Source organism: Leptospira sp. WS58.C1, from assembly GCF_040833995.1.
Taxonomy (GTDB): Bacteria; Spirochaetota; Leptospiria; order Leptospirales; family Leptospiraceae; genus Leptospira_B; species Leptospira_B cinconiae.
In genome coordinates this window covers 1,954,418-2,010,883 of the sequence record NZ_CP162137.1, presented here as the reverse complement: position 1 = coordinate 2,010,883, position 56,466 = coordinate 1,954,418, and the positions used below count along the sequence as shown (strand labels likewise).

Here is a 56,466-nt window from a genome sequence, read left to right as displayed (position 1 = left end):
CACCGAGTTTCTACCAAATCCATTCTTGGATCTCATTGGTGATCTTTTTGGGCATTTTAGCGGAGACAGGTCCAAAACTTGTTTCTCTGTTTTATAGGCTTTAAAAATGAGTCAGGAAAAATCATTAAGACTGGTACTCGCAATGGCTGGAGCAAGCGGCTCCATCTATGCGGCCAGATTCATAAATGCTCTCATGGAAATTCCAGGAGAAACCTGGTTTGTTCCAAGTCCGGCTGCTATCCGGGTTTTTAAGGAAGAATATCAGGCGAATGTTCATACCGGAGAGGATGTCTTAGAATTCGTACGTAAAAAATGGAATCCTAAACAAATACATACATTTCATCTGCGTAAATTCGAAGATATAGGAGCAGATATTGCTTCCGGTTCTAATATTTGGGACGGAATGGTGGTGGTTCCCTGCTCTATGAAAACTGTCGCAGCGATCCGGACAGGGATCACAGAAAATTTGATAGAAAGAGCGGCTGACGTTACTTTGAAGGAAAGAAGGAAACTCATTTTAGTCCCCAGAGAAACTCCTTATAATCGTATTCATTTGGAAAATATGTTAGCTCTTCATGATGCGGGCGCTATTATCGCTCCTGCTTCTCCCGGTTTTTATCAAATGCCCCAAAGTTTAGAGGATCTGGGAGATTTTATGGCTACTCGAATTTTCAGATTACTAGGTAGAGAAATAGATTTGTATCCTCGTTGGAATCCATAATATTTATCGAATCAATTATTTCTTTTTTAGACCGGATAAACTTTTGGAGGTTTGGTCGGCTTCAGAAAGTAAATCCAATAAATCCTCCGGAATAGGCATTGGTTGAAAAATCGGAACATTTGCACCTCCGGTATTTCCCACAGGAATTTTATTCAACCAAGAACCGAGCCAGCCGAACAAAACCCTAATTAACTGGCCTGCAATCTCTTTTATATCTTTTTGATCGATCGCAAATAATAACATTCTAAAATGGATGCCTGTGTGAGGGATTGGATAATATTGTCCGATCAAGTGAGCTCTTTCTAAATATCTCCAGGTTTCTTTTAAGTTTCCCTCTTCTTCGTACTTTTTAGAAAGGTCCAATTCCTTTTTGTATCTGATCTTCCAATCTTTAGGCATGATCCAATTCATCCGATTCTCCTATAGTTAAAAAGAAGGATAGAATCTCTTTTTCCATTCGTCTTGAATTTTGGGGCTAGTCCGGAAAAAACTTAGGAGCAAAATTTTCTTCTCTCCGAAAGAATTCGGAAGGTCTAAGTCCGAATGAGTTTTTAAAGATACGAGTGAAATGTGACTGGTCCGAAAATCCGCCTTCGAGCGCGGCTTGGACTAGTTGAGGATTAGTGGATAAATGCAGGACCGCCTTTCTGATCTTTGTCCAGATTTTATATTCTGAAAAAGTAATCCCTGTTTCTTCCCTAAATAAATGTCTAAACCTGCTTTGGGATAAATCGAAACTTTTTGCAATTTCAGTGAGCGAATTTTTTTCTTCGCCTACTTTCGACAAAGAGTATTGGATTCTTGGATCCATTTCCTTTTTGCTTTTGTCCGATTTCACCGAATCTAAAAGTTCCAAAATACGTTTTCGGATCCGGATTGGATCTTTTTCATTAAATGACTTTCTGATCTCCTGGACGGAAATTTTATCCCCTATTTCGAGACCCGGTTCTCCCTTTTGTATTTTCGAATTTTGGAATATACCTTGTCCGGTCCCTAATGGATCAACTAAGATAATAATAAATTTTTCGGAAGAACGTTCCGTCCCATGAGAGACCCTGGAAGGAACAAATACTACATCGTAATTTCTCCACTCTTCATCGCTTCCTTGGAGACGAACAGGTCCTTCATTTAAAGAACAGCAAATCTGGGAGAAAAAATGGCTATGCCTTGCCGTGGAAAAAGATTCTCCACAATACAAACCTAAATCAGGCCAAATATAAAATTCTTTTCCCATCGGGAATTATAAGAGGGAGAAGGACAAGGAATGGCAAGAAACAAATACTAGGAATTTCGGGACCGGCGGTCCCGAAATTATTATGGGCTAACTGATTCTATTGCTTGGATCTTTTTATTCAGATCGGAAGCGTCTTCGTATCTTTCGTAAGAGATAGCGTTGAATTTTTGTAAATATAGCCCTACTAATTCTTCTCCCGTTTGGCCAGGAACTTCCAAGGCTTTGCGGAAATTATGAAGATCGAACTCGGGGTGTTTTCCGGAAAAAGTCTCCACTAATCTTTCCATATGAAGAAGAGAAGCTTCTCTTGCAATACCGCTAGAGCGTCTTACCTTTAGAGAAAGATTTGCCAACGCATCTAGATAGTCTCTAACACCTTCCGGTTCTTTTTCCTGAGCAGAAAAAGTTCCGCCTTCTCTGTTCTTGCATAATTCGACATAGCGGATCACTACATTCTCGAAATGATCCATTCTTTCTTTGATATAAGAATTAGAATCTTCTTGGCCTGCCGGCATTTCGAAGTCTTTAATCTTTACCACATCATACTTATCGTAATGATCCGTGATAATCCTTTTTAAGTCATCGTAACTGTCCAAGGAGACGGGAGGGAATGTTACAACAGGAAAGTTTTCCCCGATTCTAAGGAAACTAACCACTACGTTGGATGCTATAATTTTTCCGCCCGGAAATAGCGGGTTTTCTCCAACAACGTTGCAATATACTATGAGGTTTCCGGATGGATTCTTCTCTGTGCCTTTTTCGAACTTCACGGTTTGCCTCCCTCTGTACTAACTGACTGGCCCCAGAGTATTATTCCCACTTTTTTATCTCTTCAGCCAGGTTTTGGAGTATGTTTTTGTAGGATTTTGCGATAATTCCGTCAGGTTCTTGAAAAACCAGGGGTTTTCCGGCTTCTCCTGCGCTCATTACATCCATAGTAAGTGGGACCCCTCCCAAGAATTTTGTATCGGCAGAATCCGCTAATTTTTGACCTCCGCCCTTAGAAAAAATCGCGGAACTGTGTCCACAATTTGGACATACAAATTCACTCATATTCTCCACAACACCTAAGATCGGTACTTTGACTTGTTGGAACATGGACGCAGCTCTATTTGCATCTAAAAGGGCTACGGTTTGCGGTGTGGTCACTAAAATTGCACCGTCTAAATCTATTAGCTGAGCGAGAGATAATTGTACGTCTCCCGTTCCGGGTGGCAGATCTATAAATAAGAAGTCCAGTTCTCCCCAGACGATATCGTATAAAAATTGTTCTACCGCCTTTCCTAACATTGGACCCCGCCATACTACCGGTTGTTTCTCTTCTATTAAAAAAGAGAAAGAGATGATCTTCAGTCCGTCTTTTTCTAACGGATAAATTTTATCTTCTTCGGCTTTAAGGGCTACTTTTCCGTTCACTCCGAACATTTTTCCGATAGAAGGTCCGTAGATATCCGCATCCATCACTCCCACTTTATATCCCATAGCGGCTGCTGTAGATGCAAGGTTTACTGTGACTGTGGATTTTCCTACTCCACCTTTTCCGGAGCCGATCGCGATTACCTTTTTAACTCCAAGGATTTTATTGGAATCATCCAAGGTCATTTTAGGATCTACTTCGAACTTGATCTTTACTTTCCCTACACCTTCCTTTTTGGAAAGTGTCTGACGGATCTGTGCCTCTAATCCGATCTGGACTCTTCTGTCTTGGCTAGGAGTTTTAACGAGGATACTTGTTTCATCTTCTCCGATTTCAAGAGAACCGATCATTCCGAGAGACACGATGTCTTTTTTTAACTCCGGATGTTTGATTTTAGTGAGTTCTCTTTGGATATCGATTGGTTGGAGTTTACCGGCCATTTGTTTCCTTTTCTTGGTATGAGATCGTTTTTGTTTCTATAAATTCCCCTTCTTCATTAGAGAATGAGAATCTTTTGACATTAAGTGCTTTTCCGTTCCATTCCATCAGATGGAATCCGCTTTGGTGTCGTTGGTCCGAGATCCTTGTACTGGATGCGGAATTGATCACGTAATACGGTTTTTGGGGATCGGGATACTTAACCCAATTCGTATGTACATGACCGTGCAAATAGGCTAATGGAGGCCTTTTTTTTAGAAGTTCAGCGATTTCTTCCCTGTTTTTCATTTTATGACCGGAACTTTCCTGACGTTCCGGAGGATTCCAGATGGGATGATGACAGATCAAGATATAATGATCTAGTTTTTCTTTTTCCAGATATTCCAAGGTAGAATGTACAATCTCTTCCCCCACGTATCCATACGCATTCAATACGGAGAGAGGCATATTAGAGTCCCAGCCAACCAGAGTTAGTTTTCCTATTTTTTTGATCCTAAGATACCCGTTTTGAATCGGGATACTATCTCCCATCCAAGAGGAGAAAAATTTCTCATAGTATGGTAGATCTGTTCCTTTTTTTCCTGCGGCGACTCGTGTGTAACGATCATGATTTCCTGGGACCATGAATGTTTTGTCCCCAAGTACCGGCTTCAAGATTCTTAATGCCTCATCGTATTCTCTATGATGAGAAACATTTGTGATATCTCCAGAGATAATGATCGCTTCCGGATCTAATGATTGAACTTTTCGAACGATTGCGTCCCAAAGAGAAATCGGATATTTTCTCATACGCCGAAAGGTATAGTTCATATATCCCGGTATCATCTTACCTTTCAAAGTCATGAAAGGAAGTGCTACGGGAAAATGTAGGTCCGATAAATGGACCAATTTCACTCGGAAACTTTCCTCCGGATCATTCCCAAAATTTCTCCTTTTTTAATGATGGAACCTTTTTCTCTGTCGATTCTCGCAAGTATTCCGTTAATCGGAGATTCCATCGGAAAAGAAGCCTTGTCTGTGACTAGTTCGCAGACCTCCGCTCCCTCATTGATTTGATCGCCCAACCGAAAATTCCATCGAACTAGTTCGATTTTATCTGTGTCGCCCAAGTCGGGTGTAATTAGTTCGAAATCTTCGGTTTTTGATGCCATCTCTCTAAAACCAGCTTGCCGTATAGAGTCCACAAGCCAACGTGTACTAAATTTTCTAAGTTCCCTCCTATGGCAAACCAGAAATCTGTCCTCAAAGGGGCTCAAATCCTCCAAAATATCGAAGAACTCAAGCAGAGAAGATTCTTCCATTTAGAACTGAAAGGTCTGACAAAACCTACCAGAGATATACTTTCCGAACTCGTAAACGGTCTCTTAGAAGAGATCGGTGCCAATCCGCTTGCTGCATTTCATCTCTTCAGCGGACTTATGGAGGCATTATTAAACGCGATCAAAGGAAATATCCGCCATATTATTTTCAGAGACGAGCTCTTGAAAAAAATAGAAAAGCTCGGCGAAACCCAAGAAGAAGCGGAAGAACTGCTCGAGATTATCATGGATACTTCCCCTCTTCGCGACGCGATGCAGAGATATGTGGTTCCGGATAAGATCAAAAAACAGGTCCAGAACATTCTTCAATTGGAAGATAGGATCCGGGCTAAAAAGCAGATCTTAAAAGACGAAGAGAAAGAATTTCTCACCGATATCCGTTATAAACTTAAAAAAAACAGAATGAGAATTTCTGTTAAAATCAAGATCACCAAAGATGAGCTAAATTTCAGGATCCGTAACGATTCCCCGATCCATAATATGGACTTTGGAAGGATCGAAGAATCCCGCGTTCGCCATAAGGAACTCTTCGACCAAGGGAATTCTGCCGATTTTTTCCGTCCTGAGTTTTTGGACGAAAAGGAAAGTGCGGGTTTCGGGATCGCGATGATTGACGAAGGTTATTATACGATGGGTCTGAATCCGTTAGATCTTTTGACAATCACTTCCGGTTCTAGAACGACCACCGTGTATATGAGATATCCTTTAGCTGCGCTTCGTGAAATGGCGTTTTAAGGCACAGCGTTAGAAAAGACGCAAAGTTTTTTCACACAGAGACCACGGAGAACACAGAGGAGTTTTTCTCGCAGAGCCGCAAAGAGTTTACTCGGTGTTCTCTGTGAGCTCCGTGCGAAACTGAAAACTTACAAAATATAACGACTTAAGTCCTTATCTTCTATAATTCCTTTCAGTTTGGACTCGACTGCCGCTTTGTTGATGGTTAGTTTTCTTTTCTCTTCCGGTAGATCCGGGCCTTCGAAACTTAGGTCTTCTAAAAGTCTTTCCATGATCGTATTCAGTCTTCGTGCACCTATGTTTTCATGTTTTTCGTTCATATCATAGGCGATCTTTGCGATCTCTTGGATCCCGTCCGGGGCAAATTCTATTTTGATCCCATCGGTTTCGAGTAAGGCTTGGTATTGTTTTACTAGAGAGGATCTAGGCGCCGTTAAGATCTTTTCGAAATCTTCCATGGATAATTTTTCCAGCTCTACTCGGATCGGAAAACGTCCCTGCAATTCAGGAATAAGATCGGAAGGTTTGGACATATGGAATGCACCGGCTGCGATAAAGAGTATATGATCCGTTACGATCGGACCAATCTTCGTGTTTACTGTGGCACCTTCTACGATCGGAAGTAAATCTCTTTGTACTCCTTCTCTAGAAACATCCGCACCCGCTCTTCCTTCTCTGCTTGCGATCTTGTCGATCTCGTCTAAGAAGACGATGCCCATTTCTTCCACTCGTTTTTGGGCTTCTCTTTGCACTTTGTCGGGATCTAAAAGTTTTTCCGCTTCCGCTTCCTCTAAAACTTTAAGTGCTTCGGGAATCGGTAACTTTCTTTTCTTTTGCTTTTTAGGCATTAGATCGCCCAAAACATTTTGGATATGATTGTCCAAGTCTTCCATATTCCCGGCGCCGAATACTTGAAGCATAGGAAGTCCTTGTGGTCCGGCCTGAGGAATATCCAGCTCAATAATTTGTTCGTTTAGTTTCCCAGATTTGAGCTTCTTTCTCATTGTCTCTCTGGTCTCTAAAAATCTTTTCTCTCTTTCTTCGTCCGCTTCGTTAGTGGAAAATCCTATGGAAGGAGGATGAGGATCTGCAATGGAAGTTTTGGCAGGGAATGGAAGTAGGATATCCAACAGCGCTTCTTCGGCTCTTTCCTTAGCTTTTGCTTCGACTTCTTTTCTGAATTCTTGTTTGACTAGGTTTAGGGAAACCATTGCCAGATCTCGGATAATACTTTCCACGTCTCGGCCAACGTAACCTACTTCCGTAAATTTAGTACTTTCTACCTTTAAAAAAGGTGCACCGCAGAGTTTGGAAAGTCTTCTTGCGATTTCCGTTTTTCCGACTCCTGTCGGACCGATCATGATGATGTTTTTAGGATAAATTTCTTCTCTTAGTTCAGGATCTAATTTTCTGCGTCTCGTACGATTGCGAAGAGCGATTGCCACCGCTTTTTTGGCGTTTTTTTGGCCGATGATGTGTTCGTCTAGTTTGGAAACGATCTGCCTGGGAGTGAGTTCGTCATCCCCTAATTTGGATTCATTGCTTTGGGGAAGAAATTCGCTCATTGTCAGATTTCCTCTACTACTATATTATGATTTGTATATATACAAATATCTGCGGCTATATTCATGGCTTCTTTTACTATTTGAGAAGGTTCCAAATTTGTATGATTGTACAATGCTCTGGCTGCGGAGAGTGCAAAATTCCCTCCGGAACCGATTGCCAAAATTCCGTCGTCCGGGGAAATTACATCTCCCGTTCCGGAAACTAAAAAGGATTCGTCCTTATCCGCTACGATAAGCATCGCCTCTAATCTTCGTAACGCTCTGTCGGATCTCCATTCTCTGGCTAGTTCGACCGCGGATCTGGAAAGACTTCCTCCGAACTCGTGTATTTTTTTTTCGAAAAGTTCGAATAAGGTGAATGCATCCGCAGCCGAACCGGCGAACCCCGATACAATTTTGTCCGAGTAAAGTTTACGGACTTTTCTGGCCGTATTTTTCATGACAGTGTTCCCGAATGAAACCTGTCCGTCGCCTGCGATCGCTACCTTTTCTCCTCTGCGAACGCAGAGTATCGTAGTTGCATGTATTTTATTTGGATTTATCGAGTCTTGCATGTGGGTGAGCCTTTCGGTAGACCTCTTTGATCTTTTCCTTACTCACGCTCAGGTAAACCTGGGTGGTGGATAGAGAGGAATGCCCCAAAAGCTCTTGGACTGCGCGGATATCTGCGCCGGCATCGAGTAAGTCCGTTGCGAACGTATGACGGAATTTATGGGGGGTAATGGGTTTGTCCCATCCCATTCGTTTCCTTCTCTCGTTCAAAATATAACGAACCCCTCTGGTCGTCAGTTTATTTCCCTTTTGGTTCAGAAAAATTTCATCGGATCTGGGTCGGAATCTAGGACGTACATCCAAGTATTCATTTAAACTTTGGATGGCTTCTTTTCCTAAATATACGTATCTTTCTTTTCTTCTTTTACCCAGAACTTTTAAGATCGAATGATCCGCAGATAATTGAACCAAAGTCGCGTCGACTAACTCGAAAACCCTGAGTCCGGAAGAATATAATACTTCTAAGATCGCTTTGTCTCTGATATTTAATATTTCGGATGCATTCTCATTTTCGTATTCGTAATCTAAAATACTCTCCGTTTCTTCTATTCTGAAATTTTTCGGGACCTGCTTTCTGGTTTTCGGGAAGTTAACGGAAAGGATCGGGTTTCCGGGAACCAAATTATCTTTTAATAATACTTTGTAGAATGTCCTAAGACTGGAGAGTTTCCGGCTCTGGGTCCGTCTATCCAATCCTTGATTTTTGGAAAGGAATGCAAAATAAGAACGAACATCCACCGATTCCAATTGGTAAATCTCTATCTGCTCCTGTAGGCAGAATTCGAAGAATGATTTCAGATCCAGTAGATAAGCGTTGAGAGTGTTTTGGGAATAATTTTTTTCCACTCTCAAATATTCATAAAAACGGGAAGCGGCAGAATTCAGGATTTCGGAAGGAAATTGGGGAAGTTTGACCGCGTATTCGCTCACAGGTTTCTCCGGATAAAAATCCCCGGAGCGTATATCCGTCCGGGATAGTTTATTTATCGGTGGCTTTTGAAAAAATGATCTGTCTTTCCCGGACCCAATCTTTGATTTTTTGTTTAGCCTGGTCGAATAATTCGGGTAATTTACTCATTTCTTCCTGGTTGAAATTGGATAGAACATGTCCAGGTGTAAGAGCGCTGTCTCCGGGTTTTCCCACTCCGAATCTGAGTCGAAAAAAATCGGGCGAGCCTAGTTTTTCGGAGATATCCTTGATCCCGTTATGACCACCATTTCCACCGCTCTGTTTAAATTTGAGTTTGGAGAACGGAAAATCTACTTCGTCATGAATCACTAAAATATTTTCGGGGGGGATCCCGTTTTTGCGGGAAAGTTCCGAGACTGCTCTTCCGGAAAGATTCATATATTCAAGCGGTTTTAGGAAATAGAAAGAGACTCCGTCCCTGTCCAATTTCCCTTTTGCTTCTTTGGAAGAATGGTTCAACTCCACTCCCCAATCTTTGACAAGATCGTCCAAGACCAGAAAGCCGATATTATGACGGTTTTTTTCGTATTTTGGACCGGGGTTGCCCAGGCCGACGATCATCAGTTTTAAGTTTGCCATGCAGGAAGAATTAAGTTCAGCATTTTTTCTGTAGCTAAAACTGCAGCTACTGTTTGGTCGCAATGGATCCCCATAGTCTTGAAATTTTCTTCTTCATGATTTTCTTGGGTTTTGTTCCAGGTAATCATTGTTTCCACGAGCGCATCCGTTTTTCCTCCGGGAGGAATACGGACCTCATAGTCGACAAGTCTAGGAATAGAAAGTCCTGCTTTGGAAGCGATGCTTGTCAGCGCGGACATGAAAGCGTCGTAACCTCCGTCGCCTTCTCCTTCTTCCGAATATCTGTTACCATGAAGTTCTAATTCTACGATCGCCTTCGGCCGGATCCCGATACCGGAATTGATCTTACATCCCGTAATCTTGATCGCTTGCACGCTGGAATTTCCGGAGACGTCCGCGATAATAAACGGAAGATCTTCCGGCGTGATGTTCTTGTTTTGGTCTCCGAGCTCTATTACTTTTTCTAGGACCTTCTTTTCGATCTCGGGAGAAAGTACAAGTCCAAGTTGTTTTAGGTTTTCCGAGATGCTTGCTTTTCCTGCGAGTTTGCCTAGGGCGTAACTTCTTTTTCTGCCGAAACGTTCCGGCAAAATCGGATTTGCGTATAAATTCCCTTTTTTGTCACCGTCAGCGTGAACTCCTGCCGTTTGGGTGAATACATCTTCTCCCACTACCGGGCGATTGGCAGAGATCCTTTTGCCGCTGAATACTTCCACAAGGCGGCTTGCTTCGGAGATCGCTTTTTCATCCACATCTGTGAGAACGCCAGCCTTGTCATGGAGTGCGGTGATTACCGCCTCGAGTGGGGAATTTCCGGCTCTTTCTCCCAAGCCGTTTACGCTAACGTGTACACCTTTTGCTCCCGCTTTGACTGCAAACAAACAGTTTGCTACGGAAAGATCGTAATCGTTATGTCCGTGGAATTCGAAATGTAATTCGGGGTGTTTTTGGGTAAGAAGAGAAATACCGGAGAATGTTTCGTCCGGCGAAAGAACTCCCAATGTATCCGGCAGGAAAATTTTGCCTAAAGGTTCTTTGGAAAGATGAGAAACAAAATCCAAAACATATTCTTTACTATTTAAATATCCGTTGGACCAATCTTCCAAATAAACATTCACTTCCAGTCCGTTCTTCTTGGCGTACTGGATGGTTTCGGATACTTCTTCAAAATGTTCTTTGGGAGTTTTTTTGAGCTGCCCTTGGAGATGTTTTAGAGAACCTTTTGTGAGCAGATTTAAGGTTTTGGCCCCGGAAGCCAGGATCCAATCCACACTTTTGTGGGAATCCACAAATCCTAGAATTTCGATCCGTTTTTCCAAACCTTCGGAAGCTGCCCAGGACATGATCCCGCGGACACTTTCCAATTCTCCTTGAGAGACCCGAGCGGATGCGATCTCGACTCTATCTACTTTCAGATTTTGTAATAGAAATTTTGCGATATTGAGTTTTTCGGAAGCTGAGAAACTTACACCTCTGGTCTGCTCTCCGTCTCTGAGAGTCACATCCAGGATTTGGACTTTAGGTCTTGTAGTTCCCATTATTTTAAGTATTTTTTTAGATCTTCCGAAGATGGACCCATAATCTCCACAAGTGTGGAACCCGGATTATTTGCCAGGTGAAGGCCGCCATCCTCTAAAATTTTTAGAAAAGAATGTTCTCGGATATAATCTTCGGTCATTTTTTTCAAAACTCCCTCGCCTATCCCATGTACAACTTCTACCAGGGTTTCTCCCTTCATGAATGCGGCTTGGATTTCCCGGTCCAAGAGCCGATATGCCTCTTCATATCTCATTTTCCGGATATAAATCGACTTGGGACCTTTCCGGCTCTGATCCGAATGTTTCCCCCTCGACATCTTGAGGACCATCCTAGGCGGACCTTTTCTCTCGAAAACAAAGAAATTGGATTTTTGCTTTCCCTTTAGAACCCCCATGGTAGAGTTTTCCTTTCCCGAAATGTAAAAAAGGAATCCTGCAAAGCTTGTGACGGAAGAAACAGAACGCAAAATTTCCAAGAATACGGAAAAACGTAGGGCAGCAATCTGCGGAGGAACTCTCGGAAGAGAGAACCGTTATTATATCCGAGGCCAAGTGGTAGATATCGCTATCAGCGAGGAAATGACGGATCCTAAAAAATGGGACCTTCTTACCGGCTTATTCCAAGGACAAGAAAAAGAGATCACCCCGTTTTTAGACTACGGACTCGAATCAGTGCGTAAACCTATCCTTGTAGCGGAAATTGTGGATGGGTCCGGTAAAGTTTTACATCGTTCTCCTGAGATCAGAGGGGATGAAAGTGGATTTTTTTTCCATGAATTTACGTTTCCATTAGCTCCAGGAAACTATATCTTTCATATTCATTTCTTAAAACCGGACTCTTATAGACAATTCGGAAAAGATCTGGCTTATTTAAACACTCCCGGCAAACACGAATTAGTCTCTCAAAGCCTGATAGGAATGGGAGCATTGCGTATTTTAGCGGAAGAATACACGGGGATCGTAACGACTTCCGATATCGACCAGACCTATCTGGCTACGGATATTCATTCCAATAAGGGAAAAATTTCCACATTATTCGAAACACCGGAGCAGAAGTTACCTTTACCGGGGATGCCTACCTTATTCAAAGAATTGAGAGAGGCCACATCGGATTCTCCTCTTTGTTTTATTTCTGCGAGTCCCCATTTTTTTAGAAGGACCCTACTTTCCACATTCAGGACACAAGGTGTTAAAACGGAATCGCTTCACTTAAAGTATCTAGAAGGTACTTTGAAAGGAATGGTGGATAAATTTTGGGATACTCTTTCCCATCCTACTAGATTTTTAACGGAAGGCCTTTGGGGTGCTTTGGAGAGGGTCCGTAAATTTGCAGGCTCTTCTTTCCAAAGTTTATTCGATCAATTGGCGTATAAGCTTACGATCCTTCTTCGAGACAGGATCTATCTTCCGACAAACTCCAAGGAGATCTTACTTGGGGACAATACGGAAAGCGACTATTTGATCTTTATTTTATATCAGTTCATTTTGACGGGAGCCCTACAAGGGAAAGAGCTGGAAGATTATCTCTATAAATTGAATTTTTTAGGAAGAGATGCTATTACAAGAGATAACGCTAAACTCATCAGAGAACTCGCAGAAGAAAATCATAGAATACATGGATTTATTAATCCTGTACAATTAGTACTGATCAATAAAACGGAACTTGGACCTCCTTCCGAAGAAATGAAATGGAATGTGAGAAGCGCTCTTCCAACAGGACTAGATCCTTGGAAAATGGAAGGGATTGCACCTTATATCCCTACGGACGGGGCCTTAGGTTTTGCACTTGTGATGGTGGAAAGGGAAATTTTAGATCTATCTTCCGTTCTAAAAATTTCGGGAGATATGGCCGGGCAATGGTTCGAAGGAAAAGTGATAGAACCGAATGTTCTATTGGAACTCGCTAAAAAATTGGAACTTCCTAAGGAAACGGGTCCAATTCATAAAAAGTTCGTCAAAACTTTAAAAGAAGTTTTGGAAGCCTAGGCTTGTTTTCGTTTTTCAAAAACCTTTTTGTAGATGATAAAGCCAAGAACCGCGGTTACGAAGAATGTGGTAAAAATTTTATTATAGAGAGCTAAAAATTCCAGCACCTTCTCCCAATGAGAACCTAAATAAAATCCGCCATAGATCAGTATCCCGCACCATATCGTAACTGCTAAGGTAAATGCGGAAAAAAACCAAATCGGTTTCATATCCACCATCCCTGCTACGATAGAAACAAAAAATCGAATTCCTGCGGAGAATCTGGAAAAGAGAACTACGACTACCCCATTCCTGGAAAACCAATCCAAGGTCTTTTGAATAGATTCTTCGTTGTAGAGTTCCGATTTGAACGGGAAATTTTTATTCTTCAGCCATTCCAATAGTTTGTGGCCGAATGCATACATGACCCAGGCGCCTGCAAGGTTTCCAACCAAAGTGCTTGAAACCAACTCCCAAAAACTTAAGGCACCTCTCGCGAGTAAAAATCCTCCGAATGCAGTGACAGTATCTCCCGGCCAAGGAGGGAAAACGTTTTCGGTAAAATTGGAAAATGCGAAAAAAAACCAGACCAAGGCACTTGGCAGACCGGATACCCAATCCAATAGTGTTTGGATATAAAAATCGAATCCGGCGAATTGCATCTAGAAAAGGATTGTCAAGGGGGAAGCGTTAGATTCAACTAAATTTCGTGGAAGGCCGTAGTTTCTTGCAAGTCCTCGGTTCGGTTCTGATCTTTTTACTGATCGGGAATGTTTCTCTTTTTTCTCAGGAACCAAAATTACCCGATTTGATGAGTCCTGACCCGGTAAAGGTCAAAAAGGTCAGGGACAGACCTAAAATTTTTAGGCATAATCAACTCACTATCGTAGAAAAACCTTACAAGGCCCCTTCTTCCATTCCGAGCAATTTTGTTCCGGACGATTCGGAAGTATTGTTTTTTACCGAATTGAAAGCGGATCGTCTCCTGGAAAATAAGGAAGCAGTTGTAGTTTTTAAAACTACTCTTCCAAAAACTACGATGGAGAGATATTACGAATATTTGATCTCCAGTTTCGGTCATAAAATTTTACAGAGTCAAAAATCGGAGGAGAAAAGTTTATATTTGGTGGATGTTCTTCGGCATAAAATTTTAGCGATCACCATCCATTCGGACGAAAAAGGAAGTATCGTAAAATTATTCCAGAAAACCACGAACGGAGGATTTTGATGTCCCCGAAAGAAGGACAGGAAACCAACCGAAAACTTTTTAATCTGGTCCTCGGAATATTCTGCATAGGGACTGGAATGTTACTTTTCGTCGTTTTAAGGCCCTATTTTTATTCCGCTCTTGTCGCTTTGATCTTATACTTAGCCACACGAAAACAATACAAACAATTAAGAAGATTAGTAGGTCCCAGGTTCGAACCATTGGCTCCTTGGATCATGATCGGCTCGGTTTGTATGATCGTAATTTTACCTTCTTATTTTATGATCCGTACTCTGATCGAAGAATCTCTCTCCATTCTATTTAAGATCCGTATCTCTCTTTCGGAAGATAAGATCATAGATACGATCATGAGCTTGAATATTCTCACCGATCTTTTTACGGATAATCCTTTTTTTTGGGTAAAACTTCCTGAAATTTACGGAGAGTTTGCTAAGAATTATATCGATATCCTAAACTTGGATAGTTTATATGCAGTTTTAAGTAACGCTTCTTCTTTTATTCTAGGTTCCATCGATCTTCCCGCCGGGATCATCATGAATCTATTCTTCTCACTTTTACTTTTGTTCTTTTTTTACCAAGACGGAAGAAAGATCGAAAGATTCATTTTGGACAATCTGCCTTTCTCCACCGAGGTGGAAGAACAAGTGGGAAGGAAGGTCGCTTCGGCTGTACAGACCGTATTTAAAGGAAATCTAATTGTCTCCATTATGCAAGGTGCAGGCGTTTATATTCTTCTTTTATTCGCAAAAATTTCCAACCCATTCTTATATGCGAGTCTTGCGGCATTTTTCTCTTTGATCCCTGTGATCGGAACTTCGGTGGTTTGGTTGCCGATCGGACTTTATTTAATGTTCATAGAGAATAATATCATAGGTGCTAGCTTATTTATGGTAATGGGTCTAACCTTGTATATCGTTCTGGAAAATGTTGTAAAACCTAAGATGCTAGACAAAAAACTTAGGATACATCCTTTGTTGATATTTTTGTCCTTGATTGGAGGGATCCAAGAGTTTGGGATCATGGGATTGGTTCTTGGACCGGTTGCGGTTACTATGGTTGTGATCCTTTGGGATTTCTGGAAATTATATAGAAAAGACTTTTTCGCCAGTTAATTTCTGATGGAAGAAACAAAAACATACTCAGTTTCAGAGATTAATTCTATCGTTAAACAACTTCTGACGGGGCCGGATATTCTCCGAAATATCTGGATCCAAGGAGAGATCTCAAATTATTCTAAGTCCCACCAAGGTCATATTTATTTTAACTTAAAAGACGCTAAGTCCCTGATCGCTTGCACGTTTTTTTCTTATAGTAACGGAAGATATAAAGGGAAACCTCTAGAGAACGGAATGGAGATAAAAGCGTTCGGAGGGATTTCCGTTTACGAACCTAGGGGTCAGTATAATTTAAATATTTCTAAAGTAGAAGAATTGGGTCAAGGCGATCTTCTCCTCCAGATAGAAGAATTAAAAAGAAAACTCGCCGCCCAGGGTGTATTCGATCCGGAAAGAAAACGAAAACTTCCCGCATTTCCTTGGAGGATCGGAGTGGCTACCTCCCCGACTGGGGCGGCAATCGAAGATATTATCCGTATATCTAAACAAAGATTTCCTAATATAGATATTCTAATCTCTCCTTGTCTTGTGCAAGGAGACGGAGCACCTGAGTCCATAATTTCCGCGATCAATCTTTTAAACGATCCTAAGTGGGATGTGGATTTGATCATTGCAGGTCGGGGCGGCGGAAGTACGGAAGACTTAATGGCGTTTAACGACGAAAAAGTGGTACTTACATTTGCCGGGAGTAGAGTTCCTATTATTTCCGCAGTGGGTCACCAGATAGATTCCGTTCTTTCCGATCTGGCAGCGGACCATTTTGCACCTACCCCTACAGCGGCTGCAGAAATGGCTGTGCCCGAAATGGAACTAGTGGAGTCGGGACTTGCAGAATTCGAAGTTCGACTCAAAACCGCTTTAAAAAATCAGGCGGGCAATTTGAAAGAAAAGCTTCGAATACTTACGAATAAAAAGGCATTTTTAGATCCTAGATCCATGCTGAACGATCGAATCCTTCAATTGGATGAGATCAATTCCAGGATCCATCTATTGGGAAAAAACTATTTGATGGGCGCCCAGAATAAATTTAGTCCGGTATCGAATGGACTTCTTACTTCCTTTAAATCCCAGTTGGAAAGAAAGAAGAAGGAGTTCCAACTATTATCCGGAAAGCTGGATGGATTTTCTCCTTTGGGAACCTTAAAAAGAGGATATTCCGTGGTTCGTAAGAAAGGAAAAAAAGTCGTTACATCTCCGGTTCAATTGGAGAAAGAGGAAGAACTAGAGGTCATATTGGCGGAAGGTAGGATTCGGGTTTCTTACCAAGGTGAAATACAATGAGCAAAAAAACGGAAATCAGTTTTGAACAGGCCCTAACCGAATTAGAGCAGATTGCGGAGAATTTGGAAAGAGGACAATTGACCCTGGAAGAATCCATCAAATCTTATGAAAGAGGAATGGAACTTAAGATCCTTTGCCAGGCCATTCTCGCGGAAGCGGAAGGAAAAATAGAATATCTTTCCAAATCGGGAAGCGGAGAAACCCAAAAAAAGACCGCAAGTCCTAAATCGGAATCTTCTTCCAGAGCGGCGTCTCCTCCGTCGGACGATGATGAATTGTTTTAAGATCTTGGAATTTTTTATAAGAAAAAAAGGCGCCTAAGTTCGGCGCCTTTTTTGTATGAATTATAATCCTGCTTCTTTGATAAGAGTATTATAAATGTATCCGTGAGACGCAATAACGATCGGAAAGAAGGTTACATAGATCACGAAAAGTATTAAATACGTTAAGTATTGGCTTATAAGTCCAGAGATAAAACCAAGAATGAAAGCCGCTATAATTAAGCAGATCACCAATGCTAATGAACCTAAGAAGATAATCCATTTTTTACCGTAAGTGATCTCATTGCTCTTTTTGATCGCTTGGATCGGATCGAGACCCTTATCGAAAAGTAGAAAAGTAGCTTGTCCCCATGCCACACCGATTACAAATGCAGGAATAATAAAGAAAAGTATTCCGGCATAAAAACCAAGCATCACAAAACCCACGGTTAGAAAAAATTCACCTATATACTTTCTATTTTCTTTATTAAATATATCCATAGGTGAAAAGGACTCTCCTTTTCCTATTTTGATCGGGATTAGGACAAATAATCCGATCGATGTTCCAACGTTCAAATACGGTATCCAAACCGTTAATACCCAAAGAATAAACGCAATAAATAGGGGTATGAAGTTTTTTAAGCCCAATTCAATGCTGTTTTTAATGATACCTACTATACTTAGTGGTTCGCCTGTCGACATCCGTTTTGCTCCTTAATGGATCTGGGAACGGAAAGATAAGGCTGCAAAAGCGATTGTCAATTATTTATTAAACTGTGATCCCAAATTCATTGAACGGACAAAGTAATTGTCCCAGCATCCGTGACTGGAATGACCAAACAACGGGTAGAACCGTTTGTGGTACTTAATGCGGAATACGATTCGGTTCCGATATTTTCACTTCTAACTTCTACCTGACTAAAATCCGTTGGGATTAGTACAGCATTCTCCGCACCGATCCATAGATCGGCTTCCCCACTTGTAAAACTAACGTTGAAGGTATTTGTTGCGCCGTTTCCGGTAAAAGAATAGAAATAATAGTAATAACTGGCCCCGGAGAAAGTATTCGACCCTCCCGTAACGATAGAAGGGACCGCGGAATCCGCACAACCGCCGATAGGTACAGGAGTAAAACTGGCTCCATAAGCGGAATACAAAAGGCTTGCAGCAGTATCATCTGTGGAATCCGTGTCTCCATTGGAACAAGCTACAATAAAGACGAGGAAGAAGGAAAAAAATAGAGTTTTTGGACCCAATAATAACCGCATGAAAAATAAACTCTTCGTATCTTAGAACCTATTCTTCTTTATTCGTTCCAAAGACCCAACTTTTTATTTTGGACCTAGAGATACAAAAAGGCCCGCTTTGGTGGCGGGCCTTTCTTTAATTACTGGATACTTCCGCTCCTATTGACCGCATTCTGCCACATAGTAGTGAAGAAGTCGGCGGATCTATAGACAGGTTCCAGATCGGAACGTTTTAAGCCCTGTTGTCTCAAGTCTTCAAAGAAGTCAGGCATAAGCCCTATATGGGAAGCACCTTCTGTATTGAAGTCGAATGTACGATTCCCGAAGGAGTATTTTCCCATAGAAGGATTCGCAGCAAGAGTTGCCGCTAATCTAAGGGAAGAATCCGGAGAGAATGGATATCCTACTTTGGAAGCCTCCGGTTGTGCAATGACGGAGGTTCCGCCAGGGCAAGCACGGGTCCCATAACGAGGGCCAGGCATATGAGCAAATCCGTTAAAATCTGTTCCGATAGCGATCCGACCGTCATAAGAAGGATCACCTATTAGATTTTTGAGATATTGGTAGGACTGAGCGAATGTCTGGCTAGTTCCCCCGCAAGCGTGTGCGATATAAGAACCGTCGCTATTCTGTCTCCACTCACTGACCTCTTCCAGGTTTCCTTGTCCTACAATTAGCCCGATCATACCACCCAAGGTACTGATACGTTTGAGTGCTGCTCCTGTCGGGTTGGCCTCATGTCGATTTCCCTTATTTGCCATATCGTATACACCGGTGTGACCCGTTACGATACCGGGATAAGACTGTTGCTCGGCAAAGGTAAGAGCTCCATCCAAGGATTTTGCGGACATATGACCCACGTCGATGATCATTCCTTTTTTCATCAACTCTCTGAGTATCCTTTGTCCGTAAGTGGTTAGACCAGCAGTATTACAATCTTGACCGTAATGTTTACAGTCATACTTTGTCCCGCTTCCCAAGATATTATATAGTCCCGCCCCGCCAAATCCGTTTGTTTTCAAGTGGATCGGGAACACATAACGTAGTCCGAGATCGTAAAGTTCCTGAACACCTTGTGTGATCATGGAATCGTTACAGTTGCTTCCGGTACAATCTACCAGATAATCTACTTCTGCACCTAAGACCACGGCGAGTTTACCGCCGGAGATCACAGTTTGCGCTTCCGCTGGGGTTTTTACGATACGGAACCAACCTTGTCCTGGACCACCACTTTGTTCATCGATCCAAGCTTGCATATCGTACACAGCTTGGGTCTGGCGGCGCAAGGTGTTCATATCGTTCAAGTCATAGACCGGATCGGTAGCGATCGCTATCCCTTTGATGATGTCCGGGAGTCCGTTATCCGTTGCTCCGAACATATAGTCGCCGTTTACTGCGAGTACTACCATGGCTCTCATCCCGCCTTCATAAGCGCGTTTGATCCATTCATAATACATGGTTTGGTGAGTGTAACTATTATTAGCCGGCCAATATGGGAAACTGCTATAACCTCGGTTATCGTGACGAACCGTTCCTAGTAAAGCTCCGATAATATCGTCTTTTACGATAGCCTCTACCCTAGAGTGTCCGGCCGAATGTCCTTCGTCGGAAACGCTTGGGCAATCCGCTAGTGCGGTTGCAGGTGCTCCGAATGGAGAGCCGTGGAAGATCACTCCTCCAAAACCTAAATGTGCCATTGGGTGAGTATGAAGATCTACGTAGCCCGACAGAGTTCCGGTTCTCTTGAGAGAATCGTTCGCTCCTCTGGAATAAGCTTGTGGAGCAGTTTCACAACTAGAATCCGCAACATACCATTCACCCCACATTCCTGTGGCACCCCCGGTGTTTACACAACGATGAGGAGTTGTATAAGTTTTCCCTGCGATGGTAATCGGCATTTTAGAGCAGGCTTCTTCCCAACTCACACCGACTATATTCCATAAACGTGATGAATACTTTCTTTTGCCTGCGTAAGTACCGGAAGATTGACAACCGTCATTCTTGTGAGTATAGTTATAGATTCCGCCTTCGTCCGGTGCAGCCCAGTTCGCTTCGCAAGAATCGTCGATCAGATCGAATTCTCCCCACATATTGAATCCCGTATTTACGCAACGAGAAGGTTTGGTAAATGTTTGGCCAAGAATGGTCGCCCCCATATTCGCACAGGTTGTTTCCCAACTCTGTCCTGATGGGATCCCGTAAAGGATCGCGGAATACTGGCGTTTGCCCGGAAAAATGGATTTGCATCCATCCTTTTTAAATGTTCCCCAATATGGATCGCCGAAAACGGACGTACTCGTAGCAAAAACAGCCAGGAATACGACGCCTAACGCAGGCCCTCGTAAAAAAGACCGACTTTTCATACGTATCTCTCCCTACTTACTTGTTTATTTGTCTTTTGTATTCTTCGGTTACGTTTTTCAGCTTTGTGCCGTATAGTTCTTTACCGGCAAGGATCATTCTGCGTTTTTCATCATCAAGGCGCTCCGGATATCTTTCTTCCATTAAGCGCAATAGTTCCAGTTGGTCCTCCTGGAGTTTTATCTGGGAGGTATAATATTCATCGATTTCTTTACGGGTCGCTTTTCCGGAGTATATTTTTCCGTACAATGTGGCCCAATGTTCTAAAAGTTCTTCCTGTGCTTTTTTTTCTCCAGCGTCTTGGGGAGTAGCAACGGCCACCCAATATAGATTATCGGGAGTTTCACTCTTTAATAGAGAAGCAGATACGACCGCGTTATCTTCGTTATAAGGAGAAGAAGAAGTTCCCAAACCGATAAATCCGGAGAACATAGAGAACCCTTCCGAGAAAACATTTTTGGAAGAGGATTGGGTCGCTCCGGTCTGGCTTTTAGTAAAAATAAATATAAGAACGACTATAATAAAAGCGGAAGAGATCAGTAATGCGTTTTTCTTAGATGGCATCGGCCGAACAGTATATTACATTTCGCTCCGTTATGCAAATTCTTTGTAATGATTTATTAGAAAAATATTATAAATAATTGGAAACATGCTCTAGGATTTTTTGCAAAGCAAAAGTAGAATAGAAATCGGTACTTAAGTCATAAAATTATAAACTAGAACACGCAGTACTATGATAATTGCTTGTATTCTTGGAGAAGAGTTCATTCTTTTTTCTGGAATTTATGGCTTTTCTTGTTCATCTTTTTGACAAAGTTTTTTCACTTGTTTTCTTAAATCGAATGACCAAGCAAAAAAGGGAGTTTTTTAAAAAGGAAAAAGATCCAATCTGGGATTATGCAGGCGCTATTTCGGTTTTTTTTCGGGCTCAATTATCGTTTTGCACTCAGACAGTATAGAAAGGCAAAGATACTTTCTTCCGTAAATTTTGCTCCGATCTTTACCCGAAACGCATACCTGGAAATTTTAATCGTACTCAGATACGTTTATCTCATTCTGCCTATCATCATTCTTCCCTTTGCGTTGTATGATCTGGTAGATGCGTTTTCGGATGCAAAGGACAATTCTTTCGTTCTATTCGATCTGGTATTTTATTTCGTGTTTCTGACAATGAACGTCCTTTTAAATTCGGGTCGTCTGCATAGGGCAGATTTGGATCGGATCAAACTACTTTGTAGGATTGGAGTATTTCTTCTTTCCCTAACCGGGACCTGTATCACAGTCGTGGTTTTTCCTAGGCTTCCTGAGATCTCACTTTTCTCCGCTGCCATGTTCAGCGTGGCAATCATGTTTAGATTCCCGGACCAAACAAAGTATTTCGTGTATGCCGTCAATTTTGCGATCTTATATATTTTTATCTATTACAGCGGGAATAGGGAGCCTGTACTTCTGCAAAACCCTTTGGTAACGCTATTTTTGATCCTTATTTTCGATCGTGTGTCTTTCTTAACTTTGGCGAATACCTATTTGAAAACCCAGAGAATCATTCGTTTGAATGAAAGATTACGGGAAGAAGATACGAATAAAAGTGATATGATCAGTATCGCAGTCCATGATCTGAAAAGTCCACTTTCCGGTATCATGAGCATCAGTACGATCCTGCGCAAAAATCTAAAATCGTTTTCGGAGAAGGAAAAAAAAGAGATCCTTACGGATATAGAAAGTTCTTCTCGGAAAATATTAGGTCATATCGATGATCTTGTCGGGATTGCAGCTTCCGGTTTCGAAAATATAAAAATAGATGATAATATTTTGAATATTAATTCTTATATAAGATCTACGATCCAGAACTTCGATTACCAGGCTTCCTTAAAACGGATCCGGTTCCACACGCAGTTCGAGAAAGAAGACCTAAAAATCCGTTCCGATAGAAAAGCGGTCGCGAGTATCTTGGATAATTTGGTCTCGAATGCTGTGAAATATTCTCCCATTGGCGGTTCCATATTCATTCATTCTAAACTGTTAAAAGATAATGGTGACTTTGTTCAGATCCAAATCAGAGATGAAGGAAAGGGATTCACGGACGAGGATAAAAAACTTTTGTTCTCCAGGTTCACTCGTCTTTCCGCCAAACCTACCGGGAACGAACCTTCTACAGGTGTAGGTCTCTATGCAGTTCATAGACTAGTGGAACTACTCGGAGCCAAGATCAGTTTGGAAAGTAAACCGGGACAAGGTGCGACCTTTACACTTCTATTTGCCAAAACCAAAATTTCAGATTGACCTTTTGACAATTTTTTATAGAAATCGCTAAGCATGGTGAGAGCTGTTCTAGTCGAAGACGACAAACTGATGGCAAGGACCATCCAGCACTATTGCAGAGAGGCATTCGGAAAAAATCTAGTCTCTCTCAAGACCTTCGATGAATTAACTCCTGCTCTTTATAGTATTCGTGAAAACCCGATCGACCTTCTACTTTTGGATATCAATCTAAAAGGGCAATCCGGCTACGAGATTCTAAAACTTCCTGAAAAAGATTCCTTTTATACGATCGTGATCTCATCGGATAAACAAAATGCGGTGACCGCGTTTGATTTTGGCGTTTTGGATTTTGTAGCAAAACCGTTCACAAGAGAAAGATTTATAGCGGCGATTGATCGTATGAAATCGGCCTCCGCTTCTAAAGCGGATTCTACGCGAAAAAATAGTATTTCCTTGAAGAAAGACGGAATGATAGAAGTAATCCGTTTCCAGGACATTCTATATTTGGAAGCTTCCGGCAATTTTACCGAGATCCATCTCAAGTCGGGACGTAAAGAACTTATACGCAGAACCATGGAGTCCGTTCTTTCGGAACTGAATTCCGATTTTTTCCGTTCCCATCGATCCTTTATAATCAATCTTTCGGAAGTGAAGAAGATATTACACGGAAAAGGAAACCATTTCAAAGTCCTTCTAGGCGAATCTGCAGAAGTTGCCCTATCCAGATCGAATTATAATACCTTGAAAGAAATGTTGGGTTGAAAGACTTAAAAATTATTTCAAATCAGCGAATTTTTTATCTGCTTAAGAGAAAAAAAAAAGCCCGCAGGGTTGTTGGCGGGCCGGTAAAATCTATTACGTTTTAGATATCTTTATTGGATGCTCGCACCTCTTGTGACGGCGTTCTGCCACATAGTAGTGAAGTAGTCAGCCGAACGATACACAGGTTCCAAATCGGAACGTTTTAAACCTTGTTGTCGTAAATCTTCAAAGAAGTCCGGCATAAGCCCGATATGGGATGCACCTTCCGTATTGAAGTCGAAAGTCCGATTCCCAAAGGAGTATTTTCCAAGAGAAGGAAGAGCCGAAAGAGTTGCAGCTTTTCTAATGGAAGCATCCGGTGAGAAAGGATATCCTACTTTTGCCGAATCCGGTTGAACGATTGTAGAAACTCCTCCTGGACATGCGCGGGTTCCGTAACGAGGTCCAGGCATATGCGCAAATCCGTTAAAGTCGGTTCCGACAGTGATCCTCCCATCATACGCTTGGTCACCGATCAAATTTCGGAGATACTGATAGGATTGAGCGAATGTCTGTGTGGTTCCTCCGCAGGCATGTGGAATATAGGATCCATCGGAGTTTTGTCTCCATTCCCCTACTTCCTCTAGATTTCCTTGTCCTGCGATCAGTCCGATCATTCCACCTAACGCGACAATACGTTTGATAGCTGTTCCAGTTGGATTTGCCTCATGGCGATTTCCCTTATTCGCCATATCGTATAAGCCTGTGTGACCGGTAACGATACCCGGATAAGCCTGTTGTTCCGCGTAAGTCAAGGCTCCGTCCAAGGATCTTGCGGACATGTGACCCACGTCTATGATCATTCCTTTTTTCATCAGGGCTTTCATGATCTTAGGTCCGTAAGAGGTTAAACCTGCGACGTTACAATCCTGTCCGTAATGTTTACAGTCATACTTTGTCCCGCTTCCCAGGATATTGTAAAGACCTGCTCCGCCGAATCCGTTCGTTTTCAAGTGGATCGGGAAGATATAACGTAAACCTGCGTCATACATTTCTTGAACGCCTTGAGTGATCATTGCGTCAGTACAGGTCGTACTAGTACAATCTACTAGATAATCTATCTCTGCACCTAATACGACCGCAAGCTTGCCTGCTGCGATCACAGTTTGAGCTTCTGCAGGAGTTTTAACGATCCGGAACCATCCAAGACCCGCTCCTCCGCTCTTCTGGTCGATCCAAGTCTGCATATCGTATACCGCTTGGGTTTGACGGCGCAAAGTGTTCATGTCGTTTAGGTCGTAGATAGGATCCGTTGCGATTGCGATACCTTTGATAATATCCGGAAGGCCGTTATCCGTCGCCCCGAACATATAATCACCGTTTACCGCAAGGACCACCATAGTTCGGAGTCCCCCTTCATAGGCACGTTTTACCCACTCATAATACATGGTTTGGTGAGTATAACTATTGTTTGCCGGCCAATATGGGAAACTTGCATATCCTCGATTATCATGTTTTGCCGTAGAAAGTAGAGCTCCGATAATATCGTCTTTTACGATTGCTTCTACTCTAGAGTGTCCTGCAGAATGACCTTCATTAGACATACTTGGACAATCCGCTAGTGCGGTTGCCGGTTCTCCATATGGAGATCCATGGAAGATCACACCTCCAAAACCTAGATGTGCCATAGGGTGAGTATGAAGATCCACATAACCTGAAAGAGTTCCTGTTCTTTTGAGAGAATCCTGAGCACCTCTTGTATATGCTCGGGGAGATGACTCACAACTGGAATCTGCAACATACCATTCACCCCACATTCCTGTAGTTCCGGTATTTACACAACGAGTAGGAGTGGTATACGTTTTACCTGCGATGGTAAGAGGTAATTTAGCGCATGCTTCTTCCCAGGAGACACCTACCACGTTCCAGATACGGGAAGAATATTTTCTTTTGCCCGCGTACGTTCCGGAAGTCTGGCAGCCGTCGTTCTTATGAGTCCAGTTATACCCTCCACCGTCGTCAGTTGCAGACCAGTTTGCCTCGCAAGAATCGTCGATCAGATCGAATTCTCCCCACATATTAAAACCCGTATTTTTACAACGACTAGGTTTCGTAAATACTTGGCCGTTAATGGTTGCTCCCATATTCGCGCATGTAGTTTCCCAGCTTTGGCCCGAGGGAATCCCGTATAAGATTGCCGAATATTGACGTTTCCCTGGGAAAATCGATGTGCAGCTGTCCTTCTTGAATGATCCCCAATAAGGATCCGCGAACACGGATACACTTCCTGCGAAAAACATCGTACATACTACGAAGCCGAATGCGGACCTTCGTATTGACCGATAATTCATAATTCTCTCCGAATCTATTTTTGGTTTATGTGTTTTTCATATTCATCTTTTACGTTTTTTAGCTTTTTAGCATATAGGTCCTTTCCTGCCAGGATCATTCTTCTCGAATCGTCGTTCAAACGTTCCGGATACCGATCCTCCATGATCTTCAATAGTTCCAATTGATCTTCATGTAGTTTGATTTGTGTCGTAAAATATTCGACTATCTCTTCGCGAGTGGCTTTTCCCGAGTAGATCTTTCCATAAAGAGCCGCCCAGTCCTCTCTGAGTTCATTTTGGGCCTTCGTTTCCGCGGCATCTCTTGGAGTTGCCACCGCTATCCAATATAAATTGTCAGGAGTTTCGTTTCTTAAGAGAGAAGCAGGTATAAGTCCTTCTTCTTCCTGAGCGGAGGAGAAGGAACCCAGGTTTAAAATATTCGAAAATGCGGAGAAACCTTCGGAAAAAACGTTTTTTCCGGAATTAGGAACGGCAGCATTCTTGGAAGAAGAAGGTACAAGCAATAAGAGCAAAACACCTCCTACAAAAAGTGATGAAACAAGGATGGTTATTTTCCTAAAAGACATATATAGGAAATTACTAGGTTTAAAGCTACTCTGCAATGAGTTTGGGGTGAAAGTGGATCAAAGTATGATGAATGGAAAAATTCTTATTAATCCCTTATATAAGGGAACGAAATAAGTCGGCTTTATTTTCAATCGATCGTTATATAAAGAGATTTCGGCTAAATGTCCCGATTTCGCATAACAGTATTATTGTTATGCGAAATAAATCGGAGATCTGATTTTTCGGAAAAAATAGCGGATTCTCGGCTATAAACACCGGCAAAGAGGACCAATTAACTGCCTTGAGAGGGAGAGGATTGGAAAATCGTTCGTCGCATACAACCCTGCATCCTGCCGGTTGAACTTTGTTCTTGGAAGTTTCCATGAACCAAAAACGTGATCCCATAGTGTAATCGCACCGGAGCTGTAATTTCGATCGCCAAAGTCTTTCTTGGTTGAGTGATGCCAGCGGTGTAATTCCGCAGTATTCAAAAAGATTGATAGCTGAACGTTTTTAAAATCGATGTTCATATGATTGAAAATGGAAAAAAAATTGTTTAGGCCACCGGCAATGAGAATTGTTTCCGAATCCGCGCCGAGCAGCAGTAATGGACCAAGCCCCGTGACTACGTTCCAGGCTGCATTCAGGGGATGAGCACGCATTGCATTCAGCGAATACACCCTATTTGGCGCATGATGTACCGCGTGAATCTGCCACATAAAATCGTTCCATTCATGTGCAGCGCGATGAAGTATATACGGTCCAAATCCTGAAATCAGGAGCGCAAGAAGAATCGAAAGCGGTAACGGGATCGTCGGCCAGAGATGGGAACCAAAACTCAATTGCGAGAACAATACCGTTAGCCCACCCTTCACAATCACAGAAACGATCATCGTAAGAATGCTGAAGACTCCGTCTAATTTTGAATCATTCTTAATTCCTCTCCAATCCTTGTGGTAAGGCATCCAATTTTCCATTAGTATGCCGATGATCGCAAATCCAAGAAGGATGAGTGTTCCTTCCGACGGATAAAGCGATAAGCCGATCGAGTAAGCGAGCAGAAGAAACGGGAAGCCAAATTTCCTCATTATCCGCCGGAATTCGTTGTGATATTTTTTCTTTGATTTCATACTTTATTTCCTAGATAATTTTATATATTTAAATATATCAATATATTGGGCCAACGTTAACGCTCCATTCTTTGTCAGCAACATCCTTTCAAGAACGAACTGAGCTTGTCGATCATGGCAATGATGCGAACCTTATCGGGACGATAATACACTTCCTTCCCTTGTTTTCGACGTAATAGCAGGCCTGCCCGGCAAAGAGTGGTTAATTGAATGGAAATGGTCGATTGTCCAAGATCTGAATCCTTGATTAAATCACTCATTGCGCGTTCTTTCCCATTGTGGAAGGACATCAAAATTTTTTGTCTACTCTCACCGGAAACGGCATCTAAAAAAATTTGCAGTTCCCGATCCATCTGTGTATATTTTGACATATCTAAATGTATCAATATGTATTTTTTTTGAGTTCCCCGTCTACAAAAAATTTACCTTCGTTTGTCACATTGATTTTTTCTATAAGAATACGTTACAATACGAGCGTTGCCCTAATCGATCGTATGTTACTTAACGGGAGTGTGTGATTGCAGCCACTCTATGTTTTTCGTATCAATTTTTTTAAAATATAACGTAAATTATACCAAAAAGACTAAACAAATGTGGATCTAAAGGGTCTATAAAGAAGATCGTAAATAAACCGAAATTTGCTAAGATTGGAAGGAAAGGAAAGATTGGCTCCCCCTGCAGGGCTCGAACCTGCGACCCAGTGATTAACAGTCACTTGCTCTACCGACTGAGCTAAAGGGGAGTGTCTGGTAGCAGAATCCAGTTTTTAGAAATGAGGCAGGCTGGCAATGAAAAATCTTCGAGACATAGGTATTTTCTGATCAGATCTACGGACAATTTTCCGGCAAAAACCGAACAGCTTTTGGAAAAAGTACTACCAGGAAATTTGAAAGCTATAGTAGCGTGACATAATCCAAAAACGCACTATTTTTTGCTGGAGTTTCATAAGGAGCATGCTATGAAGCTAAATAAACATTTCACTTCACCTGAGAAGGGATTTTCTAAGGACCTAAATTGGGTTAAGAGGAATTCTAAGATCTCTAACCCTGACGGATCCGTTGTTTTCGAAGCTAAGGACATACTTGTTCCGGACCAATGGTCTCAAGTTGCCGTCGATATTCTTGCCCAGAAATATTTCAGACGTAAAGGAGTGCCGAAATACTTAAAAAAAGTAGATGAAAAAGGCATTCCGGAATGGTTACAGCGCTCTGAACCGGACACTGAAAAACTTTCTTCCTTAAAAGCAGAAGATCGTTTCGGCGGTGAGAGTTCAGCGCAGGAAGTTTTTCACCGTTTAGCGGGTTGTTGGACCTATTGGGGATACAAATACGGTTATTTTTCCGACGAAGAAAGTGCTAGAACTTTCTATGAAGAAGTCTCTTTCATGCTGGCTTCTCAAATGGCTGCTCCCAACTCCCCTCAATGGTTTAACACCGGATTACATTGGGCTTACGGGATCGACGGCAAATCCCAAGGACATTTCTATGTGGATCCTACCAGTGGAAAATTGGTAAAATCCTCTTCTGCCTACGAACATCCGCAACCTCATGCATGTTTTATCCAAAGTGTAGACGACGATCTAGTCAATGAAGGCGGGATCATGGATCTTTGGGTCCGTGAGGCTCGCTTATTCAAATATGGTTCCGGAACAGGAACCAACTTCTCCAACTTGAGAGCGGAAAATGAATCCCTTTCCGGCGGGGGAAAAAGTTCCGGTTTGATGAGTTTCTTAAAAATCGGAGACCGTGCTGCCGGTGCGATCAAGTCCGGAGGAACCACTCGTCGTGCTGCTAAGATGGTATGTTTGGATGTAGATCATCCGGATATCGATCGTTTCGTAGACTGGAAAGTGGAAGAAGAGAAGAAAGTAGCTTCTCTTGTAACCGGATCCATTCTGAACAACAGACATCTAAATGCGATCATGAAAGCTTGTTACGAGATGGAGGGAGAGGATCGTTTCGAACCTAAAAAGAACTCCGCTCTTAAGAAAGCTATTGTAGAAGCTAAGAGAGTTTTAATTCCGGATAATTATATCAAAAGAGTGATCGATCTTGCAAGACAAGGATACAAAGAGATCCTTTTCGAAGAGTTGACCACCGACTGGCAATCCGAAGCGTACAATACCGTTTCCGGACAGAACAGCAATAACTCTGTTCGTCTTCCGAACGAATTCATGAATGCCGTAGAGCAAGACCTTCCTTGGCATTTATATAATAGAACGGAAAAAGAAAAAGCACTCAAAGAAAAAAGAGCCGCTAAACCTGCAAAAACGATCCGAGCAAGAGACCTTTGGGATAGAATTTCTTTTGCAGCTTGGTCTTCTGCCGACCCAGGAACTCAATACCATACTACCATTAACGAATGGCATACTTGTCCGGAAGACGGGAATATCAACGCTTCCAACCCATGTTCAGAATACATGTTCTTGGATAATACTGCATGTAACCTGGCTTCTGCGAACTTACAGAAATTTATCGATCCGGAAACTCTTGTTTTCGACGTAGAAAGTTTCCGTTATCTTTGCCGTCTTTGGACAATCATCCTCGAGATTTCCGTGACCATGGCTCAGTTCCCTTCCAGAGAGATCGCAGAACTTTCCTATAAGTTCAGAACTCTCGGACTTGGTTACGCAAATCTTGGTTCCGCATTGATGATCATGGGAATTCCTTATGATTCCAAGGAGGCTATGGCAATTACCGGCGCCATTACTTCTATCATGCATATGACCGCTTATGCTACTTCTGCGGAAATGGCAAAGGAACTAGGACCATTCCCTGGTTATGAGAAGAACAAAAAGCACATGCTTAGAGTTCTGAGAAACCATAAAAGAGCGGCTTATAATGTTCCTTCCGAAGACTACGAAGGACTGACAATCACTCCTGTGGGAATTGATCCTGCCTACTGCCCTTCTTACCTTTTGAAAGCGGCTCAAGAAGATTCCGATAATGCGGTTTCTTTGGGAGAAGCTCATGGATACAGAAATGCACAGGTAACCGTGATCGCTCCAACCGGAACGATCGGTCTTGTAATGGACTGCGATACTACAGGGATCGAGCCTGATTTTGCTCTGGTAAAATTCAAAAAATTAGCGGGTGGCGGTTATTTCAAAATTATCAACCAATCCGTTCCTCTGGCTCTTCGTAAATTGGGATACTCCCCTTCCGAAATCGAGTCCATCGTGAACTATTGCAAAGGGCATGCTACCTTAAACGGAGCTCCTGTGATCAATACCCAAAGCCTAAAAGAGAAAGGTTTCACGAACGAGATCTTGGAAAAAGTAGAATCTTCTCTTCCTTATGCTTTCGATATCAATTTTGCATTCAACAAGTTCAACTTGGGCGAGAATTTTTTACAAAAGAATCTTGGTATCGCAAAAGAAACATACGATTCTTTCACATTCAATCTGCTCGAGTATTTAGGTTTCTCTAAGGACGATATCAATAAAGCGAACGATTATGTTTGCGGGACAATGACTATTGAGAACGCTCCTTATTTAAAAGAGAAAGATTATCCGGTATTCGATTGCGCGAACAAATGTGGAAAATACGGGAAACGTTATCTTTCTTACGAGTCTCATATCCGCACAATGGCTGCCGCTCAGCCGTTTATCAGCGGTGCGATCTCGAAAACCATCAACCTTCCGGAAGATGCAACGATCGAAGATATCAAAAACGCATACTATATCTCTTGGAAGATGATGGTAAAAGCGAATGCTCTTTATCGTGACGGATCTAAACTTTCTCAGCCTTTGAACTCTGTATTGGAACTTCTAAACGGGATCGAGTTAGAAGAACAAGAAGAGATCGCAGAGGCTGCGGTTGCTAAAGATCCTTCTCAATTTGCGGAAAAGATCGTTTATAAGTATATCTCTCATAGACGTAAACTTCCGAATAGACGTGCGGGTTATACACAAAAAGCGGTTGTGGGCGGTCACAAAGTTTATTTGAGAACCGGCGAATACGAAGACGGACAGATCGGAGAGATCTTCGTGGATATGCACAAAGAAGGTGCTGCATTCAGAAGTTTGATGAATGCATTCGCTATTTCCGTATCTTTAGGTCTGCAACACGGGGTCCCTTTAGAAGAGTTTGTGGATGCATTCACATTCTTCAAATTCGAGCCGAACGGTATCGTGACCGGAAACAAACATATCAAAATGAGTACTTCCGTGATCGATTTTATCTTCAGAGAACTTGCGATCACTTATTTGGGAAGATACGACCTGGGCCAAGTTGCTCCGGAAGACCTAAGAGGAGACGAGATAGGTTCCAGGAAATCTTCCGAGTCCATTCAGACTAAGCAGACGGAGCAGCCGCCAACTTCCACAGTAGTGGAAACTGTTCCTTCTTCCGAGCCGGAAACGATTTCCTATTCACAGATGATGAGGACGGAAAAACCAAGTTCAGGGATTGCTTTGATGGAAGAGATCAAAATGGCAAGGATCAAAGGTTATACCGGAGATTCTTGCACAGAATGCGGATCTTTCGAAATGGTAAGAAACGGTTCCTGTTTGAAATGTATGTCCTGCGGGGCAACTACAGGATGTTCTTGATCTAAGAGCCGATCTGGAAGGCCTTTGCTTAAGGTCTAAAATTAAAAAACCTCGAGTGAATAATTTCACCCGAGGTTTTTTAATATCTTTAAAAAAACTGAATATTCTCTTCTATCTCTTCTAAACTGTTCAGGAGAAGTTCAAAAAACTAGCATTATTACGGAATAGGACCAGCCCCTGGCAAACCAGCCGGAGCATTCAGGCCTGGGATCTTAAATTCAGGTCTTTGGAAAGATCCGGTAACAGGGATACATTTTCCATTACCGCTTTTTTCCAGAAGATCCAATGCACCCACTATAATCTGGTTTTCTGCCGCTGAGGCAAAATTTCTTTCTAACTCGAAACAGGCTCTTAGGTTCAATTGGGAATTGGAGAAAGAATCGGAAAGCCGAATATTTCCGTGTAAATCCAATCTTGCGACCGAAGTATCTATAATAAATTCTTCGAATTCCACCATTCCTTGGTCGATTTTGGAAGTGATGAGTATCTTATTTACGAAAAAGTTCTCAATTTTTCCGATAAAAGGAATTTCCGGAAGATTGGGAAAGGATCCGAATTTTCCTTCCGGCATTTTGAGCGAGAATGCTCCGGCAAATCTGCTTGCAGGCACACTCAGTGAATCCAACCGCAAATGGCCTTCCAACTCTCCTATGTTGCCGAGAGTTTGACCGTCGTAGTCTAGTTCCAATTCCTCAATTTCGAAATCACCGTTAACCCTTTTTCTCAGTAGGGAAAAAAGTCCCGCCTTGATCTGAGCGTCTTTTGATCTGATCTTGAATGATTGGCCCATGATCTCCATGGATTTTACGGAAACCTTTCCGAGTAGAACGGAGACGGATAATTCGTTAAAAAATACGCTGCTCGGTTGTCCGGAAGAGGAGTTCATGAACTGACGGACTATATTTTCGTAAGGGAATAATAGGATCAGAAAAAGAAGAAAGGAAACTGTGCCGCTTCCGATCAAGATGAGTTTTTGTTTGAGGGAAAATCTAGGAGTTTCTTCCTCCTCTAATCCTTCAGGAGGTAATTCCTCCAATTCCATTGTGAGAAATTCTTCTTCCTCGTTGGAAATAAGTTCTTCCTCTTCTTCTAATTCAATTTTTTTTGGGCGGGCCATCTTATTTTCCGGGAGCGACACTATAGGCCGCAATTTTCAGATTCACGTCGTAGGTATTTTTATCTTGGTAGGGTTTATTGGTCTGGAAATATTCCACCCTTGCGTTCACCTTATTGCCCTTATCAATATCATACAATACGGACATAACGTCTTCCAGAGGGACACCTCTTAAATTCACTTCGAAAACGATTACCTGATATTTTCCTTTATCGATCGCTTTTGCAGGGATAGGCCTCATCGTGGAAATTCTGTCCTTTACCCCATTATCGGAAAAGATCCTTTCTAATTTTGCCGCGAAAGCGCTTTGGTCGTTCTCCCCAGTGTTCACATTCTCCAATGATCGGAAGAATAAATAATCGGAGATATATGTATCCAATTGTACGGCCAGACCTGGTGTATTATTTACTGTCTCAGAAAGATCTTTCCTTAGTCTGTAGACTTTACGTACAACTAGAAAGACCAGTAAGAAAAGGATCAAACTGGCGGCTATAAGTAATAAAAGTTTTTCCCTAGGTTGTAATTTTTGCCACATAGACGATCCCTCTTAATCGCTCTCTTCGATTTTAGAGGTCACCTCCATTTTGATCACAAAGGAGACTTTAAATGTTTTAAGTCCGAAATTCGGACGGTTACTGTCTAATTTTACGTTTTTAAACATGGGAGAACGAGCCAAGGAATCCTGCACTTTTCCTATTTCCGAGATTTCGTTTACCGCACCTTGGATGGATACGGAACCGTTGTCATAAGTGATACTTTGAAATAGGAAGGGCTGCATTCCAGGGTCCGGAAATTTTAAGGAAATCTCATGTAGTACGTCTAATACACTCGGTTTAGAAAGATACTTTCGATAAAGTTCGGTTTTTCTTTCCGCCCCGTCCCTTAAACTTTTTGCGAACTCTAAAGGGTCCCTGTTGGAAGGAACGCTAGAACCTGTGCTGGATTTTACTTTTTCCGCCAAAACTTTGTTTGCGGCTGCGAGAGTTCTCTTATCGGATATGATCCCTAAAAAAAATACTCCGATCAATAATACTAAAGAAACCGAACTGAGGATGATATGAGGTTTGAATATGCTGATATCGAATAAGTTCTTGTTTAACCTTTTTACATAAGGGGTTTCCAAAAAATCTATTTTAGATTTTTTGGATTGGATCAGATGGTAGGCCATTCCGTAACAAGTGGCAAATCTGTCCGGATCAGTACCTAAAAAATCGTACCTTCTAGCTTGGATCCCTAAATTCTCTCCTAGGAAGGATTCCAGGTCTCGGACCTTACTTCCCTCTCCGGAAAGATAAATAGCTTCCGGTCTTTCGGTTTCTTCTAATGAGAGAAAACTTCTGCGAACTTCTTCGCTTAAAGAAGTGAAAAATTCCTGACAGATAGAGAATGCTTTTTTAATATCCGCAACTTTGAGTTTGTATTCTTTTGCGAATAAGTTCAAACCGTCCTCCGGAGAATGGAACGGCTCGAATTGGATACTAGTCTTTAATGCTTCCGCCTTATCTTTAGGGATCTTTAATGCCTTGGAAATTTCTTCCGTAAGAGTGTCTCCGCCCACGGAAAGAAAACGGGTATGTGCGATCTTTCCATCCTTGGTCACATTCAAGATGGACTTTTTACCGCCGATATCCAACTGAGCGACATTTGTAAATTGGATCTCTTTGTGTAAATGTTTTGAGATGATCGAGCCCAAACAGACCGAATCCACAAAGATCCCGCGAAATACAAGACTGGAATCTAGAAATGGAGAAGCTAATGTGTCGAATTCTGAATGATGGGAAGTATAAGTGATTACATCCGACTTTTCCTGGTCGATTCTCCATACGGAACCTAATACTTCTACGGTTTCCATTGGAAAAGGGACCCTACTTTCTATCTCGAAAGGGATCACTTCTCGGACCGCTTTTTCGGTGGTCAACGGAATGGAGATCTCTCTCACAAAAAGTCTGTCTAAAGAAAGAGAAAGTACGATCGCATGTTCTTCCGCAAAATAGGTGTTTATAAATCGAAGTACATTGGTTTCGTATTCCTTTTCTTCCATTTTGGAAATAGGCATAGACTCGGCTCTCAGCATCGTCAAGTTCCCTGCCACTCTCTGGAATAGTACACCTTTAACGGAATTCGTACCGTAATCTACGGTTAAAAACTTTTCGTATAAGAACATTAATCTTCTCTATAATATAACATCAGGTTATTGGTCAGGTCGAAAATTCCCGTGATCCTACGAACGATCTTAGGCCCTTTCATAACATCGGAACTTTTTTTACTATTGTAGTTTCTTTCTACTTCCCCGACGGCGCTGATCCGGAATATTTCACCCTTTGTTTTGATCCTACCACCGGAAACATCGGTTCCTTCTCCAGCTAATTCTTTGTAAAGGGAAAGTCCGCCTACGGAAGGTATCTGGAATTCCGGAATAGTCTCCAGGTCCTTAATTTCCTTTAAGTAACCGCCCTTTTTGATTTTCATTTTCATGATCTGAAGAACGGATTGGCGGTTCATAAAATCGGATAGAGACATTAAAACGAAGTACGGTGCGGCGTTCAAGTTGATTCTATCATCATAGTTCCTCTGGAATGGGACAAATGCGGTTAAATTATTTGCCAAAACGAAATCGGACTCACCGATCAGGCTTTTTTCCTCGTCGGACATAAAGTCCTTTGAATATTTTTGTTCATAGTCAGGCGGTTTTTGGGATCCATATACAATTTTAGGATTGAATCCTTTTACTGAAGTAAGCTCGGAAAGAGAGTACATGTACCCATTTTTGATTTTTCTCGGCGGGTTCAGTTTTTCATAATAGGAAATTTCAAAATTTCCCTGGCTGTCGTCGTCCAGCCAATCTACGACTGGATTGAAAAGATCCCTTTTCATTCCTAAACGTTCCAGAAGTCTCTGAGCCATTTCTTGGTTTCTTAAATTCAATTCTTTTGTGTCCGCATTGAAGATTGAATTCAGGTTAATTTTTCCATCTTCTCCTTGGATCTTATAATAGATCCATCCACCTCCCATGGGAACCGGAGGTGGATTTAGGCCGATCCCGGATTGGTATAATTGTTCTTCCGGGATTTTTCTAAGTGCTGCCAAAGCTCCTTGGAACCCGGCTTTAGCTAAAAGAGAAGCCTTGAAACCCGACATTTCTCCTTGGGAAATTTTATATTCTGCCATGGATCTTTCCGCAAAGTCCAAGGTGGTAGTTAAGGCGGCTACACCTATACCTCCGACTAGGAGCATGACTATTGCTCCCCTTCTTCTGGAGAATCTTCTGCCCTTTAACCCAAGTCCTGAGTTCATTTCAGAAGCATTCCCGGAAAGGCAAGAGTTTCAAAACGTCTTTCCTTATTTCCCATATTCGCGATGATCTCAATTCGTATAAGGCGAGGGATACTTTTTCTTTGGAAAGAATCCCACTCTTCTTCCCATTCTTTTCCCGTTTTGGAAAATTTAAAAGAGAGAGATTTTACGTTATCCAATAATTCGTATTCTTGTCCGCCTACGAAAGGATAACGATCCACGATCTCATCTTCTCTTCTCATTAATTTATAATAATCTGTGCCGTCCTTTTGTTTTAGATAATATTCCACTTCTCTTACTTCCGGAAGAGCGACTTCTTCCGAGTTTGGATGGACCGCAGCGAATACGATAAAATGATCTTTAGTACTTTCTCCGGGATGTCTTGGTCCATCTTCCGATTTGCGTCCTCTTCTACTTACAAATACCAGATTTTTTTCCGTTTGGAAATAGAATGCCATAGTCAAAGTGCTTCTAATATTCTCTATGACCGAGATCGCTTTTTCTCGATCCACACCTTCCGAGCCTGACGAAGGACGAGTGACTTTTAAAATGGTTGCGTAAGTCCCGAATACCATTCCGAGTAAAACACCCAATAAGGCGGCTACGATGGTTAGTTCGATTAATGTAAATCCGGACCTTTTTCCTTTTCGAAAAAACTTAAGAAAAGTAGAATGGTAAGAAGAATGTTCCAAATCAGTTCATCCTCGCCTTATAGGTCTCGATGGTGTACTGTTCCTTAACCGGTATTCCCTGGTTGTCTCTTCCGCCTGTGGGGTATTCTATCGTTACATATATATGGAAGACAGCGATGAGTCCACCCGTTGCGGATCCCTGGTTATTACCCGTACGTTTCGCGATGAGCTGATTCATACTGGAGTTTGCACCACCTAATAGATCCTCCGGTTTTTTCCCGCTTTCCTTTCCTGCCATTTTTAGAAGATCTAGATTCTCTTCTTTAATGATCGTAGTAAATTTCCAGTCTTGGTATCCGGGAATTTCTCCTGAACTAGTGTCGGCTTGCAAAATGGTGGCAGAATCAATCTGAGCCATTTTAATTTTCGCTAAATGAGTGGCTTCCATTTGGAGCGCCGCTACTTTTTTAAGACGTATACCTTCCGAAACCACCATCAGCACATAGAGAAGCCAACCTGCGGCGAGTGCAAACGCCAAGGTCATTTCTAAAATAGTAAACCCCTGTCTCTTTTTAAGAGGATTCCTTTTTTTAAAACTTACTCGTGCCATATTGTTCACTACGTTTGTATTCTTCCAATTGTTCCTTGGAGATTACGACTTCCCCGTCCTCTATTTCCGATTTCCCGCCGTAACGTTTGACGATCAGTGTCCTTGTGATCTCCGGATCGGGACCTAAATGGATATAAAAATCTTCCGCCACCGCCATAGGAGAGAACGGAATGCGGATCTTTCCGGTATTGTATCTGTAACCTCGTCCATCCATTACGTCCACGATCGCGGAAGAACTTGGAAGTTCCCTGTCCTGGAATACCGGGACTTCTTTCAAGCCGGTCTCGTCCCTTTCTATATCGATGATGGTATACGTTTCCGTATCCACGTTTAGCTCTAGGTAGACTGTCCGTTGGTTGATTTTTGCCCTACGAAAGCAGAAGTTCACAACGTCATGTAGTAACATCGCTTCTTCTTGGGCACCTGGCGTGAGTAAATTGACTAAGGAAGGAAGCACAAGAGCGAACATTACACCGATCAGGAATACTGCGACTCCCAATTCGATCAATGTGAAGCCGGAACGAATCCGGCCTTTCGCTCTTGGGCCCATCTTAGTTTATTTTTTAGAACCGGATGAGGAAGTGAACTGAGGAGGATATTGCTCTTCTTTAGTGATATCGAAGTCTGAATTTAAACCTTCTCCACCTTCTACTTTATCCTGACCAAACGTAATGATCTGGATTTCGCCCGCTCCATCGTATCGGAGTTTGTATGGGTTTTTCCATGGATCGTTGATGGAATCCTTGCTGCTTACCATCGGGATCCAGGTCTCAGGAATTTCTCCGGTAGTCGGTCTTTCCACTAACGCGTCTAGTCCTTGCTCTTCGGTTGGATAACTTCCGAATTTGGAAGCGTATCTTTCTAGATGTAGTCTAAGTTCCTGTTTGTCTTTTTTGATCTTCATCTTTGCGGTTTCGATACTCACTCCACCGAAATCCACACTGACAAGAATGATAGTCATCAAAGCACCTAAGATGGCGACTACGATCGCCAATTCGATAAGAGTGAATCCTTTTCTCCGTTTGTTTCCCGTTTTCAAAGTCGGTTCTCCTATTTCTATTGTTATATACCTTGTAAGTTCTGGGTCAAGCTGAACATCGGAACGATGATCGCCGCCATAATGATACCGATCGCAAATCCCATAAAAACAAGCATCAAAGGTTCGATTGCCTGGGTTGCATTTTTTAAAGCGGAATCCACTTCCTGGTCATAAATTTCCGCGAGCTTATTCAACATCTCGGGGACTCTATCCGAAACTTCTCCGGCGGACATCATACCTAAGACTAGTTGTGGTAATATCTCTGACCCTGTGAATGCTGCGGAAAGTTTCTCTCCTTCTCGGATTCTTTCGCATGCATTCCGTATTTCTTGTCCGAAAACGGAATGATTTACGATTTGTTCCACAATTTGGAGAGAAATGATCAAGGGAACCCTGTTTGTGAGAAGGATCCCAAGATTCCTGGCGAAATTGGATATAAGGACTTTTTTATTCAGGGTTCGGATAATGGGTATTCTAAGAACGAATTTCTCCCATTTTTCCTTACCTTCCGGAGTGGATTTATAAAAGAAAAATCCGATTACTGCAGCACCGATTGCAGGAAAGATAAGAAACCAATATCCGGTTAGGATCTTGGAACTTCCGATCACGATCTGAGTGATCATAGGAAGAGTTGCGTTAAACTCCACGAATAGATGTTCGATTTGAGGGACAACTGTGGTGAGTAGGAAGATGATCACGATCTGTAAAAGGCAGAAAATAATTCCGGGATAAACGAGCGCAGTGGTGACCTTGGCTTTTAACTGAAGATTTTTGTCTTCCATCTCTGCGAGACGAATGAGTGCAGTTTCGTAATCACCTGTTCTTTCTCCCACGGAAACAAGAGAAGGATACTGATTTGGGAATACGTCCGGATGTTTTCTCATCGAATCAGATAAGGAACTTCCTTCTGTGATATCCGCCTGCATTGCGATCACTACTTTTCTAAAAACTTCGTGATCAGTTTGTTCAATGATACTAGAGAGAGATTTATCTAGAGGAATCCCCGCACCCAATAGAGTTCCGAGCTGTCTCGAAAAAAGACCTATGATCTTTTTCGGGACTCTATAAAGAAGTCTAGCTAAGAATGGAAAAAGTTCTCTATCCTTTCTTTCCGCGTCCTCGGAAATTTGACGAACATAGAAACCTTTACTTTTGAGTTTAGCTCTCGCCGAAAGGATACTTGGGGCGTCGATAATCCCCTTCTCTTCCTTTCCCTTTTTGTTAAATGCGGTATAAGTATAAAGAGCCATCGAAGGAAAACTTAAGTAACCCTTAGAACTTCATCCGGGGTGGTGATCCCATCCAATACTTTTCGGATGCCGTAATCTCTCATTGTAGCGAATCCGCTCTCTAAGGCAACATCGTTGATCCTATTCGTATCAGATCCGGCCAAGATAGCATTTTTGATCTTACTATCTATGATCAGAAGTTCGTAAACTCCTGTTCTTCCTTTAAATCCGGTGTTCATACAATGAGAACAACCTTTCCCTTTATACAAAACTCCACCCTTTAGATCCTTTTTGGAAATACCGATAGACTCCAATTCTTGAGGAGTAGGTTTATAGGAAGTTTTACATTCTTTGCATATAGTTCTTACAAGCCTTTGGGCCATAAATCCTAAAACAGTGGATGTGATTAGATAAGGCTCGATGCCCATATCCACTAGTCTAGTCGCCGCAGATGCCGCATCATTGGTGTGTAAAGTAGAGAATACCAAGTGACCTGTTAAGGAGGCTTGGATGGCAATCCTTGCAGTTTCTTCGTCCCGGATCTCCCCCACCATAATTACGTCCGGGTCCTGACGTAGTATTGCTCTAAGTCCCGTTGCAAATGTAAGCCCGATTTTTTCCTGCATTTGCATTTGGGAAACGCCGTCTATCTGGTATTCCACCGGGTCTTCACAAGTAATGATGTTTCTTTCTTCCGTATTCAGCTCGGTCAAAGCGGAATATAATGTGGTGGATTTTCCCGATCCCGTAGGACCCGTTACTAAGATAATACCGTGGGGTTCATAAATCAGAGTTCGCAGAGTTTTGATCAGTTCCGGATAAAAACCCATGGATTCCAAAGAATATTTCTGATCCGTTTTATTTAAGAGACGCATAACGATACGTTCTCCGAACTGACAAGGAATTGTGGAAACCCGGATATCCACATCCTTTCCCGCAAGTCTAAGTTTGATCCTACCGTCCTGAGGTAATCTGTTCTCCGCAATGTTCAAGTTGGACATGATCTTAATACGGGATGTGATCCCTGCATGATAAGACTTCGGAGGGGTCAATACGTTATGAAGAATACCGTCTATCCTGTATCGAACTACTAGACTTTTTTCATAAGGTTCTACGTGAATATCCGAAGCTCTTTCGTTTACCGCTTGGGATAGGATGACGTTCACCATTTTTATGATAGGCGCATCGTCAGAAAGATCTATCGTTTCGTTATCGAAACCTTCCGCGAGTTCCGAGAAGCTGCCTTCCATTTCATTCAACATATCTTTCGCGGCTGCGGAGGTATTGTCGAACTGAGAGTGGATGAGTCTCATCACCTCGGGTTCAGGGGCAAGTATGAATTCTACTTTAAATTCTCTTAATGCAGTACGTACGTCGTCCATTGGGTGAAGATCCGTAGGATCGGACACCGCTACTTTTACGTTTTTTTTATTTAGTTCGAAAGGGACTATTTTACTTTTTTGGATGAGCTTAAGAGGAATACGGTCGTAAACTTCCTCCATTCCCTTGAATTCCAGTTTTTCCCGGAATTCCATTTTGTAAAGCCTAGCCATCGCCTTGAGAACGTCTACTTCTCCGGCGATCCCTTTTTTCTGAAGAATATGTCCTAGGGGTAAATGATTCTTTTTTTGTAGTTTGAGAGAGTCTTCCAGATCCTTGGCGGATATGACCCCGTCTTCTACGAGAATATCACCTAGAGTTTTCACTGTTTATTCTCCGCGTTCCTTGATGGTGGCTTCCTTGTTTAGAACCCTTTCCCTTTCAATTTCATATCTTTCTTGCTGTAGTTTTTTCTTAACTGTCATCTTATCAGCAAGTTCACGATTATCCAAGATATGTGGAGTGATAAAAACCATCAAATTGGTCTTTTTTAACTGTTCGGTAGTCCTACGGAAAATCCATCCCAAATAGGGAATATCTCCGAGAAGAGGGATCTTGATCAGACGTTTTTGTTTATCATTGGAGATCAAACCTCCGATCACGATGGTTTGTCTATTGTCGATAGTGATCGTTGTTTTCACTTCCCTTCTGTTGAAGGTAGGGTTTCCCCCTGCAAGTGCGATGGAGGCAATGTTCTTGATCTCTTGTAAAAGATCCAAAGTGATACGGTTATTCTTATTCACATGGGGGGTGAACTTTAACTTAATACCGGTTGGACGATATTCGTAGTTGTCCACAGTTACTGCGTTTGCTCCACCCAATCCTGCGTTACGGCTTTGGGTTCGGACCGGAACGTCCTGCCCAACGTTGATCTCCGCTTCTTGGTTGTCCAAGGTCAATACTTGAGGTGCGGATAATACGTTAAAGTTCTCGTTTCCTTGATTGGCGCTTAAGATACCTAAGATCTGTTGTGCTCCCGCTTGTACGAAACCAAGAGAGAAGCCGGATAACGTGTTCAGGTTCGGGTTGATCCTACCGCTGGAGTTGATGATATTTCCTTCTTTGGCAAGTCCGGAGTTGAACTGGCTATAAGGACCTTGTCCCTGGAATCTCCAGTCGATACCGAAGTCGTTGGTATCCGTGGAAGAAAGTTCCACGATCAATACTTCCAACAACACTTGCTTTCTTGCGGAATCCAGAACTCGGATAATTTTGCGGATCTCATTCCATTCCGCTTCGGTTGCAGTAACGATGACCGAGTTGGATTCCTTATGAGCGACAGCTTTGATCTTTTCCACCTTCGGAGCAGGAGGAGGTGGTGCGCCGGGAGCGCCGCTCGCAACAGGGAGATCTCCTACCATAGGATTATCCAACTTGATCAGAGTCGCAGCAATTTTCTCCGCTTCACTGAATTCTAATGTATAAATATGAACATCACCGGCAGAGGCTACTGCTCCGGGAGCGGTTTCATCCGGTCTTACATCCAACTCGTTTACTAAAGTGAGTAGTTTATTGATGTCGGCAGTAGAACCGGAAAGTACGATTGTATTCGTATTTCTATAAACGATAATATCGGTATTAGGAGAAGTTAATCTTTTTAAGATCGGTTCCAATTCTTCCGGTTTTACATTTTCCACCGGAATGATCTGGGTGATGATCCGGTTATCCAGAGCTTCCGTTTCCGGGATCGGTTCCTTACCCACACGAACGTAAGGAGATCTGGCAAGTGCATCCTTTAGTTTTACGATTGTGATCAGATCCACTTCTTCTACGATCGCAAATCCCATAGATTCCAAAACTGCCTTCATAAACGGAAATGCGTTTTTGACAGGGATCTCTTTTTGGGAGATGATCGTGATCTTCTTACCTTTTAAACTTTCATCCAAAAGAATGTTTTTCTTAAGGATCGCGCTCATCCCTTTTAGAAAATCATTCAGTTCGGTATCTCTCCAGTTGGCGAAAAAGGTCTTTTCCTTTGTATCCTCAGCTACCGGGGCAGTATTTCTTTTACTTCCCTTTTTGGAAGCTTGGGAGAGTAAACCTTCGTTCACCGAAAGAAGAAGTAAGAACGCGAATGCCGCGTTTCTCAAATATCTGGATCGTAAATCTGTTTTGCGCATTTAATCTTTAATTCCGGATGATGAATTCATAGGACAATATCTTGCCCATTCTCTCTACGTCTACGGATACTTTATCGGCCGTTTTTAAGGAATTCCATATCTCCATCATTTTTACCGTATCGTTTAAAGGCATTCCGTTTACCCGCCGCACCACGTCTCCGGTCCTAGCACCAAGAGAATAAAAAATATGATCGCTGCCTATACTGTAAATTTTGTAACCGGCGATGGTGTTATTTTCCAAATAAGGACCGAATTTTCCCTTATAAAGTTCGGCTACGTTCGCTAATTTCCGATTCACGTCCTGTCTGGACAGAATTTTACGGACTGTATCCGCGGCAGGCGGTCCTCCCGGAATATCTGCCTGTGCTCCCAGTTTGGCTCTGGCTTCTCCCGGTGTTTGGCCGATCTCCACTTTGAGAGATTGGCCTCCTTTTTCCAAAACTACATGGTTCAGTAGAATGGATTTTACTTTGTATCCACCTACCGCTTCCCCCATTGCGAATTCTTCCGCGTTTTGTTTCCCTTTTTCTAAAATAGTGACTCGGGCAAAACTCCAGTGGCCGCTTAGTGTTCCGGTGACTCTCATTTCTTCACCTTCTCCGGTATCTGGAGGAGCGCCAGGAGTTCCATCTGCACCTGCAGCAACTTCTCCGGGAGGAGGTGCTAAACTTCCCCTAAACAAGGAACCTGTTACCATCTCTTTGGCTATTTCAATAGTAATAGAATTTTCAGCTACGGGTCTTCTCGGAGCGGCAGTGGAGGAACCTGTCTGTACATTCGGGGTCAGAAAAAGTAGAAGTATCCCTCTACAAAGATATGCCAGAGAGAAGGAAAAAAATATCACAACGGGGATCAGAACATAGAATGTATGTTTTCTGAATTCGATAAAAATTGCGTTCATTGCGCCCTTCGGATATTTTCACGGAATCATTCTAAAAAAGCCGGATCCAAAAAAAATGGACCGGCTTTTTGAAAGATGATCGCTTAAAGTTTTGCTACTTTACCTGGGTCCAGGTTGGTAACAATTTTTAAGGTCTTCCTAAGTGCCACCTCAGGATTGATCCTTTTTCCGTTATAGAACACCTCAAAATGGAGATGGGAACCTGTGGCAGAGCCTGTACGACCTACGGCACCTATGACCGTCCCTGCTCTCACTTTCGTTCCCTCTTCCACCGTAATTTTAGCACAATGTGCATACATGGTCCTATAACCGTTTGGATGATCTATGATGACGGAATTCCCGTAACCGCCGTTGACTCCGGCAAAACTTACCACACCTTCTGCAGAAGCTAAAATGGGTGCTCCTTGAGGGCCAGCCATATCTATGCCGGTATGGAAACCGCCTCCTCCTGTGTGGAATGGATCTTTTCTTTTACCATATCTGGACGAAAATCTAGCGCCTAAGACAGGGGTGATGAATACTCTTTTGTATTCTATTTTTTGGCGGGAAGCATTTCCCACTTTAACAGGAACACTTAAACTTTGTCCTACTTTTAGAACGGAACCCTTATTTAAACCGTTTGCCTCAGAAATTTTAGCCGCAGTGGTCTTTAAGGATTTAGCGATCCGGAATAAAGTATCCTTAGGTTTTACGATATAGGATTTTATAATAAAGCCGCTTTGGCTAACGATCTTGGAAGAAACGATAGGATTGATACTGATAAAAGAAGGAAGTTCCAGATTGGATTTGTCCTTATGATAACTAAGCGAAGAATACTTATCCTCTTCCCATTCTTGAGGTGATTGAGAGAATAATTGTTTGATCTTACGTTCTTCCTTGTCCGTAAAGAAGGAGGAGTCTTTATTCGCGTAATCGTTGATCGCGTTTTCGTAATTCTTGAGCGGATCGGCCGATAAAGACGAGGTAAGTATGGCGGATAGAATGGGAAGGTAAAGAATCGTCCGTTTCACATATTTAATATCGGCCGCATCGGGATGCCTTCTTGAACCTAGGGGGGAACGACGGCTACTTTTTCTTTTTATATTCCGTGAGCTCATTTGCAACGATCTTATCCAAATCCTCTATACTGATGGTTTTTTTCTCTAGATCTTCGTTTACCTGATAAGCGATCAGCCTGCCGATAGCATGTTCCCTTTTTTGGTCAGCGGGGAAACATTTCACTTTTATTAGGGACGGAGTCGATTCGATGTAGATTCGGACCAACATTCCCTTCTTAAAAGTTTCGGTTGCGGAGACTTTTGTGTCTTTTTTGAGACTATATATCTTATCCTGGTAATGCTCGTTGATCTCGGATAACTTCTCTTTTTTGATCAGTCTGGCCCCGCACTGTAAGGTAAATAGAGCCAATAAAAAAGCGAAGAATCGCACCATTTCATGCATAACTTACTGAAGGTCCGGAAGTGATAAACTAGTTTTTAGAAAAAAAGCGCGAGGCCCGAATTTTTCCGCACCTGTCCAGGTTATGGAGACATACAAACTGACCAAATTTTGGGGAGCTTCCCTTGAGGGAATTCTTCCCTTTCCGGTTTCTGTTGAGATCAACATAAAAAGAGGGATACCCAGGTTCCAGATCACTGGACTTCCGAGCCCTTCTATCAAAGAATCCACCGATAGGATCAGGATCGCTATAGAGAATAGTGGATTCGAATACACTCTACAGAATATTCTGGTTCATTTAGCGCCTGCCGGCAGAAAAAAAGAAGGGACATACTTAGATCTTCCGATTGCAGCAGGGATCTTACACCTAACGGAACAATTGCCACCTTCCGAAAAACTAGAACAATTCCTTTTCTTGGGAGAATTAGGACTGGATGGAACCGTTAAACCTCTAAAAGGGATCCTTCCTATACTTTCCGGATTGGAAAATTTAGGTTTTTCCGCGGCAGTTGTACCTTTTGAAAATCGAAAGGAAGCTTCCCTAATCGGAAAATTTCCGATCTATACGATCTCTCATCTGAAAGATTTAGTCTCTTTAGCCAAAGGAGAGATCAAGCCGGAACCAAGAGGAAGTATAAAGATCAGATCCGAAGTCCTTGCTTGGAAATCAGAATTTCATAAAAGCCAATTGCCTGCCATACGAGCGATTCAAATTGCAAGCGCCGGATTTCATCATTGTTTATTGTCAGGCCCTCCGGGTGCAGGAAAAACAATGCTAGCAAAATTGGCGTATGGATTTCTTCCCAAGATCCAGGAGAAGGAAGGAATTGAACTATTAGGCATTCGATCTTTACAAGAGAACTTGTCCGATACGGAAGTGGAAAGACCTTTTAGGACGCCACATCATACTACATCCGATATTGCTTTGGTCGGAGGATCAAGCAGCCTGAGAATGGGTGAAGTTTCCCTAGCTGGAAATGGGATCTTATTCTTAGATGAACTTTCTGAATTCAATTCTCGAAACTTACAGGCGTTACGGGAACCGATGGAAGAAGGTAAAATTACGATCTCACGAATAAAAGGATCGATCACCTACCCAGCTTCTTTTTTATTTATAGGAGCGACCAATCCTTGTCCTTGCGGATATTACCAAAGCTTAATAAAGGAATGTAACTGCAGTGTTTCCAGTATTCGAAATTACCAATCTCCTTTTAACGGACCGTTTTTGGATCGGATCGAAATATTTTACCATTTGGGTTTTGCGATCCATACGGATGAGAAGAAGGTTTCTATTAATTTAAAATCCATCCGGGACTCCATCCAAACCGCTTCGGACATACAACGTAGTAGACTATTCAGAGAAACAGGGAAACTCTACAACGGAAAATTAAGAGGAGAAGAAGTAGAAAGAATGATCCCTCTTTCCAGGGAGTGCGAAGTTTATTTTTGGAAAGCTGTCGATATACATAAATTCAGCATTCGTAAGGTGGCCCATTTTAGAAAAGTGGCAAGGACGATTGCGGATTTGGAAGGTTCTAAAGAAGTACTTTTGAGGAATTTGGAGGAGGCCCTTGTTTTCCTGAATTCCGGATGGTCTCCGGAAAACAGGGCCGTAACCTAACTTGTTCTTTCGACGGTTTTATTTTTGTGGTTACTTTGACAGGAAATGCGAGAGTTCCATAGCGATCTTATCGATTGCGAAATCAATGTAGTTTTCGTCCTCGATCTTCTTCTTATAGTCCTCGAATTTCCGCTTTTTGATCGGAACTCCTCGTTTTCTCAGGATCACTGGGTCCGGTCCGAACGGGTCGGACCCGGCCAAGTTGCCGAGAATTTGGATGCTTTTCATAGTTACTTCCTTGTAACGATTTAAGGTCCTCATCCTTGAGAACCCGCAGACAATTCGAAAATCGACTCGTTTTTGAAATCGCTTAACGATGGTTTTAGAATAGATTAAGATAATATTTCAGTTCCCTTTTTTCGGTAATAAGGGCCAAGGAGAAGGAGACAAAATGATCTCTAAACGAAACGTTTTTACTCAAATAATACTCGGCTGCCGTTTTCATTTTTTTCATCTTAGCCGGGTGGAATATTTCCAAAGGATGAATCGGCGAAATTTTGGCCCAGTACTTCACTTCCGTAAAATATAGGACGTTTTCTTTCTCACTAATTATGTCGATTTCTCCCTTTTTGATCCGGAAATTCCTTTCTAAAATTCTATGACCTTGCTTAAGAAGTAATTCGACGGCGAGATCCTCTCCTTCTTTTCCTTTTCGTACTTTATATTTGGAGACGGGTCCCATACGGAGACATGTTTCGAAAAAGAAGAATGGAGAGAATATTTTGGATCTAAAGGTAGTCTATTCTTAAAAAATTAAGAGTTCGAGGTAGCTTCCTGGAGATCTAATGCCTTCACGATAAATAAATGATTTTCTTTTACCAGATCCACTAGGATAAGATTTCGCACGAAAGTCCCATATTCGTCTTTTATAATACGGATCGAAGGACGTAAGGGTTTGTCCGCGTTGGCGGCAAGAACGATCCCTACTCTTTTGTCGGAAAGTTCCACGCAGGAACCTACCGGATATAAGGAAACCTGGTTTAAGAATGTTCTTACGATCTTGAGATCGAACTTACCCACATCCATACTGATCATAGACTTGATTGCCTCGTGTGGAAGGACTCTCTGCCTGTGGGGTCTGTTTGTGATAAGAGCGGAAAAATTATCCGCAATCGCATAGATCCTCGCATTTTCCTCAATTGCAGTTGCCGCAATCTTTTGAGGATACCCCTTTCCATCAAAACGTTCGTGATGTTGGAGTGCTACTACCGCCAAACTATTTTTAATTTTGATTCTCTGGGTAAGGACTTGATACCCTATGATCGTATGTTTTAAGATGGATTTATATTCTTCGTCCGTGAGTTGGTCCGTTTTTTCGGAGATGGTTGCGGGAACCTTTGTCATTCCCACATCCGCTACCAAACAAGAGATCGCAAGATCCACCATCTTAGGACGGGAGAAGTCCAGAAGTTTTCCTATAATCAAAGCATAGAATGTGGATGTAGTGATCTGGTTATATAGATAATACCCCGGATTATTCATTCCGAGGATCAGGTAAGAAAGATTATTATGGGTTCTAACAAAGTCCGCCAATGTCTCGCCTTGTTCTCTCACAGGACCGAAATCGAATACCTTATCGTCTGCAACTTTTCTATAAACATCCTGAACAAGTGCGAATGTGTTTTTGTATAGGTTGGAAAATTGTACCTTAATTCGATTTAGGTTATCGTAGATCCCTTTTAAAGGAAGAAGATCCTCGTCTACGATGGTACTGATGATAAAATCCTCCAATTGGGTTTCCAATCTTTCCGGATCCACATCTATCACTAGGATGTCTCCGTGGGTCAATACCTCGGTAATCCCGAATCTTTTCAAACGTTCCAGATCCGAATCAGTGATCGGAGTATTGGAAGTGATGAACAGATTTTCTTTGTCCAGATAAACGGGTTTTGTGAATCTCATACCCGGCTTCAATTCGGACACGTTCAATTTTTTCATTTTTCAAATTCCCTTGTTGCTTCCGCTTTTTGGTTTAGTACGAAAGCAAAAACACCCGCAACCGCTCTGTATAAATTTTCCGGTATTTCATGACCTACCGGTATCGGAGAAAGTGCCTCGGCCAAAGGAGCATCCTCCACTATAGGAACCCCGTGTCTCTTTGCCACACCCTTGATCTTTTCACCTAAAAGACCTTCTCCTTTGGCTAGGATTTTGGGGCCTTTATTTTCTTCCGGTGTAAACTTAAGGGCGATTCCGAATTTCACGCAGTCCATTCCCTTCTCTGTAAAGAGGGCTTATATTGTATCCTGAGTTCTTGGAATCTAACTCCCGATTCTTCTAAGAACTGCATAAATTTTTTACGATTCCGACCTATATGCAAGTACAATTTAGAACTAGTATAAATAGCGGTTAGAATCAGGTCCGACGCGTCTTCTTTTTTCCAATGGAATCTGTAAAGACTCGGGCCGTCTTCTTTAGTCTCCATAAAGAGCACAAATATTCGCCCCGGATCGGTTCCACCCAAATACCCTTCCGCATTTCCTCCCTCCCATTCCCACTCGAAATAAGGAGTCTCGGATTTCCATTCGAAATGTGGAAAATAACTCTTCAAGAAAGCCAGAATACTATCTTCCGAGATGGGACCTTCTTCTTTATGTAGTACTTTCTCCAAAACCCCTGTGAGTCCTTTTTCCAAGGGAGAGAATATTTTGGAATCACCTTCTTCTAACGTTAGTTTCCTTTCTTGTATTTTCCACTCGGAGTTAGTACCGGATAAGGTTCGAGATAAAAGTAATTGTTCCCCTGTGAGAAGGCTGGTTTTAGTTTCCGCTTCGAATGTTTCTCCGTTCCAAACAAGTTTTGCCTTTCCATCCCTCGTACCTTCTTTTACCCAAACCCTAAAAAATGGAGCATCCTTGGATTCCCCTTCGAATAGTTCCGGGTTTTGGATCTTGTTGGAAGAATCTATAAAAAAGGATATTTTATGGGATTCCGGGACTCGATCCGTTTTACGGACCTGAGGATTTTGGTTTTTATCAATCGGATTGGGGGGAGGGATGGGAAACATGGAATTTTTTCGTAAAAGATCTTCTGTGGATTCTTGCTAGTCCCAGATCCCGGATTGCTTGTTCATGTCCCGCGCTGCCGTATCCTTTATGCGTTTCGAATCCGTAACCGGGGAACTTGGAAGCGATTGCTTTCATAAAACGATCCCGTTTTACTTTTGCGATTATGGATGCGGCCGCGATACTTGCGATCCTGGAATCTCCTTTTTTATAATAATAAGACTGGCGTTTTACCTCTTCCGATTCCTTGTATTTGGAAAAATTATAGTTTCCGTCGATTAAGAGCAGAAGTTTTCTTCCCGTATTTTCTATCGGACCTTGGGAACCCTTTCTATAACATTTCAATATACCTTCTAGAACCGCTCTATTGATCCCATAATGATCTATATAGGTATGAGATAAGAAACTGTGGGCGGTTTTATGGGCGGATTCCATAATTTCTTGGAATAGAGACTCACGTTTGGACTCGGAGAGTTTTTTAGAATCGTTCAGTCCTTTTAAGATCTGTCCCGAATAGATTTTTTCCAGGACCTCGGGGGTGAATAAGACCATTGCTACGGACAAAGGACCTGCATAGGGACCTCGCCCTGCTTCGTCTATCCCGCAAGGAAGATGTTCTGGAAAAAATTTCAATTCTTCCGGTTCGAAATTTGCGAGAGGCATTGGATTTTAAGGTGGGAAAAAGGAGAAGAAGGAAAGAGATACTTGCGGCAGAGAATTCCGCCGCAATGAAAAAGATTCTTATTCGGCAGCAGGTGCAGGAGCAGCTGCTTTTGCTTCTTCTGCTGTTTGGCGTTTTCTGTCCTCTGCTACTAAAACTTTTCCGCCTTTCAACTCGCGAATACGAGCTGATTTTCCGGAACGTTCTCTTAAGAAGAAGAGCTTAGAACGACGAACCTTACCTTTACGTACTAGTTCAATTTTAGCGATACGAGGAGAATACAGTGGGAATACTCTTTCTACACCTACATCGTAAGAAATCCTACGAACGGTGAAGGATTTTCCGTTTCCGCCGTTAGAGATGGAGATCACAACTCCTTCGTACACCTGGACCCTTTCCTTACCGGATTCTTGGATTTTATAATGGACCTTTACAGTGTCCCCAACATTGAAATTTAGGGTACGATTCGCTTCTGTTGGAAGTCCGCCTTTTAAAAGTTCTTTCATAAATTCCTCGTAATATCAGGGTCGACTTTCTTTCGATTGGCTTTTCGCCAAGATTCTATCGCCGCGTGGTTTCCGCCCAAGAGAACTTCGGGAACCTTCCAGCCATTATACTCGGAAGGTTTCGTATATTGTGGATATTCTAAAACATCCCTTTCGTTATGAGATTCTTCTTCCAGGCTCTCTCGGTCGCCTAAAAAGCCGGGCAAAAGCCTGGACACAGCATCCGTTATGCAGAGGCTAGCCAAATCTCCGGCTGAAATTACATAATTTCCAAGGGACAGTTCTATGTCAACAAGATGCTCTGTAACCCGATGATCCACTCCTTCATAGTATCCTGATATGAGAGTGATCGGTTTTTGGAGCTTGGATAATTTCTCCGCAACGTTCTGATCGAATGGAATTCCGGATGGAGTGGTAAGAATTACGAGTCCTCTATCTTCTCCCAATGATTTTAATGCCAGGTCAATCGGCTCTACTTTTAAGAGCATTCCTGGACCTCCACCATAAGGAGTGTCGTCTACCTTTAGATGTTTATTATTGGAGAAGTCCCGCAGATGTACAATGTTTACGGAGAATACTCCCTTTTGGATTGCCTTCTCTTGTAGCCCTTCTGAAAAATACGCTTGGATCTTGGACGGGAATAAGGTAATAAAATTAAATTTCATTCCAATCCTCAGGGCTTTTCAAAACGATCTTACCTTCTTCCAAGAATACTTTGCCTACATGTTTTTCCACATAGGGAATTAAGATCTCAGAATCTTGGGTTTGAAAGACTAAGATAGAATGTGCCGGATTTTCTAGAATGTCCACCAATTCCCAGCCAAGTTCTTTTCCGTCTTCACTGACGGCTTTTAGACCTTTTAACTCGAAGAGATAATATTCTTCGTTTTTGGATTTGGGAAAATAGGAGCGATCGATATAAAGTTTCCCGCCTGTTAAGGAAGATGCTTCTTCCGGAGAATTGATCCCTTCCAATTGTAAAAGGATCTTACCCGATTGTATAGTCGATTTCAGGATCTTAACGGGTACAGGTTCCCGAGAGGGAAATTCTAAGGTGGCTTGGATGGGAAATTTTAGTTCCGGAACGGAACTGTCCTCTGCAACCAGTCTGACAAAACCCTTCAGTCCGAAGGGTTTTCCTAAATGTCCGGTTAGGATACGAGTCTCAGTCAATAATTTCTAAGGAGAAATTTTTTCCGGCTTTGATGGATGCTGCGGTTAAGATCGCTCTTAAGGACTTTGCGATCCTTCCGTTTTTGCCGATCACTTTCCCCACATCCTTCGGGGAAACCCGGAGTTCAAGGACGGTTTGTTCGTCGCCCTCGATTTCCTTAACGGAAATCTCCTCCGGATGATCTACTAGAGAAGTAACGATATAGCGGATCAGCTCTTCCATTACTTCTTCAGGGATTGTTTATATTCCGCCCAGATTCCCTCGTGTTTAATGAGGTTTAGAACGGTTCCGGTAGGTTGAGCACCTTTGCTGAGCCAGCCTAAAATTTTCTCTTTATCCAGGACTGTTTGGCTTTTCACCTCTGCTGGGTGATAGTGTCCGAGAATATCGATAAATTTACCGTCTCTAGGGGAACGGGCATCTGCAGCCACGACCCGATAGTGAGGGTTGTTTTTGGCTCCGGTTCTTTGTAGTCTGATCTTAACCAAAGTAAAATTCCTTCGAATAAATAAGGATGGCTCACCGTACGGCTTGCCCTAATACGCCATAATTTGCCGGAAAGCCGGGCTGTCAATATTTAATAATATTATTACTTTACGAGGCTTTTTAAGCGGATTCCGTTCTCGCTTGGGTCTCCGGATTTGAATAAACCGGCTCCTACAACACAGATATCCACTCCCGCCTGAGCGAGTTCTTTGATATTTGTATCATTGACTCCCCCATCTACTTCCAACTCGATCGGATATGGAGAAATCAAAGACTTCACTTTTCTGATTTTGTCCATTCCCCCATCCACGAACTTCTGTCCATAGAAGCCAGGCTCTACAGTCATGATAAGTACTAGATCAATATAAGGTAGAAGTGTTTCTAACGCGGAAACAGGCGTTCCGGGATTCAGGGAAACTCCTACTTTCGGTCCATTCTTCTTAATTTCCTGAGCGAGACGGATCGGGAAATGGGTAGTTTCCGCATGAAATGTAATGCAGTAGGGATTTAGTTCATAATATTTGTGAACATGATTTTCAGGCTTCTCCACCATAAGGTGAACATCTAAAGGGATCTGGGTCATTGCCTTGATCTCTTTATTGACCGCTTCGCCGAAGCTAATCTGAGGTACAAAGTTTCCGTCCATCACGTCCATATGGACTAGGTCTATTCCTTCCTTTTTAAAGTTGGGAACAGTATTCGCGAGTGCTGTAAGTTGGGTGGCAAGAATAGAAGCGGAGATTTTCAAAATTCGTTCTCGTAGTCTTTGGATTTTACTTTCGAACCTTTCTCGTCCAAAAGAACCAGTGTCACGTCTCCCGTTCTGTAAAAGACGGTCTGGATTTTTTCTCCCTCTTGGTAGGTTGTGGGAGCGCTGATCTCGATTTGTTTCGTTTCGTCTTTTTGGTCTTTTACGATTAAGGAATACGTTCCGTTTTCAGGAGCCTCGTATACGAAACTTTCGTATCCGCTTTCTACCCTGTCTTCCGGCTCGAAATAAAATACCTTAAACTTGTATTCGTTTCCTACTTTTTGGACGGATTCAATCTTTCCGTTGTCGGGTCGAAATTTGGTGACTACCACTTCCGCCTTGGAGGAAATTTTTGCTCTTACCAACGCTCTTTGCGCGAAAGCGAAAGAATCGCCCGGTTTAAAATCTAATCCTGCCTGGGGCTCCCCTTCTTTTTTCTTGGTAGAAGGTTTTGTAACAAGTAAGAATACTTTTTCGCCCGCGGTGATGTTTTTACCTGCTTCCGGGATTTGGTCCACTACGGTATCAGGTTGTTCTCCTTCTTTCACTTCGACGTAGGTGATCCCGCCTAAGGTCAGAGAAACATAGGTCTCTCCGGAGAGGACTTTTTCCATGGAGTTTTTAGCGGAGACTAAACTTTGCCCTTTTAGGTTGGGCATATCGATCCTGTCTAAACCGATATTGACCGTAAGAGAAACTTTGGAACCTGCTTCCACTTCTCTTCCGGGACGAATGGATTGGTAGATGATGATACCGTCCGTTTTATCCGGATACCGTTTGGACTCCAATCTGACTTTTAACTGGAGACGCATTAACTCGTTATGGACTTCGTTGTACGGTTTACCTACCACATCAGGCATGACCACCATGCTTGCACTTTTGGTACGAACAAATACTACTAAGAATGCGGCTATGAAGAAGACTACTAAGCCGAATGCGATGAAAAAAAAGTAACCCCCGATAGGGAGATATTTAGAGCGGAGTTCTTCCTTGGTCACTCGAAACGATCCTCGTCCGAAATACGGAAACCGTTCATGAAATCTGCCACAGTCATTCTGTTTTTATTTTCCGGTTGAACGGAAAGGATTTCTAAGAAACGGCCATCTCCACACTGGAAAATAAGGGCCTTTTTGTCCATTCGTTTCAATTTGCCCGGCTCTATCGGCGATTCGGAAAAATCTACCGGTCTTGTTTTCCACAAAACCAAACGTTTGTCTCGAAAACGGCAGTAGCCGCCTAGATCCGGACTTAAGGCTCGGATTCGATTATGCACTTCCATGGCGGAAAGTTTTAGATCTAGGACCCTGTCCTCGGCCTGGATTTTCGTACAATAAGTGGCTTTGGAATGGTCTTGCGGAGAAGCTTCAAAGGGAGAAGTTCTTGGACCTTTTAAAAGCGGGATTAGGCTTTGGATCCCAGCTTGGGTGATCTTTTCCATCAGGGTTCCGGTATCGTCCTCCAGATCCACATCCACTTCTTGGATCGAGATGATATCTCCCTCGTCCATTTTTTCTCCCAGGTATTGGATACTGATCCCTGTTTTCGTATACCCTTTCCAAAGAGAGGTTTGGACTGGAGAAGCACCTCTTAAGTCAGGCAGAATGGATCCGTGTAGATTAATGGAACCAAATTTAGGATGAGAAAAAATTTCTTTCGGTAGAATAGAACCGTAAGCGAATACCACGTAGAGTTCCGCATCGAACTTGGAAAAATTTTGGAGCGCATCTTCTTTTTCCCTCTTTATGGATTCGTATTGGAAGACCGGAAGATTTGCAGATAACGCAATATCTTTTACCGGGCTTGGAACAGGGGTTTTACTTCTTCCTTTGGGACGATCGGGATTTGTGACCACGAATTGTACTTGGATCTCAGGCTCTTGTAGTAACGCCTGCAAAAGTTTGGCAGAAGGTTCCGGGGTTCCAAAAAATGCGATTTTCATCAGACAAGATCCAATGGATCAAAATCCAATTCCAGGTAAACGTTTTTAGAAATTTTAAGCGGCCGGATTTCTTTTTTTAGGATCTCTCTCCATTTGTTCTGCACAGTCGTTTTGATGAGTATATGATTTCTGAAATTCGCATCTATCTTATAAAAAGGACAAGGAGCTGGACCTAGTACGACTGTGTTCGGTTCGGGCAGATGTTTTTTTAAAACTTGGTGAACTTCTTCAATCGTTTTGAGGGAAAGACTTTCATCCTTGGATCTGGATAAGATACGTACAAGTCGAGAGAATGGCGGGTAAAAAAGTTCTTCTCTGGTTTTGATCTCGGATTCATAAAATCGAATATAGTCTTGGTCCAATGCCATTCGAATGATCGGATGATCGACTGTGTTTGTTTCGATCAAAACCTCTCCGGCAAGATCCGATCGTCCTGCTCTTCCCGCAACTTGTGTCAAAA

At 42.4% G+C, this 56,466-nt stretch carries 62 protein-coding genes and 1 tRNA gene (2 of these 63 only partly in view); 12 read left to right on the top strand and 51 right to left on the bottom strand.

What is annotated here, in order from left to right; translation table 11 throughout:
• Together AB3N61_RS09150 and AB3N61_RS09145 are read left to right on the top strand one after the other, a co-directional pair.
• Window positions 1-104 carry the end of a UbiA-like polyprenyltransferase gene (locus tag AB3N61_RS09150; protein ID WP_020768192.1) on the top strand. It extends 805 nt beyond the left edge of the window, so 104 of the gene's 909 nt are visible here — the last part of the coding sequence; the start codon falls outside the window, past its left edge; the stop codon is at window positions 102-104.
• A 2-nt stretch (window positions 105-106) separates the two neighbouring features.
• Window positions 107-721, top strand: a complete 615-nt coding sequence (locus tag AB3N61_RS09145) for a UbiX family flavin prenyltransferase (protein ID WP_020768130.1) — start codon at window positions 107-109, stop codon at window positions 719-721.
• A gap of 15 nt (window positions 722-736) precedes the next feature.
• On the opposite strand, the gene AB3N61_RS09140 is transcribed toward AB3N61_RS09145, so the two are convergent.
• The 6 genes from AB3N61_RS09140 to AB3N61_RS09115 form a co-directional block, all read right to left on the bottom strand.
• On the bottom strand, window positions 737-1,132 hold the full coding sequence (locus AB3N61_RS09140) for a DUF3703 domain-containing protein (protein WP_367897395.1): 396 nt from the start codon (window positions 1,130-1,132) through the stop codon (window positions 737-739).
• A gap of 64 nt (window positions 1,133-1,196) precedes the next feature.
• Window positions 1,197-1,955 (bottom strand): helix-turn-helix domain-containing protein, encoded by a 759-nt coding sequence (locus AB3N61_RS09135; RefSeq protein ID WP_367897394.1) that lies wholly within the window; start codon window positions 1,953-1,955, stop codon window positions 1,197-1,199.
• 80 nt (window positions 1,956-2,035) lie between these two features.
• Window positions 2,036-2,725 (bottom strand): hypothetical protein, encoded by a 690-nt coding sequence (locus AB3N61_RS09130; protein ID WP_020768511.1) that lies wholly within the window; start codon window positions 2,723-2,725, stop codon window positions 2,036-2,038.
• 40 nt (window positions 2,726-2,765) lie between these two features.
• Window positions 2,766-3,812, bottom strand: a complete 1,047-nt coding sequence (locus tag AB3N61_RS09125) for a P-loop NTPase (RefSeq protein ID WP_367897393.1) — start codon at window positions 3,810-3,812, stop codon at window positions 2,766-2,768.
• Window positions 3,802-4,704 (bottom strand): metallophosphoesterase family protein, encoded by a 903-nt coding sequence (locus tag AB3N61_RS09120; RefSeq protein ID WP_020768325.1) that lies wholly within the window; start codon window positions 4,702-4,704, stop codon window positions 3,802-3,804. The genes AB3N61_RS09125 and AB3N61_RS09120 overlap by 11 nt, the downstream gene beginning before the upstream one ends.
• Window positions 4,701-4,961 carry a lipoyl domain-containing protein gene (locus AB3N61_RS09115; protein ID WP_036088743.1) on the bottom strand — a complete coding sequence of 87 codons (261 nt, stop codon included), beginning with the start codon at window positions 4,959-4,961 and terminating at the stop codon, window positions 4,701-4,703. The genes AB3N61_RS09120 and AB3N61_RS09115 overlap by 4 nt, the downstream gene beginning before the upstream one ends.
• A gap of 69 nt (window positions 4,962-5,030) precedes the next feature.
• On the opposite strand from AB3N61_RS09115, the gene AB3N61_RS09110 reads away from it, so the two are divergent.
• Window positions 5,031-5,864, top strand: coding sequence for a hypothetical protein (locus AB3N61_RS09110; protein ID WP_020768044.1), 834 nt, complete (start codon window positions 5,031-5,033; stop codon window positions 5,862-5,864).
• 128 nt (window positions 5,865-5,992) lie between these two features.
• Here the strand turns inward: AB3N61_RS09110 and hslU are convergent, their stop codons facing one another.
• From hslU to AB3N61_RS09080, 6 genes are read right to left on the bottom strand one after another with little or no spacing between them, the layout of a single operon-like run.
• Entirely contained in the window at window positions 5,993-7,429 is a 1,437-nt protein-coding gene (gene hslU, locus AB3N61_RS09105) for an ATP-dependent protease ATPase subunit HslU (RefSeq protein WP_020768247.1), read from the bottom strand.
• Between the two features lie 2 nt (window positions 7,430-7,431).
• Entirely contained in the window at window positions 7,432-7,971 is a 540-nt protein-coding gene (gene hslV / locus AB3N61_RS09100) for an ATP-dependent protease subunit HslV (protein ID WP_085988901.1), read from the bottom strand.
• Window positions 7,958-8,911: a tyrosine recombinase XerC gene (locus AB3N61_RS09095; RefSeq protein WP_020768402.1), complete on the bottom strand. Its 954-nt coding sequence runs from the start codon at window positions 8,909-8,911 to the stop codon at window positions 7,958-7,960. Before AB3N61_RS09095 ends, hslV begins: the two co-directional genes overlap by 14 nt.
• A 49-nt stretch (window positions 8,912-8,960) precedes the next feature.
• A complete protein-coding gene (gene pth / locus AB3N61_RS09090; RefSeq protein WP_036088741.1) occupies window positions 8,961-9,530 on the bottom strand; it encodes an aminoacyl-tRNA hydrolase in 570 nt (189 codons plus the stop codon).
• Entirely contained in the window at window positions 9,518-11,068 is a 1,551-nt protein-coding gene (cimA, locus tag AB3N61_RS09085; RefSeq protein ID WP_020768465.1) for a (R)-citramalate synthase CimA, read from the bottom strand. Before cimA ends, pth begins: the two co-directional genes overlap by 13 nt.
• A complete protein-coding gene (locus tag AB3N61_RS09080) occupies window positions 11,068-11,385 on the bottom strand; it encodes a Smr/MutS family protein (protein WP_036088856.1) in 318 nt (105 codons plus the stop codon). The genes cimA and AB3N61_RS09080 overlap by 1 nt, the downstream gene beginning before the upstream one ends.
• Window positions 11,386-11,512: 127 nt before the next feature.
• On the opposite strand from AB3N61_RS09080, the gene AB3N61_RS09075 reads away from it, so the two are divergent.
• Complete coding sequence (locus AB3N61_RS09075) at window positions 11,513-13,054, top strand: phosphatase domain-containing protein (RefSeq protein ID WP_367897392.1); 1,542 nt, start codon at window positions 11,513-11,515, stop codon at window positions 13,052-13,054.
• Here AB3N61_RS09075 and AB3N61_RS09070 read toward each other — a convergent pair.
• Complete coding sequence (locus AB3N61_RS09070) at window positions 13,051-13,695, bottom strand: DedA family protein (protein ID WP_020768379.1); 645 nt, start codon at window positions 13,693-13,695, stop codon at window positions 13,051-13,053. The genes AB3N61_RS09075 and AB3N61_RS09070 overlap by 4 nt on opposite strands.
• Window positions 13,696-13,760: 65 nt before the next feature.
• Between AB3N61_RS09070 and AB3N61_RS09065 the strand changes: the two genes are divergently transcribed.
• Genes AB3N61_RS09065 through AB3N61_RS09050 form a run of 4 tightly spaced genes read left to right on the top strand, consistent with a single transcriptional unit; the run spans window position 13,761 to window position 16,941 of the window.
• The gene (locus tag AB3N61_RS09065; RefSeq protein WP_367897391.1) at window positions 13,761-14,261 is read left to right on the top strand and encodes a hypothetical protein; all 501 of its coding nucleotides are present in this window, start codon (window positions 13,761-13,763) and stop codon (window positions 14,259-14,261) included.
• Window positions 14,261-15,373 carry an AI-2E family transporter gene (locus AB3N61_RS09060; RefSeq protein ID WP_020768370.1) on the top strand — a complete coding sequence of 371 codons (1,113 nt, stop codon included), beginning with the start codon at window positions 14,261-14,263 and terminating at the stop codon, window positions 15,371-15,373. The genes AB3N61_RS09065 and AB3N61_RS09060 overlap by 1 nt, the downstream gene beginning before the upstream one ends.
• Before the next feature lie 6 nt (window positions 15,374-15,379).
• Window positions 15,380-16,657 (top strand): exodeoxyribonuclease VII large subunit, encoded by a 1,278-nt coding sequence (xseA, locus tag AB3N61_RS09055; protein WP_367897390.1) that lies wholly within the window; start codon window positions 15,380-15,382, stop codon window positions 16,655-16,657.
• Complete coding sequence (locus AB3N61_RS09050) at window positions 16,654-16,941, top strand: exodeoxyribonuclease VII small subunit (RefSeq protein ID WP_020768301.1); 288 nt, start codon at window positions 16,654-16,656, stop codon at window positions 16,939-16,941. Before xseA ends, AB3N61_RS09050 begins: the two co-directional genes overlap by 4 nt.
• A 60-nt stretch (window positions 16,942-17,001) precedes the next feature.
• Here the strand turns inward: AB3N61_RS09050 and AB3N61_RS09045 are convergent, their stop codons facing one another.
• The 4 genes from AB3N61_RS09045 to AB3N61_RS09030 all read right to left on the bottom strand — a co-directional run bounded on the left by AB3N61_RS09045 (window position 17,002) and on the right by AB3N61_RS09030 (window position 21,089).
• On the bottom strand, window positions 17,002-17,619 hold the full coding sequence (locus AB3N61_RS09045) for a hypothetical protein (protein ID WP_367897389.1): 618 nt from the start codon (window positions 17,617-17,619) through the stop codon (window positions 17,002-17,004).
• Between the two features lie 86 nt (window positions 17,620-17,705).
• On the bottom strand, window positions 17,706-18,185 hold the full coding sequence (locus tag AB3N61_RS09040) for a hypothetical protein (RefSeq protein ID WP_020768167.1): 480 nt from the start codon (window positions 18,183-18,185) through the stop codon (window positions 17,706-17,708).
• A 119-nt stretch (window positions 18,186-18,304) separates the two neighbouring features.
• Window positions 18,305-20,527, bottom strand: a complete 2,223-nt coding sequence (locus tag AB3N61_RS09035) for a membrane dipeptidase (protein ID WP_367897388.1) — start codon at window positions 20,525-20,527, stop codon at window positions 18,305-18,307.
• A gap of 16 nt (window positions 20,528-20,543) precedes the next feature.
• Window positions 20,544-21,089, bottom strand: coding sequence for a hypothetical protein (locus AB3N61_RS09030; protein ID WP_020768489.1), 546 nt, complete (start codon window positions 21,087-21,089; stop codon window positions 20,544-20,546).
• A gap of 333 nt (window positions 21,090-21,422) precedes the next feature.
• Between AB3N61_RS09030 and AB3N61_RS09025 the strand changes: the two genes are divergently transcribed.
• The gene (locus tag AB3N61_RS09025; protein WP_367897387.1) at window positions 21,423-22,808 is read left to right on the top strand and encodes a sensor histidine kinase; all 1,386 of its coding nucleotides are present in this window, start codon (window positions 21,423-21,425) and stop codon (window positions 22,806-22,808) included.
• A 33-nt stretch (window positions 22,809-22,841) separates the two neighbouring features.
• Entirely contained in the window at window positions 22,842-23,549 is a 708-nt protein-coding gene (locus AB3N61_RS09020; RefSeq protein WP_020768419.1) for a LytR/AlgR family response regulator transcription factor, read from the top strand.
• Between the two features lie 110 nt (window positions 23,550-23,659).
• Here AB3N61_RS09020 and AB3N61_RS09015 read toward each other — a convergent pair whose 3' ends face one another.
• The 5 genes from AB3N61_RS09015 to AB3N61_RS08995 all read right to left on the bottom strand — a co-directional run bounded on the left by AB3N61_RS09015 (window position 23,660) and on the right by AB3N61_RS08995 (window position 28,297).
• Window positions 23,660-25,879 carry a membrane dipeptidase gene (locus AB3N61_RS09015; protein ID WP_367897386.1) on the bottom strand — a complete coding sequence of 740 codons (2,220 nt, stop codon included), beginning with the start codon at window positions 25,877-25,879 and terminating at the stop codon, window positions 23,660-23,662.
• 14 nt (window positions 25,880-25,893) lie between these two features.
• A complete protein-coding gene (locus AB3N61_RS09010; RefSeq protein ID WP_412758366.1) occupies window positions 25,894-26,391 on the bottom strand; it encodes a hypothetical protein in 498 nt (165 codons plus the stop codon).
• A gap of 300 nt (window positions 26,392-26,691) precedes the next feature.
• Window positions 26,692-27,555 (bottom strand): sterol desaturase family protein, encoded by an 864-nt coding sequence (locus tag AB3N61_RS09005; protein ID WP_367897384.1) that lies wholly within the window; start codon window positions 27,553-27,555, stop codon window positions 26,692-26,694.
• 74 nt (window positions 27,556-27,629) lie between these two features.
• On the bottom strand, window positions 27,630-27,908 hold the full coding sequence (locus AB3N61_RS09000; RefSeq protein ID WP_157186882.1) for an ArsR/SmtB family transcription factor: 279 nt from the start codon (window positions 27,906-27,908) through the stop codon (window positions 27,630-27,632).
• A 313-nt stretch (window positions 27,909-28,221) separates the two neighbouring features.
• Window positions 28,222-28,297: transfer RNA gene (locus AB3N61_RS08995), tRNA-Asn, on the bottom strand.
• Between the two features lie 216 nt (window positions 28,298-28,513).
• Here AB3N61_RS08995 and AB3N61_RS08990 point away from each other — a divergent pair.
• The gene (locus AB3N61_RS08990) at window positions 28,514-32,107 is read left to right on the top strand and encodes a vitamin B12-dependent ribonucleotide reductase (RefSeq protein WP_020768150.1); all 3,594 of its coding nucleotides are present in this window, start codon (window positions 28,514-28,516) and stop codon (window positions 32,105-32,107) included.
• Window positions 32,108-32,264: 157 nt separating this feature from the next.
• Here AB3N61_RS08990 and gspN read toward each other — a convergent pair whose 3' ends face one another.
• The 14 genes from gspN to AB3N61_RS08920 form a co-directional block, all read right to left on the bottom strand.
• Entirely contained in the window at window positions 32,265-33,224 is a 960-nt protein-coding gene (gspN, locus tag AB3N61_RS08985; protein WP_367897383.1) for a type II secretion system protein GspN, read from the bottom strand.
• Between the two features lies 1 nt (window position 33,225).
• Complete coding sequence (locus tag AB3N61_RS08980; protein ID WP_020768125.1) at window positions 33,226-33,756, bottom strand: hypothetical protein; 531 nt, start codon at window positions 33,754-33,756, stop codon at window positions 33,226-33,228.
• Window positions 33,757-33,768: 12 nt separating this feature from the next.
• A complete protein-coding gene (gene pilM, locus AB3N61_RS08975) occupies window positions 33,769-35,385 on the bottom strand; it encodes a pilus assembly protein PilM (protein WP_367897382.1) in 1,617 nt (538 codons plus the stop codon).
• Window positions 35,385-36,515 carry a general secretion pathway protein GspK gene (locus tag AB3N61_RS08970; protein WP_020768501.1) on the bottom strand — a complete coding sequence of 377 codons (1,131 nt, stop codon included), beginning with the start codon at window positions 36,513-36,515 and terminating at the stop codon, window positions 35,385-35,387. The genes pilM and AB3N61_RS08970 overlap by 1 nt, the downstream gene beginning before the upstream one ends.
• Entirely contained in the window at window positions 36,512-37,207 is a 696-nt protein-coding gene (locus AB3N61_RS08965; protein WP_367897381.1) for a type II secretion system protein GspJ, read from the bottom strand. The genes AB3N61_RS08970 and AB3N61_RS08965 overlap by 4 nt, the downstream gene beginning before the upstream one ends.
• A gap of 1 nt (window position 37,208) precedes the next feature.
• Window positions 37,209-37,757 carry a hypothetical protein gene (locus AB3N61_RS08960; protein WP_020768156.1) on the bottom strand — a complete coding sequence of 183 codons (549 nt, stop codon included), beginning with the start codon at window positions 37,755-37,757 and terminating at the stop codon, window positions 37,209-37,211.
• On the bottom strand, window positions 37,738-38,307 hold the full coding sequence (locus tag AB3N61_RS08955; RefSeq protein WP_020768034.1) for a type II secretion system protein: 570 nt from the start codon (window positions 38,305-38,307) through the stop codon (window positions 37,738-37,740). The genes AB3N61_RS08960 and AB3N61_RS08955 overlap by 20 nt, the downstream gene beginning before the upstream one ends.
• 6 nt (window positions 38,308-38,313) lie before the next feature.
• Window positions 38,314-38,796, bottom strand: coding sequence for a type II secretion system protein GspG (locus tag AB3N61_RS08950; RefSeq protein ID WP_020768263.1), 483 nt, complete (start codon window positions 38,794-38,796; stop codon window positions 38,314-38,316).
• Window positions 38,797-38,819: 23 nt separating this feature from the next.
• Window positions 38,820-40,046 carry a type II secretion system F family protein gene (locus tag AB3N61_RS08945; RefSeq protein WP_020768348.1) on the bottom strand — a complete coding sequence of 409 codons (1,227 nt, stop codon included), beginning with the start codon at window positions 40,044-40,046 and terminating at the stop codon, window positions 38,820-38,822.
• An 11-nt stretch (window positions 40,047-40,057) separates the two neighbouring features.
• The gene (gene gspE, locus AB3N61_RS08940; protein WP_367897380.1) at window positions 40,058-41,731 is read right to left on the bottom strand and encodes a type II secretion system ATPase GspE; all 1,674 of its coding nucleotides are present in this window, start codon (window positions 41,729-41,731) and stop codon (window positions 40,058-40,060) included.
• A 3-nt stretch (window positions 41,732-41,734) separates the two neighbouring features.
• Window positions 41,735-43,525 carry a type II secretion system secretin GspD gene (gene gspD, locus AB3N61_RS08935; protein WP_020768277.1) on the bottom strand — a complete coding sequence of 597 codons (1,791 nt, stop codon included), beginning with the start codon at window positions 43,523-43,525 and terminating at the stop codon, window positions 41,735-41,737.
• Between the two features lie 7 nt (window positions 43,526-43,532).
• Entirely contained in the window at window positions 43,533-44,426 is an 894-nt protein-coding gene (locus AB3N61_RS08930; protein ID WP_367897379.1) for a hypothetical protein, read from the bottom strand.
• A gap of 83 nt (window positions 44,427-44,509) precedes the next feature.
• Complete coding sequence (locus AB3N61_RS08925; RefSeq protein WP_198289288.1) at window positions 44,510-45,523, bottom strand: M23 family metallopeptidase; 1,014 nt, start codon at window positions 45,521-45,523, stop codon at window positions 44,510-44,512.
• The gene (locus AB3N61_RS08920; protein ID WP_020768524.1) at window positions 45,492-45,866 is read right to left on the bottom strand and encodes a type II secretion system-associated lipoprotein; all 375 of its coding nucleotides are present in this window, start codon (window positions 45,864-45,866) and stop codon (window positions 45,492-45,494) included. The genes AB3N61_RS08925 and AB3N61_RS08920 overlap by 32 nt, the downstream gene beginning before the upstream one ends.
• An 82-nt stretch (window positions 45,867-45,948) precedes the next feature.
• On the opposite strand from AB3N61_RS08920, the gene AB3N61_RS08915 reads away from it, so the two are divergent.
• Window positions 45,949-47,484 (top strand): YifB family Mg chelatase-like AAA ATPase, encoded by a 1,536-nt coding sequence (locus tag AB3N61_RS08915; protein ID WP_367897378.1) that lies wholly within the window; start codon window positions 45,949-45,951, stop codon window positions 47,482-47,484.
• 30 nt (window positions 47,485-47,514) lie between these two features.
• On the opposite strand, the gene AB3N61_RS08910 is transcribed toward AB3N61_RS08915, so the two are convergent.
• The 15 genes from AB3N61_RS08910 to priA all read right to left on the bottom strand — a co-directional run.
• Window positions 47,515-47,712 (bottom strand): hypothetical protein, encoded by a 198-nt coding sequence (locus tag AB3N61_RS08910; protein WP_008590301.1) that lies wholly within the window; start codon window positions 47,710-47,712, stop codon window positions 47,515-47,517.
• A 94-nt stretch (window positions 47,713-47,806) separates the two neighbouring features.
• A complete protein-coding gene (locus tag AB3N61_RS08905; RefSeq protein WP_367897377.1) occupies window positions 47,807-48,166 on the bottom strand; it encodes a YraN family protein in 360 nt (119 codons plus the stop codon).
• Between the two features lie 71 nt (window positions 48,167-48,237).
• On the bottom strand, window positions 48,238-49,422 hold the full coding sequence (locus AB3N61_RS08900; RefSeq protein WP_367897376.1) for an HD-GYP domain-containing protein: 1,185 nt from the start codon (window positions 49,420-49,422) through the stop codon (window positions 48,238-48,240).
• Window positions 49,419-49,697, bottom strand: coding sequence for an EscU/YscU/HrcU family type III secretion system export apparatus switch protein (locus AB3N61_RS08895; RefSeq protein ID WP_367897375.1), 279 nt, complete (start codon window positions 49,695-49,697; stop codon window positions 49,419-49,421). Before AB3N61_RS08895 ends, AB3N61_RS08900 begins: the two co-directional genes overlap by 4 nt.
• Window positions 49,685-50,491 (bottom strand): hypothetical protein, encoded by an 807-nt coding sequence (locus AB3N61_RS08890; protein WP_020768046.1) that lies wholly within the window; start codon window positions 50,489-50,491, stop codon window positions 49,685-49,687. Before AB3N61_RS08890 ends, AB3N61_RS08895 begins: the two co-directional genes overlap by 13 nt.
• Complete coding sequence (locus tag AB3N61_RS08885) at window positions 50,460-51,152, bottom strand: ribonuclease HII (RefSeq protein WP_020768071.1); 693 nt, start codon at window positions 51,150-51,152, stop codon at window positions 50,460-50,462. The genes AB3N61_RS08890 and AB3N61_RS08885 overlap by 32 nt, the downstream gene beginning before the upstream one ends.
• A 78-nt stretch (window positions 51,153-51,230) precedes the next feature.
• The gene (gene rplS, locus AB3N61_RS08880; RefSeq protein ID WP_020768447.1) at window positions 51,231-51,656 is read right to left on the bottom strand and encodes a 50S ribosomal protein L19; all 426 of its coding nucleotides are present in this window, start codon (window positions 51,654-51,656) and stop codon (window positions 51,231-51,233) included.
• Entirely contained in the window at window positions 51,653-52,321 is a 669-nt protein-coding gene (gene trmD / locus AB3N61_RS08875; RefSeq protein WP_367897374.1) for a tRNA (guanosine(37)-N1)-methyltransferase TrmD, read from the bottom strand. Before trmD ends, rplS begins: the two co-directional genes overlap by 4 nt.
• Entirely contained in the window at window positions 52,311-52,829 is a 519-nt protein-coding gene (rimM, locus tag AB3N61_RS08870) for a ribosome maturation factor RimM (RefSeq protein WP_367897373.1), read from the bottom strand. Before rimM ends, trmD begins: the two co-directional genes overlap by 11 nt.
• Window positions 52,822-53,052, bottom strand: coding sequence for a KH domain-containing protein (locus AB3N61_RS08865; RefSeq protein ID WP_008591501.1), 231 nt, complete (start codon window positions 53,050-53,052; stop codon window positions 52,822-52,824). The genes rimM and AB3N61_RS08865 overlap by 8 nt, the downstream gene beginning before the upstream one ends.
• Window positions 53,052-53,318 (bottom strand): 30S ribosomal protein S16, encoded by a 267-nt coding sequence (rpsP, locus tag AB3N61_RS08860; RefSeq protein ID WP_020768224.1) that lies wholly within the window; start codon window positions 53,316-53,318, stop codon window positions 53,052-53,054. Before rpsP ends, AB3N61_RS08865 begins: the two co-directional genes overlap by 1 nt.
• A 101-nt stretch (window positions 53,319-53,419) precedes the next feature.
• Window positions 53,420-54,064, bottom strand: a complete 645-nt coding sequence (gene rpe, locus AB3N61_RS08855; protein ID WP_020768025.1) for a ribulose-phosphate 3-epimerase — start codon at window positions 54,062-54,064, stop codon at window positions 53,420-53,422.
• Window positions 54,061-55,065 carry a PASTA domain-containing protein gene (locus AB3N61_RS08850; protein WP_020768446.1) on the bottom strand — a complete coding sequence of 335 codons (1,005 nt, stop codon included), beginning with the start codon at window positions 55,063-55,065 and terminating at the stop codon, window positions 54,061-54,063. The genes rpe and AB3N61_RS08850 overlap by 4 nt, the downstream gene beginning before the upstream one ends.
• Window positions 55,062-56,006: a methionyl-tRNA formyltransferase gene (fmt, locus tag AB3N61_RS08845; protein ID WP_020768000.1), complete on the bottom strand. Its 945-nt coding sequence runs from the start codon at window positions 56,004-56,006 to the stop codon at window positions 55,062-55,064. Before fmt ends, AB3N61_RS08850 begins: the two co-directional genes overlap by 4 nt.
• Window positions 56,006-56,466, bottom strand: the end of a protein-coding gene (gene priA / locus AB3N61_RS08840) for a primosomal protein N' (protein ID WP_367897372.1). The gene runs 1,483 nt beyond the window's last position; the window shows 461 of its 1,944 coding nt (coding positions 1,484-1,944); its start codon lies beyond the right edge, outside the window — the gene reads right to left on this strand; its stop codon occupies window positions 56,006-56,008. The genes fmt and priA overlap by 1 nt, the downstream gene beginning before the upstream one ends.

What these genes read in the sequence shown, in the direction of transcription:
- pilM (WP_367897382.1), bottom strand. Translation starts at nt 35,385, where the DNA reads ATGTTCTTATACGAAAAGTTTTTAACCGTAGATTACGGTACGAATTCC.
- AB3N61_RS08980 (WP_020768125.1), bottom strand. Translation starts at nt 33,756, where the DNA reads ATGTGGCAAAAATTACAACCTAGGGAAAAACTTTTATTACTTATAGCC.
- rplS (WP_020768447.1), bottom strand. Translation starts at nt 51,656, where the DNA reads ATGAAAGAACTTTTAAAAGGCGGACTTCCAACAGAAGCGAATCGTACC.
- AB3N61_RS08865 (WP_008591501.1), bottom strand. Translation starts at nt 53,052, where the DNA reads ATGGAAGAGCTGATCCGCTATATCGTTACTTCTCTAGTAGATCATCCG.
- AB3N61_RS08960 (WP_020768156.1), bottom strand. Translation starts at nt 37,757, where the DNA reads ATGGCACGAGTAAGTTTTAAAAAAAGGAATCCTCTTAAAAAGAGACAG.
- pth (WP_036088741.1), bottom strand. Translation starts at nt 9,530, where the DNA reads ATGGCAAACTTAAAACTGATGATCGTCGGCCTGGGCAACCCCGGTCCA.
- AB3N61_RS09080 (WP_036088856.1), bottom strand. Translation starts at nt 11,385, where the DNA reads ATGTCGAGGGGGAAACATTCGGATCAGAGCCGGAAAGGTCCCAAGTCG.
- gspN (WP_367897383.1), bottom strand. Translation starts at nt 33,224, where the DNA reads ATGGCCCGCCCAAAAAAAATTGAATTAGAAGAAGAGGAAGAACTTATT.
- AB3N61_RS08895 (WP_367897375.1), bottom strand. Translation starts at nt 49,697, where the DNA reads ATGGACTGCGTGAAATTCGGAATCGCCCTTAAGTTTACACCGGAAGAA.
- AB3N61_RS09005 (WP_367897384.1), bottom strand. Translation starts at nt 27,555, where the DNA reads ATGAAATCAAAGAAAAAATATCACAACGAATTCCGGCGGATAATGAGG.
- AB3N61_RS09045 (WP_367897389.1), bottom strand. Translation starts at nt 17,619, where the DNA reads ATGTCGACAGGCGAACCACTAAGTATAGTAGGTATCATTAAAAACAGC.
- AB3N61_RS08915 (WP_367897378.1), top strand. Translation starts at nt 45,949, where the DNA reads ATGGAGACATACAAACTGACCAAATTTTGGGGAGCTTCCCTTGAGGGA.
- AB3N61_RS09040 (WP_020768167.1), bottom strand. Translation starts at nt 18,185, where the DNA reads ATGCGGTTATTATTGGGTCCAAAAACTCTATTTTTTTCCTTCTTCCTC.
- AB3N61_RS09000 (WP_157186882.1), bottom strand. Translation starts at nt 27,908, where the DNA reads ATGGATCGGGAACTGCAAATTTTTTTAGATGCCGTTTCCGGTGAGAGT.
- AB3N61_RS08955 (WP_020768034.1), bottom strand. Translation starts at nt 38,307, where the DNA reads ATGGGCCCAAGAGCGAAAGGCCGGATTCGTTCCGGCTTCACATTGATC.
- AB3N61_RS09145 (WP_020768130.1), top strand. Translation starts at nt 107, where the DNA reads ATGAGTCAGGAAAAATCATTAAGACTGGTACTCGCAATGGCTGGAGCA.
- AB3N61_RS08890 (WP_020768046.1), bottom strand. Translation starts at nt 50,491, where the DNA reads ATGTTTCCCATCCCTCCCCCCAATCCGATTGATAAAAACCAAAATCCT.
- AB3N61_RS09015 (WP_367897386.1), bottom strand. Translation starts at nt 25,879, where the DNA reads ATGAATTATCGGTCAATACGAAGGTCCGCATTCGGCTTCGTAGTATGT.
- AB3N61_RS09125 (WP_367897393.1), bottom strand. Translation starts at nt 3,812, where the DNA reads ATGGCCGGTAAACTCCAACCAATCGATATCCAAAGAGAACTCACTAAA.
- AB3N61_RS08945 (WP_020768348.1), bottom strand. Translation starts at nt 40,046, where the DNA reads ATGGCTCTTTATACTTATACCGCATTTAACAAAAAGGGAAAGGAAGAG.
- AB3N61_RS09020 (WP_020768419.1), top strand. Translation starts at nt 22,842, where the DNA reads ATGGTGAGAGCTGTTCTAGTCGAAGACGACAAACTGATGGCAAGGACC.
- AB3N61_RS08885 (WP_020768071.1), bottom strand. Translation starts at nt 51,152, where the DNA reads ATGCCTCTCGCAAATTTCGAACCGGAAGAATTGAAATTTTTTCCAGAA.
- AB3N61_RS08920 (WP_020768524.1), bottom strand. Translation starts at nt 45,866, where the DNA reads ATGCATGAAATGGTGCGATTCTTCGCTTTTTTATTGGCTCTATTTACC.
- fmt (WP_020768000.1), bottom strand. Translation starts at nt 56,006, where the DNA reads ATGAAAATCGCATTTTTTGGAACCCCGGAACCTTCTGCCAAACTTTTG.
- AB3N61_RS09110 (WP_020768044.1), top strand. Translation starts at nt 5,031, where the DNA reads ATGGCAAACCAGAAATCTGTCCTCAAAGGGGCTCAAATCCTCCAAAAT.
- AB3N61_RS09025 (WP_367897387.1), top strand. Translation starts at nt 21,423, where the DNA reads ATGCAGGCGCTATTTCGGTTTTTTTTCGGGCTCAATTATCGTTTTGCA.
- trmD (WP_367897374.1), bottom strand. Translation starts at nt 52,321, where the DNA reads ATGAAATTTAATTTTATTACCTTATTCCCGTCCAAGATCCAAGCGTAT.
- AB3N61_RS09135 (WP_367897394.1), bottom strand. Translation starts at nt 1,955, where the DNA reads ATGGGAAAAGAATTTTATATTTGGCCTGATTTAGGTTTGTATTGTGGA.
- AB3N61_RS09060 (WP_020768370.1), top strand. Translation starts at nt 14,261, where the DNA reads ATGTCCCCGAAAGAAGGACAGGAAACCAACCGAAAACTTTTTAATCTG.
- AB3N61_RS08970 (WP_020768501.1), bottom strand. Translation starts at nt 36,515, where the DNA reads ATGAACTCAGGACTTGGGTTAAAGGGCAGAAGATTCTCCAGAAGAAGG.
- hslU (WP_020768247.1), bottom strand. Translation starts at nt 7,429, where the DNA reads ATGAGCGAATTTCTTCCCCAAAGCAATGAATCCAAATTAGGGGATGAC.
- cimA (WP_020768465.1), bottom strand. Translation starts at nt 11,068, where the DNA reads ATGGGAACTACAAGACCTAAAGTCCAAATCCTGGATGTGACTCTCAGA.
- AB3N61_RS08930 (WP_367897379.1), bottom strand. Translation starts at nt 44,426, where the DNA reads ATGAACGCAATTTTTATCGAATTCAGAAAACATACATTCTATGTTCTG.
- AB3N61_RS09115 (WP_036088743.1), bottom strand. Translation starts at nt 4,961, where the DNA reads ATGGCATCAAAAACCGAAGATTTCGAACTAATTACACCCGACTTGGGC.
- AB3N61_RS08990 (WP_020768150.1), top strand. Translation starts at nt 28,514, where the DNA reads ATGAAGCTAAATAAACATTTCACTTCACCTGAGAAGGGATTTTCTAAG.
- AB3N61_RS09035 (WP_367897388.1), bottom strand. Translation starts at nt 20,527, where the DNA reads ATGAAAAGTCGGTCTTTTTTACGAGGGCCTGCGTTAGGCGTCGTATTC.
- AB3N61_RS08900 (WP_367897376.1), bottom strand. Translation starts at nt 49,422, where the DNA reads ATGAAAAAATTGAACGTGTCCGAATTGAAGCCGGGTATGAGATTCACA.
- AB3N61_RS08925 (WP_198289288.1), bottom strand. Translation starts at nt 45,523, where the DNA reads ATGAGCTCACGGAATATAAAAAGAAAAAGTAGCCGTCGTTCCCCCCTA.
- AB3N61_RS09070 (WP_020768379.1), bottom strand. Translation starts at nt 13,695, where the DNA reads ATGCAATTCGCCGGATTCGATTTTTATATCCAAACACTATTGGATTGG.
- AB3N61_RS09140 (WP_367897395.1), bottom strand. Translation starts at nt 1,132, where the DNA reads ATGAATTGGATCATGCCTAAAGATTGGAAGATCAGATACAAAAAGGAA.
- AB3N61_RS09050 (WP_020768301.1), top strand. Translation starts at nt 16,654, where the DNA reads ATGAGCAAAAAAACGGAAATCAGTTTTGAACAGGCCCTAACCGAATTA.
- gspD (WP_020768277.1), bottom strand. Translation starts at nt 43,525, where the DNA reads ATGCGCAAAACAGATTTACGATCCAGATATTTGAGAAACGCGGCATTC.
- AB3N61_RS08905 (WP_367897377.1), bottom strand. Translation starts at nt 48,166, where the DNA reads ATGGGACCCGTCTCCAAATATAAAGTACGAAAAGGAAAAGAAGGAGAG.
- AB3N61_RS08910 (WP_008590301.1), bottom strand. Translation starts at nt 47,712, where the DNA reads ATGAAAAGCATCCAAATTCTCGGCAACTTGGCCGGGTCCGACCCGTTC.
- AB3N61_RS09030 (WP_020768489.1), bottom strand. Translation starts at nt 21,089, where the DNA reads ATGCCATCTAAGAAAAACGCATTACTGATCTCTTCCGCTTTTATTATA.
- xseA (WP_367897390.1), top strand. Translation starts at nt 15,380, where the DNA reads ATGGAAGAAACAAAAACATACTCAGTTTCAGAGATTAATTCTATCGTT.